This is a genomic window from Saccharopolyspora indica (genome assembly GCF_027853965.1).
Classification (GTDB): domain Bacteria; phylum Actinomycetota; class Actinomycetes; order Mycobacteriales; family Pseudonocardiaceae; genus Saccharopolyspora; species Saccharopolyspora indica.
Genome location: NZ_JAQGLB010000021.1, coordinates 55,328 through 112,017, shown reverse-complemented (window position 1 = coordinate 112,017; position 56,690 = coordinate 55,328). Strand labels below are relative to the sequence as shown.

The following is a 56,690-nucleotide window of genomic DNA, read 5'->3' as shown; positions in this document are numbered from 1 at the left end:
ATCTCGGCGGCCATCCTCGTGATGGAGGCGGCGATCGCGTCGGTGTCGGCATCGGCCGGGATCGCGCAGAAGATGGTGTCGCGCATGATCACCGGCGGATCGGCGGGGTTGAGCACGATGATCGCCTTGCCGCGCCGCGCGCCGCCGATCACCTCGATCCCGGTGCTGGTGGTGCGGGTGAACTCGTCGATGTTGGCGCGGGTGCCGGGCCCCGCCGACACCGAAGCCACCGAGGCCACGATCTCGGCGTACTCGACGGGCACCACCCGCGAGACGGCGTGCACCATCGGGATGGTCGCCTGGCCGCCGCAGGTGATCAGGTTGACGTTCGGCGCGCCGAGGTGCTGGTCGAGGTTCACCGGCGGCACCACGTACGGCCCGACCGCGGCCGGGGTGAGGTCGACGGCGCGGATACCGGCCTCGGCGTAGCGGGGCGCGTTGGACCGGTGCACTCCTGCCGAGGTGGCCTCGAAGACGACGTCGGGCCGGTGGTTCTCCAGCAGCCAGTCCACACCTTCGGCACTGGCTTCCACACCCAGATCAACGGCCCGCTTGAGCCCAGCGCTGCCCGGGTCGATGCCGATCATCCACCTGGGCTCGATGTGCGCGGACCTGGCCAGCTTGTGCAGCAGATCAGTCCCGATGTTCCCGGACCCCACAATCGCCGCCGCAGCTGTCCCGCCTCTCCGCGATTCACAGTGGTGGTTGCGTTCAGGATCGATCTCACGTTTCGCGGTTTCTTGTGGCTGGTTCACGTCACGGTCCCCTGAGGTGCGGTTGAGGTGGACTCGACTTGGCACAGAACTACTCATGCTCATTCCCGCCTCCTTCCGGAATCCCTCGCTCCGTCACCCAGGCCCTGGTCAATTTCGTACGAAATTGACGTTCACCCGGGTGACGCAGACCTCCGGCGAAGTCGTCCTGTGTGGGCTCCGTGGCAGTTCTGCCTGAAACTGACCGGACAGTCCGGGCCTGGTGGGGTGGCAGTTTCCGGCGAAACTGCCCCCCGCACCAGCCCGACCGGACCTTGCCGGAACCCTGCCCGGGCCCTGGTCAATTTCGTACGAAATTGACGCGGCCCCGCTCACGGGCGGAACTCCAGGGAGACCGAGCCGAGGTCGGTGTCTGCTGTTCGGAAGTCGGCTCGGAAGGTGTCTCCCGGGGTCACGTCGATCGCTCTGGTGCAGGAGCCCGGGAGGACGACGTTGCCCGCCCTGAGGCGGACGCCGTAGGCCGCGACCTTGCGGGCCAGCCAGGCCACCGCCGTCGCCGGGTTTCCCAGCACCGCGTCGGATCTGCCGCGCTCGATCGGTTCGCCGTTGCACAGCAGGGTCGCGTCGATCGCGCGGAGGTCCACGTCGGCGGGGTCGATGCGCGCCGCGCCGAGCGCGAAGCCCGCCGACGAGGCGTTGTCGGCGATGGTGTCCACCAGGCTGATCCGCCAGTCGGCGATCCGGCTGTCGATCAGCTCGATCGCCGGGACCAGCGCCTCGGTGCCCGCCAGCACGTCCGCCTCGGTGCACTCGGCGGGCAGGTCGGCGCCGAGCAGGAAGCCGACCTCCACCTCCACCCGCGGCACGCAGTAGCGGCTGATCGGGACGGGTTCGCCCTCGCTCAGCCGCATGCTCGCCAGCAGGTGGCCGTAGTCGGGTTCGGAGACGCCCATCATCTGCTGCATGACCGGCGAGGTCAGGCCGACCTTGTGCCCGAGGACGGCTTCGTCGCGGCGTTGCACGTTGATCAGCTGGATCTGGTAGGCGTCCACCGCGTCGAGCTGCGGGTGGGTCTCCACCAGCGGCGGGATCGGGGCGCGGTGCACCTCGGCGTCCCAGAGCCGCTGCGCGATCTCGGTGCGCGCTTCAACGGTCAGCATCGGTCAGCTCCTTCACCGAGTGGAGTCCGGCGCGGCGGCCGGAGAAGACGCAGTCGGCCAGCGAGAGGCCGCTGATGTAGGAGTTCGAGCAGATCCCGACCGCCGACCGCCCGGCCGCGAACAGCCCGGCGACCGCGCCGCCGCGCTCGTCGAGCACCTGCCCGGTGCCCTCGTCCACGAGCAGGCCGCCGAGGGTCAGCACCGGGCACGGGTAGGCCGTGCTGGGCCGCACCGAGACGTCCAGCAGCGCGTAAGGCGGCTGGTCCAGCACCTGCACGAAGTCCGCGGGTTTGCCCGCGGGATCGGGTTCTCCGTCGCGGGCAGCCACGTTGTGGGCGTCCACTGTGGCCTTGAGCGCTTCCGGCTCGATCCCCGCCTTGCGCGCCGCGGCTTCGAGCGTGCCGCCGGTGGCCGCGGTGGCGAACAGGTATTCCGCCTGCATCCGCTGGAACCACACGGTCTGGGTGCGGATCTGACGCTTGGCCGCGCCGCGCAACCGGCCGTCGACCAGCAACCAGGCACGTCCGCCGTGCTCGTCCACGATCGCCTGGCCGTGCGCCGCGCCGTAGCGGGATTCGTCGCCGATGCGCGTGCCGTGCCGGTCGACCAGCAGCCCGGACAGCAGTGCGCTCGGCGGCGTGATGAACCGCCACGCCGAGACGTGGTCCAGCTTCGCCGCGACACCGCCGACGCTCTCGCCCAGGCGGATGCCGCTGCCGTCGTCGCCCTGCGTGCCCAGCGGCAGCCCGGCGCGGTAGGCCGGTGCGTGCCGTCGCAGCATCTCGCGGTTCGACACGAAGCCGCCCGCCGCGATCACCACCGCGCGATCGGCGTGGATCCGCAGCGGGTGCGCGCGGCGTTCGAGCCGTTCGGCGCGCCGGTGCAGGCGCCTGGCCAGCTTCGGCACGTAAAGCCCGGGTTTCGCCGCGACCCGGCTCACCGCCCGGTGCGCGCGAGCGGCGGATCCGGTCAGCCGCTCGCAGTCCACGGCGCAGACGCGACCGTCGGCGTCGACGACGAGTTCCTTCGCCCGCGTCTGGGTCAGCACCTGCACGCCTGCCCGGCGCACCGCCGCTTCCAGCGCCGCGAACAACACCTTCCCCGAGGTACCGCGGCCCTTGGCCCGGTGGCCGCGCGGGGCGGGAGGCGCGGTGTCGCGGAAGCCGCCGGCGGCTTCGCTGCCCGAGTAGTAGAGGTAGTGCCGGTTGCTCGGGTAGGAGGTCTTGTACGGGCACAGGCTGCCTTCGAACGGCACGCCGTGCTGCGCCAACCAGGTGATCATCTCGGTGCTGCCCTCGCAGAAGCGGCGCAGCGTGTCCTCGGAGACCGCGTCGCCGACCTCCTGCCGCAGGTAGGCGAACATCGCCTCGGGCGAATCGGACACCCCGGCGGCGCGCTGCTCCCGCGTCCCGCCCCCGGCGTAGACCACACCTCCGGACAGCGCGCTCGCGCCGCCGCCGCCGAACCGGTCGAGCACCACCACCCGGGCTCCGGCGTGCGCCGCTTCCAGCGCCGCGCAGGCGCCGGCCGCACCGAACCCGATGATCACCACGTCGGCGTGCAACGTGCTGCGCTGGGCCATCGCAACCTCACCAGTTTGGAACAGGTTCTCTTTACAGCTTCGAGCGAACAAGTGCCTGATTTCTGGCTACACCATAGCGCCACTGGCGCAGAAATCTATAACATGTTTCAGTATTGATCGCGAGGTTGGTCGCGAGGAGGTGCGATGACCGCAGACAGGTTCGACGTCGTGGTGGTCGGCAGTGGAGCCGCGGGGATGGCGGCGGCGCTGACCGCAGCGCTGCACGGGCTGGACGCGGTGGTCGTGGACAAGGCCGCCAAGTTCGGCGGTTCCACGGCCCGGTCCGGCGGCGGCGTCTGGATACCCAACAACCACGTCCTGGCCCGGGCGGGCATCACCGACACCCCCGAGGCGGCTCGCAGCTACCTCGCCCACATCGTCGGCGACGCGGTGAGCGCCGAGCGGCAGGAGGCGTTCCTGGACGCCGGGCCGCGGATGCTGGCCGAGCTGCTGCCGCGCACTCCGCTGCGGATGCGCTGGGTGCCGGGCTACTCCGACTACTACCCGGAAGCCCCGGGCGGCCGGCTCGGCGGGCGCTCCATCGAACCGGCGCCGCTCGACGGCGGGCTGCTCGGCGACCTGCTCGCCGATCTGGAACCCGACTACGGCAAGGCACCGGCGGGCCTGGTGGTCACCCAGGCCGACTTCCGCTGGCTGAACCTGCTGGTCCGCCACCCGCGCGGCCCCGTGCGCGCAGTGCGCGTCGGACTGCGCTGGCTGCTCTCCCGCGTACTCCGCCGCCGCATGCTCGGCCGCGGCCAGGCGCTGGCCGCGGGGCTGCGGGCCGGGCTGCGCGACGCCGGCGTCCCGGTGTGGCTGAGCACGCCGCTGATCGAGCTCCAGCAGGAGGGCGACCGGGTGACCGGCGTGGTCGTGGAACGCGACGGCGTGCGCCGGACGCTGACCGCGCGGCGCGGGATCGTGCTGGCCGCAGGCGGTTTCGAGCACAACGAGGTGATGCGCAAGCAGCACCAGCGCGATCCGATCGGCGCTCAGTGGACCGTCGGCGCCAAGGCCAACACCGGCGATGCCATCCTCGCCGCCCAGCGGCTCGGCGCGGCCGTCGAGCTGATGGACGACGCGTGGTGGGGCCCGTCGGTCCCGCTGCCCGGCGGGCCGTGGTTCTGCCTGGCCGAACGCACGCTGCCGGGCTGCATCCTGGTCAACGGCGAAGGCGAGCGGTTCGCCAACGAGGCCGCGCCCTACGTCGACGCGGTGCACGCGATGTACGGACCGGGCGACGGACCGGCGCGCAACATGCCAACCTGGCTGATCGCCGACCAGCGCTACCGGAACCGGTACATGTTCGCCGGGCTCGGCCCGCGCCAACCGTTCCCCGGCCGCTGGTACAAGCACGGCGCGATCCAGCGCGCCTCGACGCTCGAGAAGCTGGCCGAGCGCATCGACGTACCGGCCACCGCGCTGCGCCGCACCGTCGAGCGGTTCAACGGGTTCGCGCGCGACGGCGTCGACGCAGACTTCCAGCGCGGCACCAGCGGCTACGACCACTACTACGGAGATCCGCGCAACAAACCCAACCCCAGCCTGGGCGCTCTGGAGGTCGCACCGTTCTACGCGGTGAAGATCGTGCCGGGCGACCTGGGAACCAAGGGCGGGCTGGCCACCGACGTGCACGCACGCGTGCTGCGCGAGGACGGCACGCCGATCGAGGGCCTCTACGCGGCGGGCAACACCAGCGCCGCCGTGATGGGCCACACCTACGCGGGCCCGGGCGCGACGCTCGGCCCGGCGATGACGTTCGGATACCTCGCCGCGCGGCACCTGGCGTCCGGCGCGGAACGAGCGGGAGGGACGAGATGACCGCGGCAAGCAACGACGAAGTGCGCACCATCGACGTCGGCACACCACCCACCAGGTTCGCGCGCGGCTGGCACTGCTTCGGCCTCGCCGAGCAGTACAAGGACGGGCAGCCGCACGCGGTGGAGGCGTTCGGCACGAAACTCGTGGTGTTCCAGGGCGAGGACGGCGAGCTCAACGTGCTCGACGCCTACTGCAGGCACATGGGCGGCGACCTCAGCCAGGGCTCGGTGAAGGGCAACGCGATCGCCTGCCCGTTCCACGACTGGCGCTGGTCGGGCAACGGCCGCTGCGCCGGGATCCCCTACGCCAAGCGGATCCCGCTGCGCGCCCGGACCCGCGCCTGGCTGGCGATGGAGCGCAACAAGCAGCTGTTCGTCTGGAACGACCCGCAGGGAAACCCGCCGCCGGAGCACGTGACCATCCCGGAGCTGCCCGAGGTCGACTCCGGCGAGTGGAGCAACTGGACCTGGGACACCGTGCGCATCGAAGGTTCCCACTGCCGCGAGATCGTGGACAACGTGGTGGACATGGCGCACTTCTTCTACATCCACTTCGCGTTCCCGACGTACTTCAAGAACGTCTTCGAGGGCCACGTCGCCACCCAGTACCTGAACACCAAGGGCCGTCCGGACATCGGCGCGGGCAGCTACTCCGGCGAGGAGAACCAGGTCCGCTCGGAAGCCTCCTACTACGGTCCGTCGTACATGATCGACCGGCTGTGGAACGAGTACAAGGGCTTCACCATCGAGACGATCCTGATCAACTGCCACTACCCGGTCACCGCGGACTCCTTCGTGCTGCAGTGGGGCGTGCTGGTCAAGAAGCTGCCCGGGCTCTCCGACTCCGACGCCGACAAGCTGGCCGCCAAGATCGCCAAGAACACCGGCGTCGGGTTCCTCCAGGACGTGGAGATCTGGAAGAACAAGACCCGCATCGACAACCCGCTGCTGTGCGAGGAGGACGGCCCGGTCTACCAGTTGCGCCGCTGGTACGACCAGTTCTACGTGGACGCCGAGGAGGTCACCGACGACATGGTGGCGCGCTTCGAGTTCGAGGTGGACACCTCCCGGGCCAACGAGGTGTGGGAGCGCGAGGTCGCCGAGAACCTGGCGCGCAAGGAGGCGCAGAGCTGATGTCCAGCTGGGCCAAGGCACCCGACCTCGCCGACCGGCCGCACCAGCGCGCCGCGGTGCGCGAGGGCACGGTCGCCGACCGCGACGCCTACCTGCGCGACGGTCTGCGCCCGGTCGAGTGCGAGCGGTGCGCGGCGCGGGTGCTGGCGAAGAAGAACAGCCCGCAGCACACCAGCGTCCAGTGGAGCGCCGAGAGCGCCCGGCAGTGCGCGGTGTTCGCCGCCTGCACTCCGGGCGAGGTCGTGGAATCCTGCCCCGACCTGCAGCGCAGCATCGCCGCAGCGGCAGGCGACGGCCGCCTGCCGCCGCCCTGACGCAACTTCAATGGAAATCAGGTCCCCGATTTCCATTGAAATCGGATCTTCGATTTCAGTGGAAGTCGCGGTGTTCACCCAGAGGAGCCAGTGATGCCTGAGCCCGTTCGGTTGCGGGTCGTCGCGGTAGTCGAGGAGACGAGCGAGAGCCGCTCGCTGGTGTTCGAGGCACCAGCGGGCTGGTCCTACCGGCCCGGCCAGTTCCTCACGCTGCGGATTCCCAGCGACCGCACCGGATCCGTCGCGCGCAGCTACTCGCTGTCCAGCTCGCCGCACGTGGACGACGCGCTGCAGGTCACGGTGAAGCGGGCCGGGTACGGGTCGAACTGGTTGTGCGACAACGTGGTCGCCGGGTCCGAAGTGGACGTCCTGCCGCCGTCGGGCGCGTTCGTCCCGGGCTCGCTGGACGCCGACGTGCTGCTGCTGGCCGCGGGCAGCGGCATCACGCCGGTGCTGTCCATCGCGAAGTCCGTGCTGGCGGCGGGCGTCGGGCGGATCGCGCTGATCTACGCCAACCAGCACCAGGACGCGGTCATCTTCGACGCCGAGCTGCGGGAACTGGTGGCCCGGCACCCGGACCGCCTGGTGGTGGTGCACTGGCTGGAGTCGGTCCAGGGCCTGCCGACGGCCCCGGCGCTGCGCGAGCTGGCCCGCCCGTTCGCCGACCGCGAGTGCTTCGTCTGCGGCCCGGGCGGCTTCATGGACACCGCCGAGGAAGCACTGCGCGACCTGGAAGTTCCCCGCGCGAGAACCCACATCGAGCGCTTCGTCTCCCTCAAGCGCAACCCGTTCGAGCGCAAGAAGCGCACCGAGCAGGCCGCCCCGGCGGAACCGACCGCGGCCGACGACGCGACGGTCGAGCTCGACCTCGACGGCAAGCACCACAAGCTCCGCTGGCCCCGCCAGCAACGCCTGCTCGACGTCCTCCTGGACAACGGGGTGGCGGCCCCGTTCTCCTGCCGCGAAGGCGCCTGCAGCGCCTGCGCCTGCCGGATCGACCGCGGCGAGGTCAAGATGCTGGAGAACTCGGTCCTGGAGCAGGAAGACCTCGACGAGGGAATCATCCTCGCCTGCCAATCCCTCCCCATCACCGACGAGATCCACATCTCCTACGAGTGACCCGCTCGCACGCGTCGAGAGAGCGCTACCCCCGCGGGGGATCACGATCAGGTGAGGAGTGAAGGGCACCTTTCACCACCATACTTGGCGAAAGGTGCCCTTCACCTGCAACCCATTCGCACGAACGTCGCGGTCGCGGCAGGGCGGTGCGGATGCTTCGCCCGCGCGATCACGATCGAGGAATGAGTGAAGGGCACCTTTCACCCGCTTACTCGGCGAAAGGTGCCCTTCACCTCGTCAAGATCAGGCCGGTGGGATGTTGTGGTTGAGGCGGAAGGTGTTGGTCGGGTCGTAGGTCGACTTGAGGGTTTGCAGGTGGGTGTAGTCGGGTGCGTCGTAGGCGGCTCGGACGTCTTCGGGGTTGGCGCTGCCGCCGGCCAGGAAGTTGAGGCAGCGGCCTCCGGTCGACCAGTGGCGCATCTCGTCCATGACGTGGTTCTGCAGGGTGTTGGCAGCGTCGGCCGTGTTGTCGTCGACCTTCGAGTTCAGGCCCAGGACGTAGGCCGCGTCCCGGTTGCCGACGCAGTTCGCGGCCGGCTGCGACAGGGCGCCGCCGAGGTGGCGGATCTCGACCACGCAGCGCTGCGGTGCGCCGGGGCCGACCAGGTCCAGCAGGATCTTGATCGCCGCGTCGTCGATTTCCCGCAGCATCGCGTTGGTCGTCACGTACGGCATCGGCTGCACCGGGTCGTTGCAGATCGTGCCGACCTCGCGGTACGGCATCACGCGCACCGAGTCGATCAGCCGCGGTCCGACCGCGCGCAGCGGCTCGACCAGCCGCTCCCCCTCCGCCGGGTCACCGGCATGAGCGATGCGCACGTGCGCGACGTGGCGTCCGCGCAGCGGTTCCGGGAGCGCCGGGACGTCAGGGAACGGCACCAGCGCGACCGAGGAGGTCATCTCCCCGGGCAGGTCGCGGGTCCACCGCTGCCAGGTCGTCAGCACGTCCTCGACCTGGTGCGCGTCGAAGTACAGCGCCCCGCCGAAGAGCTCCGGCACCGGGAACAGGTCGACCTCCATCCCGGTCACCACCCCGAAGTTGCCGCCCGCACCGCACAGCGCCCAGTGCAGCTCCGGGTCGGACTCGGCGGTGACGCGCCGCAGCTGCCCGTCGGCCGTGACGATCTCGACGGCCCGCACGTGGTCGGCGGCGTAGCCGTAGCGCCGGGCGAGGTGGCCCAGCCCGCCGCCGAGCGTGTAGGACACCGCACCGACGTGCGGCGCGCTCCCGGACAGCGGTGCCAACCCGAACTCCGCCGCGGCCTGGACGACCGAGCCCCACTGCACGCCCGCCTCGAACCACGCCGTGCGCCGTTCGGCGTCGATCCGCACCCCGCCCATCCGGCCGGTGCTGATCAGCACTCCGCCCGCCACCTCGGCGGCCACGCCGTGCCCCTGGCTCTGCACGGCAACGGCCAGGCCACGACGCGCGGCGAACTCAACGGCAACCCGCACGTCCTCCGCACCGGTCGCCGCCACCACGACGTCCGGCCGACGACCCCGGAAGGTCTGGAACCCGGAGATCTCGGCGGCGAAGCGGTCGTCGGTGGGCAGGATGGCGGTGCTCAGTGCGGAGAACTCGTTCATGCCGACGACCCTAACCACCCTTCCGGACAGAGCTTGTCCTAAAGGCTGGGACAATGGCCGCACAACACCCCCAGTACCGAGCCCTGCCCAACCGCACCTCAGGGGACCGTGATGCAACCCAGCCCCAAGAAACCGCACAACGCAAGATCAACCCGGAACGCAACCACCACTGAAAAATCGCGGAGAGGCGGGACTGCGGGGCCGTCTGCGCGGTTGCTCCGGTTGTTGTCGTTGCTGCAGAGCAGGCGGGAGTGGTCCGGAGCCGAGCTCGCCGACCGGCTGGAGGTCACCGGGCGGACCGTGCGGCGGGACGTCGAGCGGCTGCGGGAGCTCGGCTACCCGGTGTCCTCGACGACCGGGACCGCGGGCGGGTACCGGCTCGCCTCCGGCAAGGACCTGCCGCCGCTGCTGCTCGACGACGACGAGGCGGTGGCGGTGGCCGCCGGGCTGCTCACCGCCGCCAGCGGGAGCGTCACCGGCATCGAGGAGAGCTCGGTCCGCGCTCTGGCCAAGCTGGAGCAGGTGCTCCCGGCCCGGCTGCGCGGCCGGGTGGCCGCCGTGTCCGGGGCCACCGTGCCGATGGTGGTGCGCGACGGTCCGCAGGTCGACGCCGCGACGCTGGCCACCGCCGCGGCGGCCTGCCGGGACCGCGAAGTCCTGTCCTTCGACTACGTCAAGCGCGACGGCGCGGTGCAGTCCCGCCGGGTGGAGCCGCACAGCCTGGTGGCCGTCGTGGGCCGGTGGTACCTGGTCGCCTTCGACCCCGAGCGCGACGACTGGCGCACCTTCCGCGCCGACCGCCTGCGCGGCCTGCTGGCCACCGGCCGCCGCTTCGAGCCGCGCGAGCTGCCCGCCGCCAGCGCCGCGGACTACCTCCGCCGCTCCATCGCCGACGCGCCCTACCGCTACACCGCGCGGGTCGCGGTGCGAGCGCCCGCGGAGTCGGTGCGCGAACACCTGCACCCGCTGCTGCCGGGCCGGGTGTCCCCGACCGGCGCCGACAGCTGCGCCGTCGAGCTCGGCGAGGACTCGTTGTCGCAGTTCACCCGGCACATCACCGCGCTGGCCACGCTCGGCGCCGAGTTCACCGTCGAGGCCTCCGACGAGCTGCGGGAGCAGTTGCGCTCCGCCCTGCACCGGGGGCTCGACGCGCTGGCCTGAGACCCGGTGGCTCCACCGTCCGCGCCGAATTCCCCCAAGAGGCCGACCGTTTGCACCTTTTCTTCGAGGCGATCTCAGCCGACGTGAAGTCCTGAGAGCACGATGATCAGGAGCGAAACAATGGGTGTCAGCGGCGTACTCCAGGGCCACCACGCAGGAACCCGAACCTGGACCACACCGCCCGGCAAGTGGACCACCGTCCTGCGCATGGACGAATGCCCGCAGGGCGGCGGTCACGCCCCGATCCCGAAGCAGGGCGGTGGTCTGGTCTGCATCAAGTGCGGCCAGTCCTGCTAGCCGGGTCCGGCTCCCCCGCGCGGGGGAGCCGAACACCGGTCGCGTCGGCGATGCGCGCACCACCGGGTTACCGGGAACGTGGTCGCATGCTTCTGGCGAACCCGGCGCGCACGACGTACCCATCAGGCCCTCCGCATAGGATTCGTCGCGTCATGTCGCTGTTCCCCGAACCCGACCGGTGGAGATCCGATGAGCATCCGGGTCGTGGTCGCCGATGACCAGGAGCTCGCGCGCAGCGGGATCGCGATGATCCTCGACGCCCAGCCGGACATCACCGTGGTCGCCGAGGCCGAGGACGGCGCGGCGGCCATCGAGGCGGTGCGGCAGCACCGACCGGACATCGCGCTCGTCGACGTCCGGATGCCGAACGTGGACGGGATCGAGGCGACCGAGGTCATCTGCGCCACGACCGCGACCAGAGCGCTCGTGCTGACCACCTTCGACGACGACGACTACGTCTACGGCGCGCTGCGCGCCGGGGCCAGCGGATTCCTGCTCAAGGACACCCGCCGCGACGACCTGGTCCACGCCGTCCGGGTCGTGTGCGCCGGGGAGTCGCTGCTCGCGCCGACCGTGACGCGGCGGCTCATCGACGACGTCGTCCGGCGCAACGCCCGCCCGCCGGTCAGCCCGCGCGGCCTGGAGGCGCTGACCGGACGGGAGCGGGAGACCCTGGCGCTGCTCGGCAGGGGCATGTCGAACGCGGAGATCGCCGCGGAGCTGGTGGTCAGCGAGCACACGGTGAAGAGCCACGTCAGCAACGTGCTGGCCAAGCTCGGCCTGCGGGACCGGATCCAGGCGGTCATCTGCGCCTACGAATCCGGTCTCGTCCAGCCCGGCCCCTGATGTCGGCGGATGCCACCAGCAGGCATTCAGGCCGCGGCCAGGACCAGGCCGCTGGTGGGCACGCCGGTGCCCGCGGTGACCAGGACGTGGCCGACGTCGGCGACCTGGTTGACCGCCGTGCCGCGGATCTGGCGGACCGCTTCGGCGATGCCGTTCATGCCGTGGATGTAGGCCTCGCCCAGCTGACCGCCGTGGGTGTTCAGCGGCAGCCGGCCGCCGAGCTCGATCGCGCCGTCGGCGATGAAGTCCTTGGCCTCGCCGCGTCCGCAGAACCCCAGTTCCTCCAGCTGCACCAGCACGAACGGGGTGAAGTGGTCGTAGAGGATGCCGACCTGCACCTCCTGCGGCCCGATCCCGGCCTGCTGCCACAGCTGCCTGGCCACCACGCCGAGTTCCGGCAGCGCGGTGAGGTCGTCGCGGTAGTAGCTGGTCATGGTGAACTGGTCGCTGCCGCTGCCCTGCGCCGCGGCGGCCACCAGGGCGGGCGGGTTCGGCAGGTCGCGCGCCCGCTGCGGGCTGGTCACCACGATCGCCACGCCGCCGTCGCTCTCCTGGCAGCAGTCCAGCAGCCGCAGCGGTTCGGTGATCCAGCGCGAGGCCTGGTGGTCGGCCAGGGTGATCGGCCGCTGGTAGAACCAGGCGTTCGGGTTGGTCGCCGCGTGCTTGCGGTCGGCCACCGCCACCCGGCCGAAGTCCTCGCTGGTCGCGCCGTAGGCGTGCATGTAGCGGCGGGCGAACATGGCGACCTGCGCGCCGGGCGTGGCCACACCCATCGGGTAGGTCCAGCTGTTGTCCAGGCCCGTCGAGGTCGGTGCGCCCGCGAGCGCGGACTGCACCTGCCCGAAGCGGTTGCCGGAGCGCTCGTTGAACGCCCGGTAGCAGACCACGACCTCGGCCATGCCGGTGGCGACCGCCATCGCGGCCTGCTGCACCGTCGCGCACGCCGCGCCGCCGCCGTAGTGGATCCGGCTGAAGAAGCTCAGCTCCGGGATGCCCAGCTCGCGCGCCACCGCGACCTCGGTGTTGGTGTCCATGGTGAAGGTGACCAGACCATCCACATCGGACGGTTCCAGTCCCGCGTCGGCGAGCGCGGCGCGCACCGCCTCGGCGGCCAGCTGCAGCTCGCTGCGACCGGAGTCCTTGGAGAACTCGGTGGCGCCGATGCCCACGACCGCCGCGCTGCCGGAGAACCCGCTCATGCTTGTTCCGCCTCTCCGCGATTCCCTCATCCGCCTCTCCGCGATTCACAGTGGTGGTTGCGCATGGGGTTCTTCTTGCGTTTTCGGGGTTTCTCGTGGCCGGTTTGCGTCACGTTCCCCTGAGGTGCGGTTTTGCAGGACTGGGGTTGACACAGGGCTGCTCATCATCCCGCCACCTCCGGCAGTTCGACCCGGACGGTGCCGCTGACGTGGGTGCCCAGGCTGTTGCGGCCCAGAACCTCCACGATCAGCACCGCACCGTCGCGTTCCAGCACCTGGCCGTGCAGCGTCAGCTCCTCGTAGGCGTAGCAGGGCACGCCGAGCTTGATCGCCACGCCGCGCACCAGCGCCTCCGGGCCCGCCCAGTCGGTCACGTAGCGCTGCACCAGGCCGGTCGTGGTGAGGATGTTGATGAAGATGTCCTTCGAGCCCTTGGCCACGGCCAGGTCGCGGTCGTGGTGGACGTCCTGGAAGTCACGCGTGGCGATGGCCGTGCTGACCACGAACGTCGGCGTGACCTCGATCCGCTCCTCCGGCAAGGCATCGCCGATGGAGACCTCGGCGAGCGATCTCGTACGCGCGAGCGTCATGGAGCCTCCGTCGGCTCGGGCCGCCAGATCGGCAGCGTGAGTTCTTCGTCCACGCGCTGGAAGTCGACCGCGACCCGTTGGCCGACCGCGACTTCGTCCGGCTGCACGCCGTGCAGTTCGCCGAGCACCCGCACTCCCTCGTCCAGCTCGACCAGGGCGACCACCAGCGGCAGCTCCTTGCCGGGCACCGGTGGGTGGTGGTGCACGACGTAGCTGTAGATCTCGCCGCGGCCCTCGGAGACGAGGTGGATCCGCTTGGTGGCACCGCACTCCGGGCACATCGGCCCCGGCGGGTGCCGCAGCAACCCGCACTGGCCGCAGCGCTGGATGCGCAGCTCACCGGCCGCCGTGCCCTCCCAGAAGTACGCGGTGTCGGCGCCGATGGCCGGGCGGATGACCGCGGTGCCGGTTTCGCGCTTCGGCGTCTCGGGCTTCTGCTCCGGCGGGCGGAACTTCAGCACCCGGAAGAGCATCTCGGCGACCGGTTCGCCGTCGACGAACCAGGTGTTGCGGGTGGTGACGAACCAGCCCTCGCCGAGCGCCGTGGTCTTCGGCCCGACCACGCTGTCCAGCCTGGTCGAGACGGTGACCTGCTCGCCGTGCCGCAGGTACCGGTGGTAGGTCTGCTCGCAGTTGGTCGCCACCACCGAGGTGAACCCGGCGTCGTCGAGCTCGGCCATCATGGCGTAGAGCGGATCCGCCGGATCGCGCTGCGGGTGCAGCCCGCCCATCGTCCAGACCTGCGCCATCGCCGGCGGCGCCACCAGTCCACCGTGGACGGAAGCGGCAGCGGCGGATTCGTCGGTGTAGACCGGGTTGCGGTCGCCGATGGCCTCCACCCAGTTGTTGATCATCGGCAGGTTCACCGGATCGCGGGCGGCCCGCGGCTCGCTGGGGCCGCGCTCCTGGATGCGGTGCGCGGCGTCGGTGATCGAGCTGGTCATGTTCCCTCCGGCTCAGCGGGGCACTCTGGGCAGGTCGAGTCCGGCGGTGGCGATCAGTTCCCGCTGCACCTCGTTGACCCCGCCACCGAAGGTCAGCACCAGGTTCCGCTTGTTGTGCACGTCCAGCCAGGACAGCAGTTCCGCGGTGTCCGGATCGGACGGATCGCCGTGCCGACCGACCACCTCGGCCAGCAGCCGCCCCAGCTCCTGGATGCGCTCGGAGGAGAACACCTTGGTCGCCGAGGCGTCGGCGATGGCGACCGGACCGCGCGCGGCGGCCGCGGCGACCTGCCAGTTCAGCAGCTCGTTGACCCGCTCGTCGGCGCGCGCCCTGGCCAGCGCCCGGCGCACGTCGGGCTGGTCGAGCAGCGGGGTGCCGTCCGGGGCGTTCCGGGACGCGGCCCAGGCGCGCACCCGCTCGCGCAGGCCCGCCAGGCGCCCGGCAGGGCCGAGCATGACGCGCTCGTGGTTGAGCTGCGTGGTGATCAGCCGCCAGCCGCGGTCCAGCTCGCCCACCAGCATCGACTCCGGCACGCGCACGTCCTGGTAGTAGCTGGCGTTGACGTGGTGCGCGCCGTCGCAGGTGATGATCGGCGTCCACGAGTAGCCGGGATCGGTGGTGTCGACGATCAGGATCGAGATGCCCTTGTGCTTGGGCGCATCCGGGTTCGTCCGGCAGGCCAGCCAGATGTAGTCCGCGTCGTGCGCGCCGGTGGTGAAGATCTTCTGGCCGTTGACCAGGAACTCCCCGCCGTCGCGCACCGCGGTGGTGCGCAGCGAGGCCAGGTCGGTGCCGGCGTCCGGTTCGCTGTAGCCGATCGCGAAGTGGATCTCCCCGGCCAGGATCTTCGGCAGGAAGAACGCCTTCTGCTCCGGAGTGCCGTAGGCCTGCAGCGTCGGTCCCACCGTCTGCAGCGTCACCGACGGCAGCTGCACGTCCGCGCGGGCGGCCTCGTTGGCGAAGATGAGCTGCTCGACGTCGCCGAACCCGCGCCCGCCGTACTCCTCGGGCCAGCCCACGCCCATCCAGCCGTCCCGGCCCATCCGGCGCACCACGTCGCGGTGCGCCTGGCAGTGCCGGTCGACGGCCAGCTGCGCGCGCTCCTCCGGCGTGACGAGCCCGCTGAAGTACTCGCGCAGCTCGGCTTCCAGCGCGCGCTGCTCCGCGGTGAGTTCGATGAACATCGGCACCTCGTTTCAGAGCCCGTCTTCCGCAGTGGCTCTCGTTCTTTTGCTCTGATGCGCCGCCAGGCGCATAGCCCGCCCTCGGCGCTCGCACCACCGCTGAGGTTCCGCCACCCGCACCGCCACGCAAGATGAGTTCATATCCAGGCCTTCAGGCCCGCGCCGCAAGCTCGTGCAGGCGGTGGTGCGCACCGCCTGCGAGCCGGGCCAGGTCGGTGATCAGCGACGAGTAGCGGTGCAGCGGGTAGGTGATGTCGAGTCCTAGGCCGCCGTGCAGGTGGTGGCAGGTGCGCAGCAGCGCCGGGGCCTCTTCGGCCAGCCACCAGGCGGCGATGTCGAGGTCTTCGGCGGCGTCGAGCCCGGAGCTCAGCCGCCAGCACGCGGAGAGCGTGGCCAGGTGCAGGGTGCGGGCGGCGATGTAGGCGTCGGCGATCTGCTGGGCCACCGCCTGGAACGCGGCCAGCGGCTTGCCGAACTGGTGCCGGGTCCGCAGGTGCTCTGCGGTGAGGGCCAGGGCACCGGCGACCGCGCCGTCGCCGACCGCGCAGATCCCGGCCAGCGCGCAGGCGTGCAGGTCGGCCAGAGCGGCCGCACCGCCGAGGTGTTCCGCGGGGGCCTCGTCGAAGCGGACCGTCCACTCGTACCCGGTCGAAGCGCGGTTGCGGTGCAGCTCGACGCCCGGCGCTTGCGGATCGACCAGCACCACGGCAGGCCCGTCCGGAGCGGTCGCCGAGACCAGCAGCCGTTGGGCCCGGTCGGCGTGCAGCACGGCGGTTTTCGCGCCGGAGACCTTCCCGCCGTCCACCGTCGTCCGAGGCTGTTCGGGCAGCGGCGACGACGGCTCGTTGATGGCCGCGGTCAACTGCCGCCCGCCGAGCAGGGCCTCCTGCTGCTGCGGTGTGCCGTGCCTGACGACCGGCAGGACGCCGAAGGCCAGCGCGCTCAACGCGGGCACGTCGGCGGCGACGCGACCGACCTCGGTGAGCACGATCGCCGTCTCCAGCACGCCGAGCCCGGCCCCGCCGAATTGCTCCGGAACCGCCAACGTCAGCAGCCCGGCGTCGTCCAGCGCCTTCCAGGCCGCCTCGTCGAAACCCGTTCCAGCACCGCTGCCGGACTCGCGGCGCAGCACCTCGGCGGCCAGATCCCGGACGTCCTGCTGAGTTTCCTCGAACGCGAAGTCCATGCAGCCCGCCCCACGTAGCACCAGAACTGAAACTTGTTCTAGTGTTACCTCCCGCCGCCCCCGCGCGCAACCCCCACCACCACCGCCCGGCAAGGCGCCAACCTCGCCCGAAATCGGCGTTCCCCCAGGTGACGGTCAATTTCGTACGAAATTGACGCGGCCCCGGATGACGGAGCCGTGGTGGATTTGTAGAACAGCTTCTACCGGAACTGGCCTGTTCAGCAGGTAGTCTCGGAACGCACGGACACGCCATCGCGAAGGAGCACCAGTGACGCAGGGATCGGCCACCGAACGCCCGCACCACCCACCGATCCCGGCCGAGCTGCGCGAGCTCGCCGAGCAGGCCACCGGGTTCATGCCCGCCGACGAGGGCCAGGCGCTCTACGAGACGGCGCTGGAGCACCTGGGCACCGGCCTGGCGGTGGAGATCGGCACCTACTGCGGCAAGTCCGCCGTCTACCTCGGCGCCGCGGCGCGCAGCACCGGCGGCAGCATCGTCACCGTCGACCACCACCGCGGTTCCGAGGAGCACCAGCCCGGCTGGGAGTACCACGACCCGGAGCTGGTCGATCCGCTGGTGGGCAAGCTGGACACGCTGGGCGAGTTCCGCCGCACCATCGCCAGGGCCGGGCTGGAGGACGAGGTCACCGCGATCGTCGGCCGCTCCGGCGACGTCGCCGGGTTCTGGCGCACCCCGCTGTCGCTGCTGTTCATCGACGGCGGGCACACCGACGCGGCGGCCGCCACCGACTACGAGGGCTGGGCGCACTGGGTCGCCCCGGGCGGCGTCCTGGTGATCCACGACGTCTTCCCGAACCCGGAGGACGGCGGCCAGGCCCCGTACCGGATCTACTGCCGGGCCCTGGAAACCGGCGCCTTCGAGGAGATCCGCGTCGTCGGCTCCCTCCGCGTCCTCCAGCGCACCGCCGGAGAACCCGGCTCCCTCCCCTGACCTGCGCGGGCCCCGGCGCGTCGGGACACGACGCACCGGGGCCCGCGGGCTCATCGCGGCAGGTCAGGCCCCTGAGACCAGCTCGCAGCAGGTGGTGTTCTCGATCGGCAGGCCGGTCGGCAGCTTCTCGCCGCGGAAGATGCCGTTGCCCGGCGTGGCGCGGGACAGCGCGTCGGCCGCCAGGATCACCGCGCCCGCAGTCCAGGTCGACTGCTCCACCGGCCAGCGCTTGTTGTCGGTGAAGACCAGCCCCGTCCAGTACGAGCCGTCCGGATCGCGCAGGTGCTGCATGGCCGCCAGCAGCTCGCGCGCGCGGTCGTACTCGTCGACCGCTTCCAGGCTCAGCACCAGTTCGCAGGTCTCCGCCCCGGTGACCCACGGGTGGTCGTCGACGCAGCGCACGCCGAGGCCGTCGACCACGAAGTCCGACCAGCGCTCGAACAGCCGCTCGCGCCCGGCCTCGCCGCGCAGCGCTCCGCCGAGCACCGGGTAGTACCAGTCCATCGAGTAGCGGGTCTTCGGCGTGAAGGCCTCCGGGTGGTGCCGCAGGACGTGGCCGAGCCGGCCCAGCGCCACCTCCCAGCCCGGCTGCGGCTGGTCCAGGTGCTCGGCCAGCGCCAGCGCGCAGCGCAGGCTGTGGTGGATGCTGGAGCAGCCGGACAGCAGCGCCTCACCGGTCGGCGTCCCGGACTCGCCGATCGCCCAGTCGACCTCACCGCGCTCGCGCTGCGCGGTCAGCACGAAGTCGATCGCGGCGCGCACCACCGGCCACATCCGCTCGGCGAACCCGTCATCACCGCTGATCAGCAGGTGGTGCCACACGCCGACGGCCGGGTAGGCGCAGAAGTTGGTGTCCGCCCCGGCGTCCTCGACGCGGCCGTCGCGCACCTGCAGCGGCCACGAACCGTCCGCGCGCTGCGTGGCGCGCAACCACTCGTAGGCGCGCTCGGCCTCGGCCAGCAGGCCGGTCGCCGACAGCGCCATCGCCGATTCGACGTGGTCCCACGGGTCCACGTGCCCACCGGTGAACCACGGGATCGCACCCGAGGCCAGCTGCGTCGCCGCGATCGCCCGTCCGGTCTGGACGGCCTGGTCCGCGGCGAGCACGCCGGGGACCTCAGGCCGCAGCACTGGCCGCTCCCGGCTTGCCCAGGTAGACCGCGATGCTCTTGCCCATGACCGGGTCCAGCAGCCGCTCCGCCGTGCGGGTCAGCCACGGGCCCTTCATCAGGTCCCACACCAGCATCCGGTGGTAGAGCTTGGGCAGCGGGTGGTCGTCGTTGTCGGTGCCCACCGCGCACTTGAGCCACCAGTACGGCGAGTGCAGCGCGTGCGCGTAGTGGTGGAAGGCCGGGCGCAGGCCCGCGGCGCGGAGCTTGCCGATCAGCTCGTCGGCGCTGTAGATGCGCACGTGCCCGCCCTCGACCTGGTGGTACTCGTCGGACAGCGCCCAGCAGATCTTCTCCGGCCACGCCCGCGGCACGGTGACCACCACGCGGCCGCCCGGCTTGACCACGCGCACCAGCTCGCGCATGGCCTTCTCGTCCTCGGGGATGTGCTCCATGATCTCCGAGGCGATCACGACGTCGAAGTGCTCGTCCGGGAACGGCAGGTCGAGCGCGTCACCGGAGACGGTCTGCGCGTTGGCGCCGTCGGGCACCTGGTTCTCGGCCTTCATGGCGCCGAACATCGCCGCCACGTTCTCCAGCTCCTCGACGTCCTGGTCGAAGGCGATCACGTCCGCCCCGCGGCGGTAGAGCTCGAAGGCGTGCCGCCCCGCGCCGCAACCCAGGTCCAGCACCCGCTGGCCCGCCTGCACGCCGAGCCTGTCGAAGTCCACCGTCAGCAAAGCGTTGCTCCCTTCCGTGCGCGCGGCGTGCGCGCGATCGCTTCCGCGTAGCAGTCGACCGTCGCCGCTGCCACCGACTTCCAGTCGTACTTCGCCAGCACCCGCGCCCGGCCGGCCGCGCCGAGCCGCTGCCGCCGCTCCGGCGAGTCGAGCAGCCCGGCCAGCGCCGTGGCCAGCGCTTCGGCATCGCCCGGCGGCACCAAGTCGGCGCACTCGCCGTCGGGCCCGGCGACCTCGGGGATGGCCCCGGCGCGGCTGGCCACCAGCGGCGTCGCGCAGGCCATCATCTCCACCGTGGGCAGCGAGAAGCCCTCGTACAGCGAAGGCACGCAAGCGACTTCGGCCGATCCCAGCAGCTCGGCGAGCTCGGCGTCGCTGATCCCGCTCACGGTGCGGACGACGTCGCCGATGGCCAGCTCCTCGATCAGCTGCTCGGTCGGCCCGCCGGGAACGGGCTTGGCGACCAGGACCAGCTCCACCGAGCGCTCGGTGCGCAGCTTGGCGACCGCTTCCAGCAGCGTGCCGATGCCCTTCATCGGGGTGTCCGCGCTGGCCATCGCCACGATGCGGCCCGCGACGCGCGGTGCCGACGGCGGCCGGAAGACCTCCGAGTCCACGCCCAGCGGCACCACCCGCAGCTGGTGCGGGGCGACGCGGAAGTCGCGCTGGATGTCGGTGGCCGAGGACTCCGAAACGGTCAGCAGGTGCGGGATCCGGCGCGCCACCCGGCCCTGCATCCGGGTGAAGGCGTACCAGCGGCGCAGCCCGATGCGGCGCCAGCCGGTGGTCCCGGCCAGGTCCACGCGGCGGTCGTGGGTGATCGGGTGGTGCACCGTGGCCACCAGCGGAATCCCGGCGTCCTTCAGGTCCAGCAGCCCGTAGCCGAGGCACTGGTTGTCGTGCACCACGTCGAACTCGTGGGAGCGGGCGCGCAGCAGCCGGGCCGCGCGCAGGCTGAAGGTCAGCGGTTCGGGGAAGCCCGCGGTCCACATGGTGCCGACCTCCAGCAGGTCGACGAGGTCGCGCAGCTCGCGCCAGTTCGGGGTGCGGAAGGGATCAGCGTCGTTGTAGAGGTCGAGGCTGTCCACCGCGGTCAGGTCCACGCCGGGATCCAGCTCGGGGTAGGGCTGCCCGGAGAACACCTCGACGTGGTGCCCGAGCTCGACCAGCCCCCGGCTGAGGTGCCGGACGTAAACGCCCTGCCCGCCGCAGTGCGGCTTGCTCCGGTAGGACAGCAACGCGATCCGCACGGCTCACCTCACACAGCCCGCGCCGGGCGGACTGGGTAGACTGGAACATGTTCTGATCGAACCACGTCGATCACCTTAACCCGTCAGGGTGGTGGGGCGACGAGCCGCGTGGCGACGAACACGCGGTTTTCGGCAACCAGTCTTCGAGGGGGCCCACGCCGCATGGAAAGCACCTCGCGAAACGTCCTGCAGGCACTGCGGGACGACGAGTCGGGCTCCACGGCCCAGCACGAGCGCCGCAAGCGGATCATCGACGCCACCATCGCGCTGGCCACCAAGGGCGGCTACGACGCGGTGCAGATGCGGACGGTGGCGGAGAAGGCCGACGTGGCGCTCGGCACGCTCTACCGGTACTTCCCGTCCAAGGTGCACCTGCTGGTCACCGGCCTGGCCAGGGAGTTCGAGCGCGCGCAGGACAAGCTCGACCGGACCAAGATCCCGGGCACCACGCCGTACGAGCGGGTCATGTTCGTGCTCAACCGCACCACCCGCTCGCTGCAGCGCAACCCGCAGCTGACCGAGGCGATGACGCGCGCGTTCATGTTCGCCGACACCTCGGCGGCCGCCGAGGTGGACGCGGTCGCCGCGCTGGTCGAGCGGTTCTTCACCAACGCCATGACCGAGGGCGAGCCGACCGAGGAGGAGAAGGCGATCGCCCGGGTGATCGGCGACGTCTGGCTGTCCAACCTGGTCGCCTGGGTCACCCGCCGAGCGTCGGCCTCCGACGTCTCCAACCGCCTCGAACTCACCGTCCGCCTGCTCCTCGCCTGAGCGGCACCGCGGTGAAGGGCACCTTTAGGCAAGTAACTTGCTAAAGGGTGCCCTTCACCGCGGTATCGATCGAGGGGCGGCTCAGCCGGCGAGGGTGTACTCGCGGATGCCGGTTTCGTCCGCGGTGGCGGTGAGGACGCCTCGGGTGACGAGGACGTCGAGGTGGGCGTTGGTCTCGCCGACCGCCAGGACCTGGTTGAACAGGTCCATGTCCAGCAGCGCGCGGTTGCGGCGGGTCCAGCCCAGCTTCAGCGCCGCTTCGTAGGCGGTGCCCGCGCCGTCGCGGATCGCGCCCGCCGTCTGCTCCAGGCGTTCTTCGTGGTGCTGGAGGAGTTCGGCGATCCGGCCGTGCGAGCTGCCGCCGACCGGGCCGTGCGCGGGCAGCAGCCGCATGTCCGGGTAGGACTGCATCAGGCGCAGCGAATCCAGGTAGTCGCGCAGCGGGAGTTCGGGCCGCGCCGGTTCGACGCCGATGGACGGCGTGATGTGCGGCAGGACGTGGTCGCCGGAGAACAGCAGCGACGACGCCGAGTCCAGGAACACCACGTGCCCCGCGGTGTGCCCGGGCGTCGGCACCGCCAGCAGCGTGCGGGTCTTCAGCGGGACCTCGACCTTGCCGTCCAGCCACTCGTCGGGGAGTTCGTACGGGCTGCGGCTCTTCGGCGCCTTCCCGCCGTAGGCCTCGGCGAGCTTGGCCAGCAGATCGCCCGCGCCCCAGCGCCGCAGCCGTTCGGCCTCCATCTCCTGGTCGCCGTCCAGGATCGCCTCCAGCGAGGGCTGTTCGCCGGCACCGAGGCTGATCTGCGAGCCGAAGGTGCGGCGCAGCGTCACCGCGAGCGTGTAGTGGTCGCGGTGGACGTGGGTGACCAGGAAGCGCCGGATGTCGGCGAAGCCGTACCCGATCGAGCCCAGCGCGGATTCGAGCTGGTCGCGCGCTTCGTCCAGCGCCCAGCCGGAATCGACGAGCACCAGCCCGTCGCCGTCCTCGATGGCGTAGACGTTGACGGCGCGGAGGCCGTCGTTGGGCAGCGGCAGCGGAATCCGGTGCACCCCCGGCGCCACCTCGAACACCCCCGGCTCGATCCAGGCGTGCCTGGCCTCCACCGCACCGTCGCTCACCGCATGCCTCCCGCTGCTCTCCGTGCCTCCCGCGAGCCTAACCCGCGAACCGCGGCATCGCGGAGCTTTCGGCCTTCCCCGGCCGACCCGACCACGCCGGGCTCCGAAACGGTGCAGGTCAACGACCGTGAGTGTTTTGTGGGGCTATAGCACCACAAAACACTCACGGGCCATCACCTGCCGAAACCTCGGCGCGGCCTGAGCATCCGCGCTGCACCGAGCATCCACAACGGACGGTTCAGCTGCCGTAGACCGGTTCCGGGGCGGGTGCTTCGGCGAGGAGCTCGCGGACCGCCGATCCGAGTTCCTCCGGTCGCCAGCGGCGTCCCGCGTCGCGGGAGGGGCCGCGGCCCCAGCCCGTCGCCACGGTCAGCTCGCCGCCCTGCACCTCGAACACCCGGCCCGTCACGTCGCCCGAGTCCGCGCTGCCCAGCCAGGCCACCAGCGGGGACACGTTCTCCGGTGCCATGCCGTCGAATCCGCCGTCCGGGCGGGCCATCATGTCGGCGAAGACGTCCTCGGTCATCCGGGTGCGCGCCGACGGGGCGATGGCGTTCACCGTCACCCCGTAGCGGGCGAGCTCGGCCGCGGTGTTGATGGTGAGCGCGGCGATCCCGGCCTTGGCCGCGGCGTAGTTGGTCTGCCCGATGCTGCCGAGCAGGCCTGCGCCGGAGGTCGTGTTGATGACCCGGCCCTGCACCTGCTCCCCGGCCTTCGAGCGGTCGCGCCAGTGCTGGGCGGCGTGGCGCAGCGTCGCGGCGTGGCCCTTGAGGTGGACGCGGATCACCTGGTCCCACTCGGCTTCGGAGAGGTTGACGAACATCCGGTCCCGGACCACTCCGGCGTTGTTCACCAGCACGTCCAGCCGGCCGAAGCGCTCCACCGCGAAGGCCACCAGTTCCCGCGCCTGCTCCCAGTCCGACACGTCGGCGCCGTGCACCTCCGCCCGCCCGCCCAGCGCGCGGATCTCCGCCGCGACCTGCTGGGCCGGCTGGTCGCCGCCGCCGCTGCCGTCGAGCTGCACGCCGAGGTCGTTGACCACGACGTGCGCGCCCTGCCTGGCGAACTCCAGCGCGTGCGCGCGCCCGAGCCCGCGTCCCGCACCGGTGATGATGACGACCCTGTCCGCGCAGATCACCTGCTGCCTCCCGTCCACACCAGACACCCGGACCGAGGCGTCCCGGCGCCGGTGCGATTCCGGTGCTGGCGGGGCGTCCTCGGATGTTGCTACGGTAACAACCCAACCAAACAAGTGCTAGGTTTGGCAGGTGTCATGGGCACGCACATCGAACACCGACCCCGCGGGGTCGTCGTCCTGACCGTCGACCATCCCCCGGTGAACGCGCTCCCGGTGCGGGGATGGCACGAACTCGCCGAGGCGCTGAACACCGCGGGCGCCGATCCGCAAACCCGGGCCGTGGTGCTGCAGGCCGCCGGGCGCGGCTTCAACGCGGGCGTGGACATCAAGGAGATCGCCGCCGATCCCGGCCACACCAAGCTCGTCGAGGTCAACCACGGCTGCTACGCGGCGTTCAAGGCCGTCTACGAGTGCCCGGTACCGGTGATCAGCGCGGTGCACGGGTTCTGCCTGGGCGGCGGGATCGGCCTGGTCGGCAACTCCGACGTCATCATCGCCTCCGAGGACGCCACCTTCGGCCTGCCCGAGGTCGACCGCGGTGCGCTCGGCGCCGCCACCCACCTGTCCCGGCTGGTGCCGCAGCACATGATGCGCGCCATGTTCTACACGGGCCGCTCGGTGACCGCGCAGCAGCTGCTGCACTTCGGCTCGGTGTGGCAGGTGGTGCCGCGCGAGGAGCTGACCGACGCGGCGGTCGCGCTGGCCGAGGAGATCGCGGACAAGGATCCGCTGGTGGTCCGCAAGGCCAAGGAATCGCTCAACGGCATCGATCCGGTCGACGTCAACCGCAGCTACCGGTTCGAGCAGGGCTTCACCTTCGAGCTCAACCTCTCCGGTGTCAGCGACCGGGCCAGGGACGAGTTCGTCCACAACGGACCGAAGAAGGAGTCGTAGTGCAGGACAAGGTGCTCACCGCCGACGAGGTGGTCGCCGGGCTGTCCGATGGCATGACCATCGGCATCGGCGGCTGGGGCTCGCGACGCAAGCCGATGGCGCTGGTCCGCGCGATCCTGCGGTCTCCGCTGCGGGATCTGACGCTGGTCTCCTACGGCGGCCCGGACGTCGGCCTGCTCTGCGCCGCGGGCAAGCTCCGCAAGCTGGTGCACGGGTTCGTCTCGCTGGACTCCGTCCCGCTCGACCCGCACTTCCGCGCCGCCCGGCAGCGCGGCGAGCTGGAGGTCGCCGAGTACGACGAGGGCATGGTGCTGGCGGGGCTGCGCGCCGCGGCCGCGCGGCTGCCGTTCCTGCCGACCCGAGCGGGCCTGGGATCGGACGTGATGGCGCTCAACCCCGACCTGCGCACGGTGACCTCGCCGTACGCCGACGGCGAGGAGCTCGTCGCGATGCCCGCGCTCCAGCTCGACGTCGCGCTGGTGCACCTCAACCGCGCCGACCGCTACGGCAGCGCCCAGTACCTCGGCCCGGACCCGTACTTCGACGACCTGATGTGCGCGGCGGCGCAGCGCAGCTACGTCAGCTGCGAGGAGATCGTGCCGACCGAGCGCCTGCTGGAGAACGGGCCGCCGCAGTCCTTGCTGCTCAACCGCACGCACACCGATGGCGTGGTCGAAACCCCCAACGGCGCGCACTTCACCAGCTGCGCGCCGGACTACGGCCGCGACGAGGCGTTCCAGCGGCACTACGCGGCCAGCGCGAAACCCGAGGCGTGGGAAGCCTTCCGCGCCCAGTTCCTCGACGGCGACGAGCAGACCTACCAGAAGGCCGTCGCCGCCTTCCACGCCCAGGAATCCGCCGGTCAGAACCCGTGAGTGCTTTGAGGTGCTATAGCACCGCAAAACACTCACGGGCCACCACCAGCGGAAAGGGAGCCAAGGAACGCGATTTCGCGCGAAATCGCCCAGAGACCGAGGGGATCTCCGCATGATCACCAGAGCTGAAGTGTGCGCCGTCGCCTGCGCCGACACCTGGCAGGACGCCGGGGCCGCGCTGGCCTCGCCGTTCGGGACGATCCCGTCGATCGGCGCCCGGCTGGCGCGGCTGACCACCGCGCCGGACCTGCTGCTCACCGACGGCGAGGCGATGCTGCTGTCCGCGACGACCGCGCTGGGCGAGGAGTCCAGCAGCCCGGTGGAGGGCTGGATGCCCTACGGCCGGGTGCTGGACATGCTCGCCGGCGGACGGCGGCGGGTCATGATGGGCGCCTCCCAGGTGGACCGCTACGGCAACCAGAACATCTCCCGCATCGGCCCGTGGGACCGGCCGAAGGTCCAGCTGATCGGGGTGCGCGGCGCTCCGGGCAACTCGGTCAACCACACCACGAACTACTGGGTCGCCAAGCACAGCGAGCGGGTGTTCGTGGAGTCGGTCGACCTGGTGTCCGGGATCGGGCACGACCGGGCGCGGCAGGTCGGCGCGCGGTTCCACGACGTGCGGGTGGTGGTGACCGATCTGGCTGTGCTGGACTTCACCGGCCCGGACAGCAGCATGCGGCTGCGCTCGGTGCACCCGGGCGTCGACGTCGCCGACGTGCAGTCGCGGACCGGCTTCGAGCTCGCGGTGGACGACGTCGCCGAGACCCGGCTGCCGACCGACCAGGAGCTGGAGCTGATCCGCGGGACCATCGACCCGCGGAACCTGCGCGACCAGGAGGTCCCGGCGTGATCGAGCAGGTCCTGCGCACCCCGCTGTGCGACCTCACCGGCGTGCGCCACCCCGTGGTGCAGACGGGGATGGGCTGGGTCGCCGGTCCCAGCCTGGTGTCGGCCACCGCGCGGGCGGGCGGCCTGGGCGTCCTGGCCTCGGCGACGATGACGCTGCCGCAGCTGGCCGACGCGGTGCGCGAGGTCAAGGAGCGCACGGACAACCCCTTCGGCGTGAACCTGCGCGCCGATGCCTCCGACGCCGAGGAGCGCGTGGACCTGCTCATCCGCGAGCAGGTCCGCGTCGCGTCCTTCGCGCTGGCGCCGAGCCAGCGGCTGATCGGCAAGCTCAAGGACGCCGGCGTCGTGGTGATCCCGTCCATCGGCGCGCGGCGGCACGCCGAGAAGGTCGCGGCCTGGGGCGCGGACGCGGTGCTGGTGCAGGGCGGTGAGGGCGGCGGGCACACCGGTGCGGTGGCCACCACGCTGCTGCTGCCGCAGGTGGTCGACGCGGTGGACATCCCCGTGATCGCCGCGGGCGGGTTCTTCGACGGACGCGGTCTGGCCGCCGCGCTGTGCTACGGCGCGGCGGGCGTCGCGATGGGCACCCGGTTCCTGCTCACCTCCGACAGCCGCGTGCCGCGCGAGGTCCAGCAGTCCTACTTGGACGCTTCGGTGTCCGACACGGTGGTGACCTCGCGGGTCGACGGGATGCCGCACCGGATGCTGCGCACCGACCTGACCGAGGCTGCCGAGTCCCGGGGCCTGCTGCGCAGGCTGCCCGACGCGCTGCGGCAGGCGGTGGCGTTCAAGTCGCTGACCGGCATGAGCTGGCGGCAGCTCATCACCGACGGCCTGGCCATGCGCCGGAACCAGAAGCTCCCGCTGAGCCGCGTGCTGCTGGCCGCCAACACCCCGATGCTGATCAAGTCGGCGCTGGTCGACGGCCGCCCCGGCGCCGGTGTGCTGCCCGCCGGACAGGTCGTCGGGATGATCGACGAGCTGCCCAGCTGCGAGGAGCTGATCGACCGCATCGTCACCGAAGCCGCGGGCAGGCTCTCTGGACTCAGCGGTACCTGAACCTCTTCCTGCAGTTCTTTGTCTTGAAACGCCGGAGGCGTTTAGCCCACCCTCGGCGCTTGCACCGCCGCGGGTTCTCAGCGTTCGCCTGGCGAGGACAGCCCGCTCGCCGTGTATCGGACATACATAAGACCGGGATCCCGGAGTCCAGGCGGGCGCTGTAACTCCCGCAGGGGGCCGCCACTCGCACCGCCACGCAAAACGAGCCTGGAAACCTACGGCTTCTCCGGTTCTGCGATCCCCTCGCAGAGGATCTTGACGTACTGGTCCGCGATGGCCGAGGAGGTGAGCTTGCCGCGCGGGTTGTACCAGTGCACCGTCGTCCACACCATGTCGCGGATGAACCGGTAGGCCAGCTTGACGTTGAGGTCGGCGCGGAAGACCCCGGCGCGCTGGCCGTCCTGGAGCACCCGGATCCAGGTGCGCTCGAAGTCGTTGGCCGCCTGCGTCAGGTAGTCGAAGCGCTCCAGCTGTTCGAGGTACTTCGACTCGTTCTGGAAGATCGCGATGGCCGCGCGGTGCTTCTGCATCGCGGCGAAGGACTGCCGGACCAGCTCGGTGATCGCGGTGCGCGGGTCGGGGGCCTCCCGCAGCACCTGCTCGTTGGTGCGGCGCTGGTCGTCCAGGAAGGCGCGCAGGATCTCGTCGACCATCGACTCCTTGGAGTCGAAGTGGTGGTACAGGCTGCCGGAGAGGATGCCCGCGGCGTCGGCGATGTCGCGCACCGTGGTGGCGAGGAACCCGCGGGTGGCGAACAGCTCGGCGGCGATGGCCAGCAGCTCGGCACGCCGTTCGGAACCGGACTCCCGCGCGGGGCGGTTCCGGCTGGACAAGCGCTTGGTCGATACCACGGCACAATCCTCTCAAAGCCGTCCTCATCGAGCCCCACGGAGGTGTCCCCGTCACCCGGGGAGCGGTCGATTTCGTACGAAATCGACGTTCACCCGGGTGCCGGTCAATTTCGTACGAAATTGACCACCGCCCTGGCGCGGCGGGTGTTCTCGCAGCTCGTGGGGTCAGGGGTGCTGGTTGCTGACCGAGATGACCTCGCCGGTCAGGTAGGTCGAGTAGTCGCTGGCCAGGAAGACGATCACGTTGGCCACCTCCCACGGCTGCGCGGAGCGGCCGAAGGCCTCGCGCCCGGTGAGCTCGGTCAGCAGCTCGTCGGAGGTCACCTTCGCCAGGTTCTCGTGCATCACCAGGCTCGGCGCCACGGCGTTGATGCGCACGCCCAGCGCCGCCGCGTCCAGCGCCGCGCAGCGGGTCAGAGCCATCACGCCCGCTTTGGCCGCCGCGTAGTGCGCCTGACCGGCCTGCGCGCGCCAGCCGACCACCGAGGCGTTGTTGACCACCACCCCGGCGTTGCCCTGGTCGCGGAACAGCCGCACCGCCGCGCGGGTGCAGCGGAAGGTGCCGTTCAGCGTGACGTCGAGGACCTTGTCCCACTGCTCGTCGGTCATCTCCAGGATGGAGGCGGTGCCGCCGAGGCCCGCGTTGTTCACCACCACGTCGACCTGCCCGAATGCGCTGGTGGCGGCGTCGAACATGCGCTGCACCTGGGACTCGTCGGTGACGTCGCAGGGCACCGCGGTGACCTTCGCGCCGGGCAGCTGCGCGAGTTCGGCACGGGTGGCCTCCAGGCGGCGCTCGTGCCGGTCGCTGATCAGCACCTGCGCGCCCTCCTCCAGCATCCGGCGGGCCACGGCGGAGCCGATCCCGGTGCCTGCGGCGGCGGTGACCACCGCGGTCTTGCCGGTGAGCAGCCCGTGTGCGGGCGGTGCGGTCATGCTGTCCGCCTCTCCGTGATTTTCAGTGGTGGTCACAGTCCCGCCTCTCCGCGTTTTTCAGTGGTGGTTGCGTTTGGTGTCGTTCTTGCGTTGTGCGGTTTCTTGTGGCTGGGTTGCATCACGGTCCCCTGAGGTGCGGTTGAGGAGGGCTCGGTCCTGGGGGTGTTATCCCAGATCTTCTCCCCTGGTGCGGTCACGGCCGGCTCTCCCGCGGGAGGCCGAGGACGCGCTCGGCGATGATGTTGCGCTGGATCTCGTTGGAGCCGCCGTAGATCGTGTCGGCCCGGGTGAACAGGAACAGCCGCTGCCAGGCGTCGAGCTCGTAGGGTCCGCGCTCGGCCAGCAGACCACCGGCGCCTGCCACGTCCATCGCCAGCTCGCCGAGTTCGCGGTGCAGGGTGGACCACAGCAGCTTCACCACCGAGGACTCCGCGCCCGGCGGGCCGTCGGAGCCCAGGGTGCGGAACACCGTGCAGCGCAGCGCCTCCAGGTCGACCTGGGCCCTGGCGATGCGATCGCGCAGCACCGGATCGTCGATGGCGCCGTTCTCCCGCGCCAGCTCGACGATCCCGGCCAGCTCCCGGCGGAAGGTGACCTGCTGGTCGACGGTGCCGATGCCGCGCTCGAACCCGAGGGTGCCCATCGCGACCTGCCAGCCCGCGCCCACCTCGCCGACCACGTTGGCGGCATCTGTGCGGGCGTCGTCGAAGAACACCTCGTTGAACTCCGAGGTGCCGGTCAGCTGCACGATCGGCCGCACCCGCACGCCGGGCTGGTCCATCGGCACCAGCAGGTAGGACAGGCCGCGGTGGCGCTGCTGCCCGGGATCGGTGCGCGCCAGCACGAAGCACCAGTCCGCCAGGTGCGCCATCGAGGTCCACACCTTCTGCCCGTTGAGCACCCACTGGTCGCCGTCGAGGTGCGCGGTGGTGGCGACCCCGGCCAGGTCGGAACCGGCGCCGGGCTCGGAGTAGCCCTGGCACCACAGCTCGCGGACGCCGACGATCCCGGGCAGGAACCGGCGCTGCTGCTCGGGACTGCCGAAGGCCATCAGCGTGGGGCCGAGCAGCTCCTCGCCGATGTGGCCGACCCGCACCGGCGCGTTGGCCCGCGCGTACTCCTCGTGGAAGATCACCTGCTGCTGCACGGTGGCCTCGCGGCCGCCGAACTCGCGGGGCCAGCCGAGGCAGGTCCAGCCGTGCTCGGCCAGCAGCCGGTCCCAGGCCAGCCGCACGTCGAAGCCCTCGTGCTCGCTGCCGGGCCCGCCGAGCCCGCGGGCCGCGGCGAACTCGCCCGTCAGGTGCTCGCCGAGCCAGTCCCGCACTTCGCGGCGGAAGGCCGCTTCCGCGGCGTTGTCGGTGAGGTCCACGCACCCTCCTCGCTCGACGCGGCTCTGCGGTGATGCTCCGTTTCCACTGGTCAGGACCCGTGAGTACTTTGAGGGGCTATAGCACCCCAAAGTACTCACGGGCCACCACCTGCAGGAACCGAGCCACGTAGGCCGATTTCGCCGGAAACCGACCGCCTCCCGCACCACCGCGGTCGCGGCGCCGCGATCGGGACTCTACCAAGCACTTGCTTGTTCGGCTATCTTCGAGCTGCCGCAACCGCAACGCCGAGCGAGGAGCGCCGATGGCAGCAGAGCAAGCGGTCGTGACCTACGAGCGCCGGGACCAGGTCGCCGTGGTGACGATGAACCGCCCGGACTACCGCAACGCGCAGAACTCCGTGATGACCTACGCCCTCGACGACGCCTTCTACCGGGCCTGCGAGGACGACGAGGTCAAGGTGATCGTGCTGGCCGGAGCGGGCAAGCACTTCTCCGCCGGCCACGACATCGGCTCGCCGGAGCGCGACATCGACGTCAGCTACCCGCGCCGGGCCGGCCTGTGGTGGGACCACACCCGGCACACCGGCGGCGAGTCGCGCTTCGCCCGCGAGCAGGAGGTCTACCTGGGCATGTGCCGCCGGTGGCGGGAGATGCCCAAGCCCGCGATCGCCTCGGTGCAGGGCGCGTGCGTGGCGGGTGGGCTGATGCTGGCCTGGGTGTGCGACCTGATCGTGGCCAGCGAGGACGCGTTCTTCGCGGATCCGGTGGTGCGGATGGGAATTCCCGGCGTCGAGTACTTCGCCCACCCCTGGGTGCTCGGGCCGCGGATCGCCAAGGAGTTCCTGTTCACCGGCGGGCGGATGCCCGCGCAGCGCGCCTACGAGGTCGGCATGGTCAACCGGGTGGTCCCGCGCGAGGAGCTGGCGAGCAGCACGCTGGAGCTGGCCGCGAACATCGCCCAGATGCCCGGGTTCGGCCTCTCGCTGACGAAGAAGGCGATCAACCAGGCCGAGGACCTGATGGGCCTGCAGAGCGGGATGGATTCGGCCTTCGGGCTGCACCACTTCGCGCACGCCCACAACGCCGAGGTGGGCGAGGACTCGCTCGGCGGCATGAACGCGCGCAGCATGAAGCAGGCCGCGCAGAAGCCGGAGTGAGCACAGTGGACCTCGATCTTTCCGCCGCAGACCTGGAATTCCGCGACGAGGTGCGCGACTGGCTGCGCGAGCACGTCCCCCGCGAACCGCTGCCCTCGCTGGAGACCGAAGCGGGCTTCGCCGCGCACCGGCGCTGGGAGCAGGAGCTGCACGAGGCCCGGCTGTCGGTGGTGTCGTGGCCGGAGGAGTTCGGCGGGCGCGGCGCGTCGCTGCTGCAGTGGGTGCTGTTCGAGGAGGAGTACTACGCCGCGGGCGCGCCCGGCCGGGTCAGCCAGAACGGGATCTTCCTGCTGGCCCCGACGCTGTTCGAGCACGGCACGCCGGACCAGCAGCAGCGCTACCTGCCGCGGATGGCGGCAGGCACCGACATCTGGGCGCAGGCGTGGTCGGAGCCGGAAGCGGGCAGCGACCTCGCCGGGATCCGCTCCACCGCGCGGCGCGTGGACGGCGGCTGGCTGCTGTCCGGGCAGAAGACGTGGAGCTCCCGCGCCGCCTTCGCCGACATCGCCTTCGGGCTGTTCCGCAGCGATCCCGATGCGCAGCGGCACCGCGGGCTGACCTACTTCCTGTTCCCGCTGGACGCCGACGGGGTCACCGTGCGGCCGATCGGCCGGATCGACGGCAAGCCCGCCTTCGCCGAGCTGTTCCTGGACGAGGTGTTCGTGCCGGATCAGGACGTGCTCGGCGAGGTCGGCGCGGGCTGGCGGGTGGCGATGAGCACCGCGAGCAACGAGCGCGGCCTGACGCTGCGCAGCCCCGGCCGGTTCCTCGCCACCGCGCAACGGCTCACCGAGCTCCCGGGCGCGCTGGACGACGACCGGGTGGTGGACGCGTGGATCGCGGCCCAGGCCTACCGGCTGGCCACCTTCGAGACCGTCGCCAAGATCTCCGGCGGCGGTGAGCTCGGCGCGGAGGCCAGCCTGAACAAGCTGTTCTGGTCCGAGCTGGACATCGCGATGCACGAGACGGCGTGGGACCTGCTGGGCCCCGCCGCCGAGGTGTCGCCGTGGGTCGAGGGCCACCTGTTCTCGCTGGCCGGGCCGATCTACGCGGGGACCAACGAAATCCAGCGCAACGTGGCGGCCGAGCGCCTGCTCGGGCTGCCGAGGGGGTCGCGATGAGGTTCGCACCGGACCGCGAGCAGCAGGACATGGCCGACACCTTGCGGGACCTGCTCGCCGACGCCGACACGGCGAAGATCGCCCGCGCGTGGGCGGGCGGCGAGACCGCCGCGTGGTGGCAGGTGTGGCGGGATCTCGCCGAGGTCGGCGTCACCGGGCTCACCGTGCCGCAGGAGCAGGGCGGGCTGGAGCTCGGCGCGGTCGAGCTGGCGCTGTGCCTGGAGCAGTTCGGGTACGCGGCGCTGCCCGGGCCGCTCATCGAGTCGCTGGCGTTCCTGCCGCGCTTGCTGCCGGGATCGCCGTGGCTGGCGGAGCTGGCGGAGGGCCGGACCGTCGGAACGGCGATCGTGGCCGGTCACCTGCCCCACGCGCTCGACGCGGACCAGGCGGGCGCGGTGTTCCGCTGCGACGGCGACGGCGTGCGCAGGCTGGGCGGAATCCGGTTGCAGCAGCACGAGTCCTTCGACCCGGCCCGCAGGCTGTTCACCGTCGAGCACACCACGGCCGAGCCCGTCGATGCCGACCTCGACTCCGCCTTCGACCACGGCGTGCTGGGCAGCGCCGCCTACCTGTTCGGCCTCGGGTGGCGACTGCTGGACATCTCCACCGAGTACGTCAAGCAGCGGCACCAGTTCGGCCGCCCGGTCGGCGAGTTCCAGGCCGTCAAGCACCACCTGGCGAACGTGCTGCTCAAGCTGGAGTTCGTCCGCCCGCTGATCCGCGGCGCCTGCCTGTCGATCGACGGCCCGCGCGGCTCCCGCGACGTCTCCGCGGCCAAGATCGCCGCGGGCGAGGCCGCCCAGGCAGCCGCGCGAACCGCGCTGCAGGTGCACGGCGCGATCGGCTACACAGCGGAGCACGACCTGCACCTGTGGCTCACCAAGGCGACGGCGCTGCGCACCTCCTGGGGCACCCCGGCCTGGCACCGCCTCCGCGTCGCCACCGCCCTGTCCACCGACCTCACCCCCATCGGCACCTGACCCGTCACCCGGCGCGGTGTCAATTTCGTACGAAATTGACCGCCACCTCGCTCGGCAGGAGGAACTGTGCGCTTCGCTTTCACCGAGGAGCAGGAGGAGCTGCGCCGCACCGTGCGCAAGCTGCTCGACCGTCACGGCGGCCCGGTCGTCCCGGCTCCGGAGGAGCCGGATCCGGGGTACGACACGGCGCTGTGGAAGCAGCTCGGCGAGATCGGTGCGCACGGCCTGGCCGTTGCCGAGGAGCACGGCGGAGTCGGGGCCACCCTGCTGGAAACCCTGATCGTCGTCGAGGAGCTCGGACGCCGCCTGGTGTCCAACCCGTTCCTCGGCAGCACCGTGCTCAGCGCGCAAGCGCTGCTGGCGACCGGCAACACCGGCGCTTGCGCTCGGCTGCTCCCGGCGATCGCCGACGGCGAGCAGATCGCCGCCCTGTCCTGGGCGGAACCGAATTCCCCTTGGCATGCCGCCACTTTCGCCACCACTGCCCGCCCCCGGGGCACCGGCTGGTTGCTGACCGGGCACAAGACTCTGGTGCTCGACGCCGCTCAGGCGGACGTGCTGCTGGTCGTGGCGATGGCCGATGGCGAAGCCTCGCTGTTCGAGGCGCTCCCGGGATCCACCGTGACTCCATCGGTTCCCGTGGACCTCACCCGGCGGATGGGCGAGGTCCGCCTCGCCGGCACGCCGGCGAGGTTCATCGGCCGGGCGCCGCTGCGGCGGATGGCGGACGTGGCGGCGGCCGCGATCGCCGCCGAGCAGATCGGAGCGGCGCAGCGCTGGCTGCAGGAGACCGTGGAGTACACCAAGATCCGCAAGCAGTTCGGCCGCCCCATCGGCTCGTTCCAAGCCATCAAGCACCGCCTCGCCGACTGCTACGCGGCGATCGAGTCGGCCCGCTCGCTGTCGTACGCGGCGAGCTGGGCGGTGTCCACTCAGGACGATCGAGCGAGCGAGCTGGCGTCGATGGCCAAATCAGCCTGCGGCGACGCGTACTCGCAGATCGCGGCGGAAGGCGTCCAGCTCCACGGCGGCATCGGCATCACCTGGGAGCACGAAGCCCACCTCCACCTGAAGCGGGCCCACGCGGCCAAGCACCTCTTCGGCACCCCGCAACACCACCGCGCCGCTCTCCTGCCGTGAGCGCTTCGGGGTGCCATAGCGCCCCGAACCGCTCACGGCCGGTTGACGGCACCAGCGAGCAGCTGGCACATCGCAGGCGTGTGCTCGTGCACCACCGAGTTCCACATGTCGCGCACCGCACCGGTGTCCAGCTGGATGAAACTCCCGTACAGCAGCGAATCCGGCCGACGCCGGACGAACAGTTCGCCGTGCAACCCCGCCTCGGAGCTCGTGCTGAGCACGACCTCGTCCGGCGTGCTGCGCTGGATCAGCCAGCCGAGCACGTGCTGTGCGTCATCCAGCGGCCCGAGCCGCAGGCCCATGCCGGACCAGCCCGACAGGAGCGCTCGGCGCAGCTCGGCCGGGGCCTGCTCCAAGATCGCCCGGACCCACTGCTCCGCGGAGCGGTTCCCGGCAGCGGAGAACTCGGCGAGCACGGCGTTCTCGTAGTCGATCCGGGCGAGCTCGCTGAACGTGCGGAGATCGGGCGGCACCGCGACCTCGCGCGCCTCGACCGGACTTGCGGAGTCGGACATGGGAACTCCTCCAATGCGGCTGGACGCATCTCATCCGTACAGCGCTGTACGGATGAGATTAGGAACCATCGGTGGCAGAGTCAACACCGCACGCGAGAACAGGAGAGACCGATGGCACCGCCCACCCGAACACCGCCCGCCAAGTGGATCGAGGCAGGCCTGCGGGCCCTCGCCGCAGGTGGCCCGGAAGCCGTCCGGATCGATCCGCTGGCCAAGACCCTCGGCGCCACCAGGGGCAGCTTCTACTGGCACTTCGCCGACCGCGGCGCGCTGCTGGAAGCGATGCTCGACACCTGGGAGCGGATGAGCATCGACGAGGTGATCGAGCAGGTCGAGGACGAGTGCGGGGACGCGCGGGCGAGGGTGCAGCTGGCCGGTGCGCTCACCTTCTCCGACGAGATCGTGCCGATCGACCTCGCCGTCCGCGACTGGGCCCGGCGCGACGCCGCCGTCGCCGAGCGCCTGCGCCGCGTGGACAACCGGCGGATGGACTACGCGCGCTCGCAGTTCCGCACGTTCTGCCCCGACGACGACGAAGTGGAGGCCCGCAGCATGATCGCCTTCTCGCTGGCGGTCGCCAAGAGCATCATCGCCGCCGACCACGGCGAGCGCACCCGCCTGGAAGTCCTGGAGCTGGCCACCCGGCGACTCCTGGACTAGAGCCGCAGCTGGGTTCGGGAGCGGACGCCGAGCTTGCGCAGGACTCTGGCCGCGTGCTGCTCGACCGTGCGCGGGGACAGGAAGAGGATCTCGGCGATCTCGCGGTTCGTGTGGCCGCTGGCGAGCAGGCGCGCCACCTCTTCCTCGCGCGGTGACAGCTCGTCGCCGTAGCCGCGGCGGCCGCGGCGGGAGGGCTTGCCGCCGCCCGCGCCGCGCAGCAGGTGCCTGCACCGCGCCGCGTCGCGCGTGGCTCCGAGCTGGTCGAACACGTCGACCAGGTGGGACAGCTGCGCCGTCGCCGCCGCGTGCTCGGTGGTGAGCAGGCAGGTCGCCGCGCGTTCGGCGACCGTGGCCGCGTAGTAGGGCGCGGGCAGCTCTTCGTACCGCTCGGTCGCGGCCCGGTAGTGCGCCACCGCTTCGGCGAGTTCGCCGCGGTGTTCGGCCAGGCGACCGCGGCACTGGGTCAGCGCGGCCACCGCGATCGGCACGTCCAGCCCGGCGATCCGGTCGGCCATCTCCGCCACCAGCCGCTGCGCGTCCGCCTCGCGGCCCGCCGCCAGGTACACCGCGACCGCCACCGGCCCCAGCTCGCCGATCCACGCCCAGACCCCCTTCCGCCGCAGGAAGTCCAGGCCGCGGTCCACGTCCGCGCAGGCGCGGGCCGGCTCGTCCTGCGACAGCAGGTTCCACGCCAGTCCCGCGCAGCCCGCGATGCCGACCGGGCTGATCGCCTCCTCCGGCGCGAACGCCCCGGTCTCGGTGAAGTGGCTGGTCGCGGCCGCCCACTCGCCGCGGGTCACGGCGAGCGAACCCAGCACCAGGCTCAGCTCGCTGGTCACCGGGAACAGGTCGCGGTACTCGTCGAGCATCCGGGTCGAGCGTTCCGCGAGATCGCCCCACTCGCCGGTGAACCAGTCCAGCCGCGCTTGCGTCGACCTGGCCGTGCTGACCACGAAGGTCGCGCCGCACGCGGTGGCCAACCGCACGCCTTCGCGCAGCAGCTCACCGGCCAGCCGCAGGTGCCCGGTCCACGCGCACGCGTCGCCGAGGTTGGAGCGCAGCCGGGCGAGGTGGTGTTGCTCGCCGACGGTGCTCACCTGCTCCGGCAGCTCGTCGAGCGAGCGCAGCACGGTGGGATCCCCGACGTGCATGCGCGAGCAGAACTCGTTGGCCAGCAGGGACAACCGCAGCTCGCCGCGCGCTTCCCGCCGGTACTCGGTGAGCCGCGCCTGCCAGGGCCGGAGCTCGGCCAGCGACGTCTGGCCCACGTAGGCCAGCGCGAGCACCGAAGCGCCCCGGGCCGCCAGGTCCGGGCGCGCGGACAGGTCGTTGAGCGCCCGCTCGATCTCCGCGCGCGCCGTCGCCAGCCCACCGGCCTGCCGCAGCAGCAGCAATCCCAGGTAGAGGCGGACTTCTCCGCGCGCGGAGGTGGACAGCCGCTGGTCGTTGAGCAGACCTTCCAAGGTTTCGCTGGGATCGCGCTGGTCCAGCCCGGTGTGCGCGATCTTGCCCAGCTTGATCGCCAGCCGGTCGACGTGCTCGGCGGGCAGGCTCTGCTCCTTCAGCAACCGCTGGAGCAGCGCCGTGGTGGTGGCGGCATCGCCCAGCGCCGCAGCGCGGTCGGCGGCCGCTTCCCCGTAGGACAGCCAGTCGGCCACCCGCCCGGCGCGTTCGCTGTGATCGGCGAGCTGGTGCAGCGGCTTGGGCTCGACCCGGTCCAGCACGTCGATCGCGCGCGCGTGCAGGTAGACCCGGTCCGGGCCGCCGATGGTGTCGTAGACCGCTTGCATGGCGAGGGAATGGCGGAATCCGTAGGTGCCGCCGTCCTGCTCGTGCAGCACGTGGCCGCTCAGCGCGTGCGTCAGCGCGGTGCGCAGCCGCGGCTCGGGCACTCCGGCGACCGCGCCGAGGAGCTCCGCGGTCACCGGGACACCCAGCACCGCAGCCGCTTTGACGAGCCTGGTCGCCGCGGTCGGCAGCGTCGCGAGGCGTTCGGCCATCGCATCCCGCAGCAGCACGGGGACTTCCACCGTGTCGAGCAGCCTTCGCGCGGCGGCGCCGTCGGTCCGCACCGCACCGCCGCGGTTGCGCAGCGCCCGCAGGGTTTCCTCCACGACGAAGGGGATCCCGGCGGTCCGCTCGTGCAGCCGCGCGGCGAACTGCGCCGACACCCGGTCCTCGCCGAGGATCGCCGAGGTCAGCGCGCGGACTTCGTCCACACCCAGCGGATCCAGCGGCAGCACCACGCTGACCACGCCGTTGGGCGGCCGGTAGGCGACGCCCAGCGGCAGCCCGCCCGGCACGTCCTCGCGCCGGTAGGTGACCGCGGTGGTCAGGTTCGCGGGCGGATCGCCCATCAGGAACCGCAGCAGCTGGCGGGTTCCGTCGTCGGCCCACTGCAAGTCCTCGATCACCAGCAGCAGCGGTCCCAGCGAGCTCAGCAGCTCGCGCACCGCGCGGAACAGCCGGTGCCGTTCGGCGCGCGGGTCGCCGAGCGGTTCCGGCGGAGCGGGCAGGTGTTCGGCGATCTCCGGCAGCAGCGGCCCGAGCACGCCGGTCACCGGGCTCAGCGCCGCAGGCCCCGGGCGCGCGCTGCGCAGCGCTTCGAGCACCGCGCCGTACGGGAACGGTTCACCCACTTGGCGGCAGTGCCCGACCAGCGGCGTGGTCGGCCCCAGATCACCGGCGAGCACTTCCCTGACCAGCCTGCTCTTGCCCACCCCGGCCTCGCCCTCGATCAGCGCCACCGCTGGGTGCAGAGCGGCCAGCGCCTGCAACGACGCGAGCTGTTCACCACGTCCTACGAGCACCGGCGAACTGGTGCGGATCTGCGTGCGGGCAGGTCTCGGGGTGCGCGCCACGGACTCTCCCTTCACCGAAAGACTGGTATCCCTACGTACTGAAACACGGATTGATCACCGTGTGGTCACCAACCGATCGTGTTTGCAGTGGCTGTGCGTCACCAACTTCTGTCGACAGCCGCACGACTTGCAAGGGAGCAAGCAGATGCGACACGACCGCAAGATCCGGCTGACCACCGCGCTGGGCGCGGGTGCGCTGGCCGCGGCGATGATCGCCGCACCGGCCGCCGCGGCGGAGCCCACCGGGGAGATCCGCCCCACCGCAGAACCGGTCGCCGACAGCTACATCGTGGTGCTGAAGGACGAGGTGGCGAGCGCGTCCGCCACCACCAGCACCGCGACCCGGCTCGCCGACTCCTACGGCGGGACGGTGACCGCGACCTACACCTCGACGATCCGCGGCTTCGCCGTGCAGCTCGACGAGGCGGCCGCCGAGCGGTTGGCAGCCGACGATTCGGTCGCGTACGTGCAGCAGGACGGCATCGCCCGGATCAGCGGCACCCAGCAGAACGCGACGTGGGGCCTGGACCGGATCGACCAGCAGAACCTCCCGCTGGACAGCACCTACACCTATCCCAACACCGGTTCCGGGGCGACCGCCTACATCCTCGACACCGGTGTGGACAAGCGCCACCCCGACTTCGAGGGCCGGGCCACCGACGGCTACGACTTCATCGACAACGACGGCGACGCCTCGGACTGCCAGGGGCACGGCACCCACGTGGCGGGCACCGTCGGTTCGAAGACCTACGGCGTGGCCAAGGAGGTGAAGCTGGTCAGCGTGCGCGTGCTCGACTGCCAGGGCTCCGGCCAGTACTCGCAGATCATCTCCGGGGTGGACTGGGTGGCGCGCAACGCGACCAAGCCCGCGGTGGCGAACATGAGCCTCGGCGGCCCGGCCAACAGCTCGCTCGACAGCGCGGTGCAACGGGCGATCCAGGCCGGTGTCACCTTCGCGGTGGCCTCGGGAAACGACAGCACCAATGCGTGCAACACCTCGCCGGCCCGCGTCTCGTCCGCGATCACGGTCAATGCGACCGACAGCAGGGACAGCCGCTCGACGTTCTCGAACTACGGCAGCTGCACGGACATCTTCGCTCCGGGCACGAACATCACCTCGACCACCAACGGCGGTGGCACCGGAGCGATGAGCGGAACTTCGATGGCCACCCCGCACGTGGCGGGCGCGACGGCGCTGTACCTGACCGCGAACCCGTCGGCCACGCCGGCCCAGGTCGCCCAGGCGCTGGTGAGCAACGGAACGCAGGGCAAGGTGACCAACCCCGGCTCGGGGTCGACGAACAGCCTGCTCTACGTCGGTTTCATCGGCTCGGGTCAGCAGTGACCTACTGACCGGCCCCCTGAACCCGGGACCCCGAACCCGGTGCTGCGGCGGCGGGCAGGCTCTCTCCCCGTAGCCTGCCCGCCGCCGCCTTTCGTCCACAGTGGCTGATCACATCAGCTGGACGACCGCCCGCGCCTTGGCCAGCACCTCCACGTCCCCGCAGGTGGCCGTGAGTTCCACCGCCACCTTCCGGTCCGGCAGCTTCTCCGCCACCCTGCCGGTGACCAGGACCTCCACCCCGGTGTCGTCGTCGGGAACCACCACCGGCTTGGCGAAGCGGACGCCGTACTCGCGCACCGCGCCGGGATCGCCCGCCCAGTCGGTGACCAGCCGGGCCGCCTCGGCCATGGTGAGCATGCCGTGCGCGATCACGTCCGGCAGCCCTGCCTGCCGGGCGATCCGCTCGTTCCAGTGGATCACGTTGAAGTCCCCGGAAGCCCCGCAGTACTTCACCAGCGTCAGCCGCTGGATCGGGTAGCGCTCGGGGCCGATCTCGGTGCCGACCGCCACCTCGTCGTAGCTCGGGATCGCCATCGTCACTCCCCCGCCCCGGCCGCGGTCCCCCGCGACACGATCACGTTGACCGCGGTGCACACCAGATCGCCGCCCGCGTCGCGGATCTCGGTCTCCACCCGCACCAGCTCGTTCTTCCCGGCGTCGCGGATCTCCGCGATCCGCCCGGTCGCGGTGAGCACGTCGCCGGCGCGGATCGGCCGCTCGTAGCGGAACTCCTGCTCGCCGTGCACCACCAGCCGCATGTTCAGCCCGAACTCGGGCCGCCGGATCGGATTGCTCTCCGCCGCCGCCCCGGCCGCCACGATCCCGAAGGTGGGCGGCGCGATCACGTCCGGATGCCCCAGCTCCCGCGCGGCTTGCGCACTCCGATAAGCCGGGTTCGGATCTCCGATCGCCTCGGCGAACTCCCGGATCTTGCCGCGCGTCACCTCGTACGCCACACCCGCGCTGAACTCGTGCCCGACGAACTCGCGATTGATCGCCACGTCACTCCCCTCACTCGACCGATACCGGCGTGAAGGGCACCTTTAGGCAACTATGCTGCTAAAAGGTGCCCTTCACCGCGAAAATCTCTGCGTTCAGAGGCGTTCGACGATGGTGACGTTGGCCGTGCCGCCGCCTTCGCACATCGTCTGGAGGCCGTAGCGGCCGCCGGTGCGCTCCAGTTCGGACAGCAGGGTCGTCATCAGCTTCGCGCCGGTGGCGCCCAGCGGGTGGCCGAGCGCGATCGCGCCGCCGTTGGGGTTGACCACGGCCGGATCGACGTCGATCTCCTTGAGCCAGGCCAGGACCACGCTGGCGAACGCCTCGTTGATCTCCACCACGTCGATGTCCGACGCGCTCAGGCCCGTCTTGGCCAGCGCGTGCTTGGTCGCCGGAATCGGTGCCGACAGCATGAAAACCGGGTCGTCGCCGCGCACGCTCATGTGGTGCACGCGCGCCCGCGGCCGCAACCCGTGCTCGGCGACCGCGCGTTCCGAGGCGATCAGCAGCGCGGCAGCGCCGTCGGAGATCTGGCTGGCCACGCCGGCGGTGAGCCGGCCTCCTTCGCGCAGCAGCTTGAGCCCTTCGAGCTTCTCCTTGCTGGTGTCGCGGCGCGGCCCCTCGTCGTGCTCGACTCCGGCCAGCGGCGCCAGCTCCCCGGCGAAGCGGCCCGCGTCGATCGCCTCCACCGCTCGGCGGTGGCTGCGCAGCGCGAACTCCTCCATGTCGTCGCGGGAGATCTGCCACTTCTCGGCCATCAGCTCCGCGCCGCGGAACTGCGTGACCTCCTCGTCGCCGTAGCGCTCCTGCCAACCGGTCGACCCGGAGCCCGGCCCGTAGGCGATGGGGAATCCCAGCTCCGCCGCGCCCCGCAGCGCGCTGCCGATCGGGATCGCGCTCATGTTCTGCACGCCACCGGCGATCACCAGGTCCGAGGTGCCGCTGAGCACCGCCTGCGCGGCGAAGTGCACCGCCTGCTGCGAAGAGCCGCACTGCCGGTCGACGGTCACGCCGGGCACGTGCTCGGGGAATCCCGCGGCCAGCCAACCGGTCCGCCCGATGTTGCCCGCCTGCGCGCCGACCGAGTCGACGCAGCCCCACACGACGTCCTCCACGGCTGCCGGGTCGACCCCGGTGCGGGCCAGCAGGCTGCGCAGCACGTGCGCGGAGAGGTCGGCGGGATGGATCCCGCTGAGTCCGCCGCCGCGCTTGCCCACCGGGGTCCGCACCGCGTCGATGATGTACGCCTCGGCCATGACCGTCCTCTCCGCCGCACCGGAATCCCGGCAGCGCGGTCTGATCCACTCCGACACCAGCACCCGCGAGCCTAACGAAACAAGCAAGCGTTTGGTAGATGTCGACGCCGTGCCGGGTGACGGCCGGGGCGTCGCGGGCTACTGGATCGGCATCGCCCGCAGGCGCGAGGCGTCGCGCCACAGGATCCAGGCGATGGCGAGCATCCAGAGGTCCAGGAGGAACACCGCGAGGACGAACATGTTCATCGGCAGCAGGTCGAACCCGGCGAAGTTGGTGACGCCGACCGCGAACGCGATGCCGCCCGCCGCGGCCCCGGCCCAGCCCAGCCACGACGGGTGCCCGTCGCTCTTGACGAGGGCGAGGCCGAACAGCAGGAACGGCAGACCGAGCAGGAGGGCGACGTAGAGCGGGAACATCCCGTTGGTCGCCGTCACGAGGAGCGTCCCGCGTTCGAGCAGGACGGCCTTCTCCGCGCCTTCAGCGCGAACCCACGCATCGGCGACGCCCTCCAGGGCCGGGCCGTCGATGTTGTAGTGCCAGAGCAGCACCGCCGTCCCCAGCAGCGCCACGCCCTGCCCCATCCGGCCGAGCACCCACGCGATGCCGCCGTCGAGCGAATGCGCCAGCCCGGCGAGAGCACCGACCCACAGCAGGAAGCAGAAGACGATCACCAGGTGGTGCAGCGCCCACGGGCGGTCCGCGATGAAGGTCAGCAGCGATTCGGTGGTCTGGTCGGGCAGATCGCCGTGCAGCAGGAAGGCGATGAGGTAGCCGAGCGTCCCCACCAGCGCGCACACCGCACCGGCGCGCGAGAAGGCCACCCGCCTTGCCCGCAGGTCGAGCAGCAGGTCCTGGACCGCTATCGGTTCTGCCATGTCGATCGTGACTCCCGTCGTGAGCTTCCGCGGGCCGTCGCGCCCGCCACAACTATCTTTATGGCAAAACTATTTGACTGTCAAGATTCTTGGCAAACATGACTCATCAGACTCGAGAAGTTCGAAGAACGAGGTGCCGGGCTATGATCGACCGCATGCCGGACACCCGAGAACAGCTGATCGCCGACATCGGCCGCGCGGTCAGCGAGTTTCAGGACGCCACCGACGAGGTCGACGAAGCGGGCGCGGCGCGGCTCGGCGTCAACCGCACCGATCTGCGCTGCCTCAACGCGCTCAACAGGCGCGGGGCGCTGACGGCAGGCGCGCTGGCCGCCGAGGTCGGCCTCAGCACCGGCGCCACGACGATCGCCATCGACCGCCTCGCCCGCCAGGGCTACGTCGAGCGGGTGCGCGCCGACCAGGACCGCCGCCGGATCACGATCACGCTCACCCCGGCGGCGACGGCGCTCATCGAGGAGCTGTGGGGGCCGATCGAGGCGGAATCCCACGAGCTCCTGAGCCGCCGGAGCCAGGCCGAGCTCAAGGCCATCCGCGAATTCCTCCGGGAAGGCACGAAGTTCCAGACCGACCACGCAGCCAGGATCCGGCACGAGGCTTGAGACCGGCGAAGGTCACCGGCTCTCACGACATCCTGGCCGAGCGCCCTGAATCGCGGGCTGCGCGACGAGCCCGGGTGCCGTATCGCGGGGAAGAACCGAACAGCCTCACGGCCGACCAGGAGCGGTCAGGGCTTGCGGGCCACCGCTCCGGCGATGCAGTGCTGGACCGGGTAGAGAGGCTTGAGGCGCGGGCCGGTCGGCCACCAGTCGGCGCACAGCACCAATCCCGGGTCCACGAACTCCAGGCCGGGGAACATGCCCTCGATCTCGGCGCGGGTGCGGAAGACGCCGGTGCCCATCGGGCTGTGCAGGAACGTCTGCTCCATGCGCCGGGCCAGGTCGCTGTACTCCTCGGTCTCCGGGTCCAGGAAGTGGCTGATGCCGACGTAGGAACCCGACGGCAGCGCGTCGATGTACTCGCGCATGATGTCCTGCGGCGGGCGCTCGCCGTCGTAGTGGTGCAGGGTGCCCATCTGGAACAGCGCGATCGGTTCGGTGAAGTCCAGCCGGCTGCGCACCACCTCGTCCTGCAGGATCTGCGCCGGTTCGAAGATGTCGGCCGGGCTGAAGTGGGTCTGCGGGTTCTCCTCCAGCAGCGCGCGCCCGTGCGCGAGCACCACCGGGTCGTTGTCGACGTAGACCACCCGCGCTTCCGGCGCGACCCGCTGCGCGACCTGGTGGGTGTTCTCCGCGGTCGGCAGCCCGGATCCGCAGTCCAGGAACTGGGTGACGCCGGTCTCGGCGGCGATGAACCGGGTGGCGCGGATCAGGAACTGCCTGTTGTCCCAGGCGAGCTGGGCCGCTTCCGGGGTGACCTCGCGGACCCGGTGGAAGACCTCGCGGTCGACCTCGTAGTTGTCCTTGCCGCCGAGGAAGGCGTCGTAGACGCGGGCGATGCTGGCTTTGCTCGTGTCGATGTGGATCGGGGTCTCGCCGTCGGAGTCGGCAGTCATCGGGGTCCTCGCTGGGCATTCGTCGGGTCGTGCGGCTGAGGGTTGCATAGCGTACGAGCTTCATAGCTCCGCGTAAACGGCCGATGTGCTATCACTGCGATGAGCAGGCAACGAGGAGGTTCGGCCATGGCGCGGGACGGCGCGGCCCGCGACGGGAGCCCGACGGCACGTCGCATCATCCTGGGCGCCCAGCTGCGCCGGTTGCGCGAGGCCGCCGAGATCCTGCCCTCGGAGGCGGCGCGGGCGATCCGCGGTTCGGAGTCCAAGATCAGCCGCATGGAGCTCGGCCGGGTTTCGCTGAAGGAACGCGACATCGAGGACCTGCTCACCCTCTACCAGGTGCACGACTTGGCCGAGCGAGCGCACTTCCTGGCGCTGGTCACCGAATCCCGGCAGCCGGGCTGGTGGAACCGGTACGCCGATTCGATGCCGCCGTGGTTCCAGGACTACGTCGGCCTGGAGGGCGTCGCCGCCCGGATCCAGACCTACGAGCTGCAGTTCATCCCAGGCCTGCTGCAGACCGAGGCCTACGCGATGGCGCTGGCCTCCTCCGGGCACCCCTCGCTGGCCGACGACGACACGAGGCGGCGGGTGTCGCTGCGGATGAAGCGCCAGAAGCTGCTCGCCCGCCCGGACGCCCCGCGCCTGTGGGCGGTCATCGACGAATCCGTGCTGCACCGCCCCATCGGCGGCAACGCGATCATGCGCGCCCAGCTCGATCACCTCCTGGAGATGACCAAGCAGCCCAACATCACGCTGCAGGTCGTGCCCTTCGCGCTGAGCGGGTACGCGGCGGAGGGTTCGTTCACGCTGCTGCGGTTCGCCGAGCCCGAGCTGCCGGACGTCGTCTACCTGGAGCACCTCAGCGGTGCGCTGTACCTGGACAAGCGGGACGAGATCGAGCGCTACAGCCGTACACTCGATCGGCTGATGGTCGATGCGCGCACTCCGGACCGGACCCGGCAGATGCTGCGGAAAGTCCGCGACGCGCACTGATTCACCCGTTCTCCGGACACGCAGGGTGATCGTCTTGTTGCGGAACGCTGTGGTACCGTCTCGCGCAATGGCGAATGCAATTGCATGTGCAGCCGATCCAGGGAGACCTGATGAACGGTAGGTTCGAAGCCCCCGTCACGGCCCTGCAGGGTGTGACCTGGCGAAAGTCCCGGCACAGCGGCAAGTGGGGAAACTGCCTCGAGCTCGCGGCGCTGGCCGACGGAACCATCGCGTTGCGCCAATCGCGCGAGCCGAACGGCACCGCGCTGATCTACACCAGAGCCGAGCTGGCCGCTTTCCTCAGCGGCGCCAAGGACGGTGAGTTCGATGACCTCGTCAGCTGACGACCAGTCCAGCATCCGGCTGCGCAAGCTGGTGGCGCGGGGGTTCCGGCTGATGCCGCCGGTCCGCGACGCCGACGGCGAGCTCATGGCGCTGATCTACGTGCGCCCGCACGGCGACATCGTCGACGTCGTCGAGCTGCGCGGCGAGGACGACGTGCGCGCGGCCCGCGTCACGCAGGACAAGGGCAGCCTGACGGCGAACCCGGCCACCGCGGAATGGCACACCGCAGGCGAGGCCTGCGACGTACTGGACCAGGTCCTGGCGCTGCCGGACCGCTTGATCGTCGCCCGCGCCTGAGCTCAGCACCTGTCTGACGAACTCGTTTTGCGGAGCGGTGCCGGTAGCGGAACCTCAGCGCCCGCCTGGACTCCGGGAGCCCGTTCTGATGTATGCCCGATACACGGCGAACGGGCTGTCCTCGCCAGGCGAACGCTGAGAACCCGCGGCGGTGCGAGCTGCGAGGGTGGGCTAAGCGGCTTCGCCGCTTCAAAGACCAAGAACCAAGGTAAACGCTCAGCCGAGGCGCGCCAGCAGCGTGTTCGCCTGCGCCGCGAAGGCGTCGTCCTCGGTGCGCACCGCCCGGTCGAGGAACTCGCGGGCGGTTTTGAGATCTCCGCGCTGGTAGTGGAATTCGCCCACCCGGTAGGCCGCTTCGGCGATGAGCTCGCTGTCCTCGGTGTTGGCGAGGGTGTACCCGTAGTGGCGGGCCGCTTCGGCGTGCTCCTCCCGCCAGTAGTGCAGTTCGGCCAGGTGCGCCGCGGCCAGCGCCGCCGACGGGTGGCCGAGGTCGATCAGGGCCTGGAACCACGGCGTCGCCGCCTCGACGTCGCGCCGCCGCTTGGCGATCAGACCGAGGTTCATCGCCGCTTTCGCCGATAAGTCCGCGTCGTCGGACTCCCACGCGCGCACGTTCCAGGAGCGCGCTTCGTCGTCGTCCTCGGCGTGGTAGGCGATCGCGGCCAGTTCCAGCAGGGCCTGGCCCGCGTAGTGGTCGTGCGGCGCGGCCTCGACCAGCTGCCGGTAGGTCTCCCGGGCCTGCTCCACCTCGCCGTCGCGGCGCAGCGACTGGGCCAGCGCGTAGACCGCCATCGGGGAGAACTGCTCGTCGGCGCTGTCGGCGGCTTCGCGGAACATCTCGATCGCCCCGGTCGCGTCGCCCTCGTCCTGGCGCTTGAGCCCGAGCATCAGCTTCATCGCCGGGTTCAGCACTTCGTCCGGGCGCTGCATGAGTTCTTCGGCCGCCGCCGGATCGTCCTCCCCCAGCAGCGCCACCAGCCGATACTTCGCCAGCGCTGCCGCGCGCTCGTCGCCCGAGGACAGCACACGCTCGTAGGCCTGCCGAGCTCCTGCGAGGTCGTCGCGGCGCTGCAGGGTCTCGCCCAGCGCCAGCACCGCCGCCGGTTCCGGTTCCGGCGCGCCGATCTCCACCGCGCAGCGCAGGTAGATCAACGCCGAGTCGGTGTCCTCGGCGCTCAGGAACTCGTTTCCGGCTTCGTAGGCCCATTCCGCGACATCGCGTTCCGGAAGCACCTCGGCGAGCCTGCGCAGCGTGTCCGCCGCCGCGCGGTGATCCCCGCCCGAGTGCTGCTGCTCCAGCACGACCCGGGCACCGTGCACGGCGTCCTCGGCCAGGCCTTCGTGGACGGCGTGGCTCGCCGCCTTGACGTAGGCGGCGACCGCGCCGGGCAGGTCGCCCTCCTCGTGGCGGATCATGCCGATGCCCAGCTCGCCGCGCGCCGCGATGTCCGGGTTGGCGGAGCGGCCGACCCGCTCGTACTCGATCCGGGCGGCGTCGCGATCGCCTTGCGCCAGCAGCATGTTCGCCAGCCGGCTGCGCGCCGCCTCGGACTGCTCCGGCACGTCCAGCGCTGCCGCGTCGCCGAACCAGCGGACGGCGGCGTCGAGGTCGTCGGCCTGCACCGCCCGCTCGCCGAGCCAGAGCATCGCGTTGATCGCGGTGCTCGGGTCGTCCGAGCGGGATGCGCGGTGCAGCAGTTCGCCGGACTCGGCGGCGGTTTCGCCGATCAGCGCGATGCGGCGGTGCACCACCTCGCCGAACTGCTCCGGTGATTCGGCGGCGGCTTCCGCCTGGTCCCAGACCCGCCTGGCTTCGACGGGATCGCCGGACTCGTGGTGGAGCTGGCCGAGCAGCACACCGGCGTCCAGCGCGGGACTGCTCGGACCGGTGGCGAATGCGCGTCGGCACGCGGCTTTCGCGCCTTCGAGGTCGTTCAGCCGGGAGAGCAGCTGTGCGAGCAGCACACCGGCCTGGGCACCTGGGTCCGAGTCGGCGACGGCGCGCCGGTACCAGCTCAGCGCTATCGCGTTCTCCTGCTGGTCCTCGGCGAGGGCGCCGAGCCGGAGCAGGCCCATCGGCGCGAGTTCGGGGTGTCCGTGGTCGGCGACCATGCGGAAGAACGCCCGTGCCTCGTCGGGGTCCTCCACCCCGACGCCGAAGTCCAGCCCCAGTTTGGTGCAGGTCCGCAGGTCGTCTCCGCCGACCTCGGCCAGCACCTGCGCGGCGGCGGTCAGGTCGCCCCACGCGGCGCACCAGAACTCGGCCACCCGCTCCGAGCCGAAGTGCTCGGTGATCGCCTCGCGCGCGCCCTCGACGTCGCCTGCCGCCATCAGCCGGTAGGCGCGCAGTTCCGCGGTTTCAGCGCCCATCTCCTGGTAGACGCGGGGGCTGATGTCCGGGTCGTCGAACGCCAGCGCCTGCTCGTAAGCCGCCTTCGCCCCGGCCTCGTCCCCGGCGTCGCGCAGCAGGTTGCCGAGCTCCAGCGCGGCGCGCGCCTGCACCTCCGCGACCCCGGAAGCGATCGCGCGCTCGTAGGTCTCCTTGGCGAGACCGGTTTCGCCGCGCTTGGCGAGCAGGGCTGCGGTGTGGACGGTTGCCAGCGCCGCCTCGGTCTCGTTCCCCACTTCCGCGGCCCGGTCGAAGGCCTCCAATGCGCCGTCGAAGTCCTCGCGCTCGCCGCGCAGCACACCCAAGCGCAACGCGGCGTCGGCGGCGCTCACGGGTTCGTCGTCCGCTGCGACTTCGGCGAGCTGCGCCTCGGCACCGTCCAGATCGCCGTCGTTCTGCAGCAGTTCCGCGATGCTGCACCGGGCGATCGCCACTTCGTCGGGCAAGCCCTCTCGCATCGCCCCTTCCCACGCCTCTCGGGCTCCGGCGACGTTGCCGTTCTCGTTGCGCAGCGCGCCGAGGTAGAGCAGCACCTCCGACTTCCGGTCGGGAGCACCGGCCTCGGCCAGCAGCGATAGCGCCCACTCGGCGAACTCCGCGTCACCGTTCGCCTGGCTCTGGCGCGCCAGGTCCATGCCCAGCTCCGTGGCGTTGTGCACCCGCACATCGTCCAGCTCGGCGAGAACGGCCCGTGCACCATCGAGATCGCGCCGGATGGCGTGCGCGCCGAAGGCCGCCAGGACGGCCACGTCCGAATCCGCGCCCGCGGCACGATCGAAGCACTTCAGCGCCCCGTCCAGGTCGTAGGCGTACACCAGTTCCTCGCCCAGCAGGTAGGCCGCGCGCGGCGCGAGCTCCGGGTGACCGCTGGCCATGGTGGTCCGGTAGAGCGCCTTGAGGTCCTCGTCGTGCCCGGCGACGCGGTAGAGCATCGCGAGCTTGCCGAAGACCTCGGCCAGCAGCGACGGATATCCCGCCGCGGCGGCCGTGGCGAACGCCGCGATCACGTCCTCCGGCTCGCCGTGCTCGACCAGCAGGTGGCCGAGCTGCGCGGCCGACCACGGGAGCAGCACCGGGTGCCCGTCGGTGACGATCCGCTCCAGCAGCCGCACCGCGTCGTCCGCCCGCTGCTCGCGGACCAGCCAGTCCGCCAGCAGCTGACCGGCCTTGGTCCACACCAGCCGGTTCGGCGAGTCGGTCAGCGGGCCGAGCAGTTCCACCGCGGCGATGACGTCCGAGGTCAGCAGAATTTCGGCCTGCACCAGCAGCGCCAGGTCGCGCACCAGCGGTTCCCCGGCCGCCACGAGCCGGTCCAGCCCGCCGTCCTCGTTGTGCTCCAGCCGGAAGAGCGCCTCCAGGACCGGCCCGGCGGCCGGTTCCTCGACGAGCGCACGGCGGAAGACCGCGTCCTGCACGAGCGAGGCGTCCTCGGCCGCCGAAGCGCGCTGCAAGGTTCGGCGGGCCTGCTCGATCTCGCCCGAGACGGCCTCCAGCAGGCCGAGCGAGTTGGCCGCCATCACCGACCACACCCGCACGTCCATGTCGATGACCTGCTGGTAGGCCAGGCGTGCGGCGGCCACGTCACCCGAGCCGGCGGCCTGGTGCGCCCGCATCGCGAGCTCCTTGGCGTCCTCGCCGGCCGGGTCCTGCTGCGCGTCCATGACGTCCACCATGGACAGTGCGAGTTCGGCCTGGTGCGCGACGCGCGGGTCCTCGGCCTGCGCGGCCCGGCGGAACGCCGCGATGGCTGCTTCCACGTCTCCGTGCTCGTACTGCAACGCCCCCAGGTTGTAGGCGGCCAGCGGCGCCTTGCCCGCGTGCCCGGACGCCTCGACGCGGCCGAAGGTCTCGATCGCACCGGCGATGTCGCCCTCGTCGCGCTGCAGCTCGGCGAGCACGCCCAGCGCCTCGACCGAGAAGTGCGGGTGCCGCGTGTTGATCACGCGCTGGTAGGTCTCGCGCGCCTGGTCCGGCTGGCCGAGGGCCCGCAGCTGCATGCCCAAGTGGATCAGCGCGTGCAGCCGGATGTTGGGGCGCGGATCGTCGGCCGCCGACCGGAACGCCTCGGCCGCTGCCGCCGCGTCGCCGGAATCCTCCAGCACGCCGCCCAGCAGCACGTGCCCCCAGCCGAGGTGCTCGGGGTGGCGGTAGGCGATGATCCGCTCGGCCATCTGGCGAGCGATCGCCGGGTCCTCGGCGTGCAGCGCGTAGAGCTTCGCCGCACCGAGCGATCCGTAGTTCGGGTGCCCGCTGTCCAGCAGCCGCCGCAGGATCGGCTCGGCGTCGCGGTCGCGTCCCTGCTCCAGCAGCGAGCACGCCTGCTCGTAGGCGACCTGGAGGTACCGATCGGCGGAGCGCTCGCCGGGCGCGGGCAGCTCCAGCTCGCCGGCGATCTCGACCACGCCGGGATCGCTGCTGGTCATGGCCCGCTCGCGCGCTTCCCTGGCGCCCTCGACATCGCCGAGCATGTGCAGCACTTGGGCCAGCAGCGCGTCGGCGCGACCGGCGGCGTCCGGGTCGGCGCCATCGGCGGCGAAGCGCAGCACGGCCTGCGCGGCGATCAGGTCGTCGGCGTCGAACAGCAGCAGACCTAAGGCGATCGCGGCGACCTGCGCGTAGATCGGGTGGCCGGAATCGATGGTCCGCTGGTGCATGGCGCGGGCCTGCTCGTGATCGCCGAGCTCGTCGAGCAGCCCGCCGAGCAGGCAGGCGGCGTGCGCTGCGGCGTCGAAGTCGCCGTCGTCGAGGACGGTGCGCAACTCCTGCTCCGCGGCGGCGAGGTCACCGTTGCTCCACAGCCGCCGAGCCATGGTGACCCGCTGTTCCCACAGTGACACGCCGTGCCTCCGATCAGGTGATCATCGATCGCGGCGAGGATATCGGTCCGGCACGTCGGGTACGGCCCGCTCCCCTGAATCGAAACCTCCGGCGAACAACAGCCGGACAGCAGGCGACCGATCCCCGCAGAACCCACGAAAGTCCACAAAGGACAACCTCGGGACGGGCACTTTGCGCTGGTGGACGCCCGTGAGCGTTTTGGGGTGCTCCAGCGCCCCAAAACGCTCACGGCATGTGACCAGCGCAAAAGGAGCAGGCCGCCCGCTTTCGCGGACGGCCTGCTCGGTGTCGAAGTTCCGCGGCGCGAACGCCGGGGTCAGCGAGCCAGCTTCTCCAGGCGCGCCATGCCCTCCTGGAACTGGTTCAGGTCGGTGTTGCCGTTGATCCCGGCAACGCTGCCCTCGTCGGTGTACTGCCAGAAGTGCCAGTTGCTGAAGCCGCTGGGCACCGTGGGGCTGTCCACACCGTAGGACGCCAGCCACAGCGGGTGCCCGTCGAAGGAGTTGGTGCTGCCCATGCACTCCCGCCAGAAGGACGGGTTGGCGTAGATGATCGGCTCCTTGCCGGTGCGCTCCTTGACCTTGTCGTTGAAGGTCTGGGTCCACTGGTGCATCTGCTCGACCGACATCCCGTAGCAGCCGCCCGAGTTCGGGTCGACCTCCAGGTCCAGCACCGGCGGCAGGGTCTTGCCATCGGCCTGGTAGTCAGCGACGTCCAGGAACCGGTTGGCCTGCTCCTCGGCGGAGGAGGAGCTCGGCCGCGCGAAGTGGTAGGCGCCCGCGATCAGCCCGGCGTCCTTGGCGCCGTGGTACTGCTCGCTGTACCGGGGGTTGGTGAAGCTGGTGCCGTCGGTGGCCAGCACGAAGGTGAACTTCTTGCCGTCCGCGGCGACCTTGCTCCAGTCGATGGGCCCGTTGTGGTTGGACACGTCGATGCCTTCGACCGGCGGGCCGAGCGGGGCCTCCGGCTCGGGTGCCGCGGCCTGCGGCTCCACCGGCTGCGGGGCGGGCTGCTGCTGCAGCGTCGCGTGCTGCTCCAGCGCGGCCTGCTGCTCGGGGATCGGGGCGGCCATCGCGGCCTCCTCGACCTCGGGCTGGGCGGGGCCGGCGACGGCGGTGCCGATCACCAGGCCCACCACGCCGACGGCCGCGACCGCGGCGCCGGCCTGCATCGAACGGGTCCGCGAGGCCCGCGCGACGGGCTCGGGAAGCTTGTCCTGAACCGCGGCCACGTGCGGCGCAACCCTCTCCCGGAAGCGCCGCACCACCGGTGCGTCCTGGACCCGCCGCAGCAGCGGGGCCAGCCACCGCAGCACGCGCTCGACCAGCGGCGCGAGCCACGCGCGAACGCGGTCCGCGGCGGTGCGAAGTGCCTGGTCGGCCCGGTGGGCCGCGGAGGTGGACGCCTGCTTCGGGGTGGAAGCGTTGTCGTGGTTTTCGGGGGTTCTCGGTTGGTCGGGGGTTTCGGGGTTCACGAGAAACCACACTCCAGCACGGAGCGTGTACGTGCATCGCGGTTTGTACGTGCCCGAGTACCTAGATTAACCCCTTCGAGCTACAGCACCCGCATGATCCGTCACGATTCGTGACAACAGCGGGTCACGCCCCGAGAGCAAGGCGGCCCACGTCACAAGCTCGGCACGCCGCGCATCGTTTCAATTGAAACTGTGGTGATCAGGACCGCGTGGGCCGCATCCCGACACGCCGACGCGAGTGGCCACGTAGCCTGCGGGCGCGGTCCGGCAGAATGTCCGGTCGGATCTGGCGAAGATCGCAGAGAAGGCGGAATCAACATCGTGACGACTGTTCATCAGAAGATCGCCGAGGAGCTCGGCGTCCGGGAGCGCCAAGTGCAGTCGGCCGTCGAGCTGCTCGACGGCGGGTCGACTGTGCCGTTCATCGCCCGCTACCGGAAGGAAGCGACCGGCGCCCTCGACGACGCCCAGCTGCGCACGCTCGAAGAGCGGCTGCGCTACCTGCGCGAACTCGAAGAGCGGCGCAGCACGGTGTTGGAGTCGATCAGCTCCCAGGGCAAGCTGACCGACGAGCTGGCGGCGCAGATCAACGCGGCCGACTCCAAGGCCCGGCTGGAGGACATCTACCTCCCCTACAAGCCCAAGCGCCGCACCAAGGCCCAGATCGCCATCGAGGCCGGCCTGGAGCCGCTGGCCGACCAGCTGCTGAGCGACCCGGGCAACGACCCGCAGCAGACCGCGGCCGGTTTCGTCGACGCCGACAAGGGCGTCGCCGACGCCCAGGCCGCGCTGGACGGCGCCCGGTCGATCCTGGTGGAGCGCTTCTCCGAGGACGCCGACCTGATCGGCGAGCTGCGCGAGAAGGTCTGGACGCGCGGCCGCATGGTCTCCAAGGTCCGCGAGGGCAAGGAGGAGGACGGCGCGAAGTTCGCCGACTACTTCGAGTTCTCCGAGTCCTTCACCGACCTGCCCTCGCACCGCATCCTGGCGCTGTTCCGCGGTGAGAACGAGGAGGCGCTGGAGCTGTCCCTGGAGCCCGACGACGGCTCCGAGCAGGTCGGCCCGACCGACTACGAGCTGCGCATCGCCCAGCAGTTCGGCATCGCCGACCAGGGCCGCCCGGCGGACAAGTGGCTGTCGGACGTGGTCCGCTGGGCGTGGCGGACCCGCATCCTGACCCGCCTGAGCGTCGACGTGCGGCTGCGGATGCGCCAGCACGCCGAGGACGAGGCGGTCCGGGTGTTCGCGGCCAACCTGCGCGACCTGCTGCTGGCCGCGCCCGCGGGCTCGCGCGCCACGATGGGCCTGGACCCGGGCTACCGGACCGGCGTGAAGGTCGCGATCGTGGACGGCACCGGCAAGGTCGTGGCCACCGACACGATCTACCCGCACCAGCCGCAGCGGCAGTGGGACCAGTCGCTGGCCAAGCTGGCGACGCTGGCCAAGGCCCACGACGTGGACCTGATCGCGATCGGCAACGGCACCGCCTCCCGCGAGACCGACAAGCTGGCCGCCGAGCTGATCAGCCAGAACCCGGACCTGAAGCTGACCAAGATCTCGGTCTCCGAGGCGGGCGCGTCGGTGTACTCGGCCTCCGCCTACGCCTCGCGCGAGCTGCCGGACCTGGACGTCTCGCTGCGCGGCGCGGTGTCCATCGCCCGCCGCCTGCAGGACCCGCTGGCGGAGCTGGTGAAGATCGACCCGAAGTCGATCGGCGTGGGCCAGTACCAGCACGACGTGTCGGAGACGAAGCTGTCGCGCTCGCTGGACGCGGTGGTCGAGGACTGCGTGAACGCGGTCGGCGTGGACGTCAACACGGCCTCGGCCCCGCTGCTGACCCGCGTGTCGGGCATCAGCGACACGCTGGCGGCCAACATCGTCGCGCACCGCGACACCAACGGCCCGTTCCGCACCCGCCAGACCCTCAAGGACGTGGCCCGCCTGGGCCCGAAGGCCTTCGAGCAGTGCGCGGGCTTCCTCCGCATCCCGGACGGCGACGACCCGCTGGACTCCTCGGCGGTGCACCCGGAGGCCTACCCGGTGGTGCAGCGCATCATGGGCAGCACCAGCACCGAGATCCGCGAGCTGATCGGCAACACCCGGGTGCTGAAGTCGGTGCAGCCCGAGGACTTCGTGGACGAGAGCTTCGGTCTGCCGACGGTGACCGACATCCTCGCCGAGCTCGACAAGCCGGGCCGCGACCCGCGTCCGGAGTTCAAGACGGCGACCTTCGCCGACGGCGTGGAGAAGATCGCCGACCTCAAGCCGGGCATGACCCTGGAAGGCGTGGTCACCAACGTGGCGGCCTTCGGCGCCTTCGTGGACGTCGGCGTCCACCAGGACGGCCTGGTCCACGTCTCGGCGATGTCGAAGAACTTCGTCAACGACCCCCACGACGTGGTCAAGTCGGGAGACATCGTCCGCGTCAAGGTCCTCGACGTCGACATCCCCCGCAAGCGGATCTCCCTGACCCTCCGCCTCGACGACGAACCGGGCGCGGGCGGCAAGCCGGAGCGCGACGCCAACCGCGGCGGCAGCCGAGGCCAAGGCGGCGGCAACCGCAATGGAGGCGGCCGAGGCGGCAAGGGCGGCCAGAACCGCAACGGAGGCCAGGGACGCGGCGGTCAGCGCCAGCGCGACAACGCCCCGAGCGGAGCGATGGCCGACGCCCTCCGCAAGGCAGGCTTCGGGAAGTAGCCACAGATGAGGGGCGCCCTTGGCCGGTTTAAGCGGTCAAGGGCGTCCCTCAATCCACCGAGCCCACGAAGCGAGACGGGACGACTAGCCCCGCCCCGACAAGTTCTTTCGCGCCGCTTCTCGAACAACCTCGGACGGGTCGGCGATCAACTTTTCCAGCAAGTAATTCGGAGTCTTCTTGTTGCTGGAAACACGTTCCCTGACGGACTCATCGGGGTCCTCGGCGAGCACTTCGAGGACACGTGGTGGGGCCTTGCGCTTCATCGCCACGCGGAACCGGACCGCAGGGTCCGCATCTGACGCCAGGGCTTCGAGTATCTCGACCGGAACAGTCTTGTTGTGAACGACCCACTCCCGCATCGACGGATACTCATCGACAACCCTCCTCCACACCTCGAGGGGTGCGTCCTCATCGGCCGCGCGGCGGTACTCCTCCGGGACAACACTCGAACGCAGGC

General features: G+C 71.1%; 51 protein-coding genes (2 of these 51 running past the window's edge). 24 read left to right on the top strand and 27 right to left on the bottom strand.

All coding sequences use genetic code 11. The features are described 5' to 3' along the window. From OU416_RS32905 to OU416_RS32895, 3 genes are all read right to left on the bottom strand, one after another. Positions 1–659, bottom strand: the 5' portion of a protein-coding gene (locus OU416_RS32905) for an acetaldehyde dehydrogenase (acetylating) (protein ID WP_372907129.1). It extends 211 nt beyond the left edge of the window; only the first 659 of its 870 coding nucleotides appear in the window; it begins with the start codon at positions 657–659; its stop codon lies beyond the left edge, outside the window. Positions 660–1,084: 425 nt separating this feature from the next. Then, on the bottom strand, positions 1,085–1,873 hold the full coding sequence (locus OU416_RS32900) for a 2-keto-4-pentenoate hydratase (RefSeq protein ID WP_270930960.1): 789 nt from the start codon (positions 1,871–1,873) through the stop codon (positions 1,085–1,087). After that, complete coding sequence (locus OU416_RS32895) at positions 1,860–3,455, bottom strand: FAD-binding protein (protein ID WP_270930959.1); 1,596 nt, start codon at positions 3,453–3,455, stop codon at positions 1,860–1,862. Before OU416_RS32895 ends, OU416_RS32900 begins: the two co-directional genes overlap by 14 nt. A 144-nt stretch (positions 3,456–3,599) precedes the next feature. Between OU416_RS32895 and kstD the strand changes: the two genes are divergently transcribed. From kstD to OU416_RS32875, 4 genes are all read left to right on the top strand, one after another. Next, positions 3,600–5,276 (top strand): 3-oxosteroid 1-dehydrogenase, encoded by a 1,677-nt coding sequence (kstD, locus tag OU416_RS32890; RefSeq protein WP_270930958.1) that lies wholly within the window; start codon positions 3,600–3,602, stop codon positions 5,274–5,276. Then, entirely contained in the window at positions 5,273–6,409 is a 1,137-nt protein-coding gene (locus OU416_RS32885; RefSeq protein ID WP_270930957.1) for a Rieske 2Fe-2S domain-containing protein, read from the top strand. Before kstD ends, OU416_RS32885 begins: the two co-directional genes overlap by 4 nt. Continuing rightward, positions 6,409–6,723 (top strand): hypothetical protein, encoded by a 315-nt coding sequence (locus OU416_RS32880; RefSeq protein WP_270930956.1) that lies wholly within the window; start codon positions 6,409–6,411, stop codon positions 6,721–6,723. Before OU416_RS32885 ends, OU416_RS32880 begins: the two co-directional genes overlap by 1 nt. A 93-nt stretch (positions 6,724–6,816) precedes the next feature. Further along, positions 6,817–7,842, top strand: a complete 1,026-nt coding sequence (locus OU416_RS32875) for a ferredoxin--NADP reductase (protein WP_270930955.1) — start codon at positions 6,817–6,819, stop codon at positions 7,840–7,842. A 243-nt stretch (positions 7,843–8,085) separates the two neighbouring features. On the opposite strand, the gene OU416_RS32870 is transcribed toward OU416_RS32875, so the two are convergent. Next, on the bottom strand, positions 8,086–9,429 hold the full coding sequence (locus OU416_RS32870) for an FAD-binding oxidoreductase (RefSeq protein ID WP_270930954.1): 1,344 nt from the start codon (positions 9,427–9,429) through the stop codon (positions 8,086–8,088). Between the two features lie 213 nt (positions 9,430–9,642). Here OU416_RS32870 and OU416_RS32865 point away from each other — a divergent pair, with 213 nt between their 5' ends. From OU416_RS32865 to OU416_RS32855, 3 genes are all read left to right on the top strand, one after another. Continuing rightward, on the top strand, positions 9,643–10,590 hold the full coding sequence (locus OU416_RS32865) for a helix-turn-helix transcriptional regulator (protein WP_270930953.1): 948 nt from the start codon (positions 9,643–9,645) through the stop codon (positions 10,588–10,590). Between the two features lie 120 nt (positions 10,591–10,710). After that, positions 10,711–10,887, top strand: a complete 177-nt coding sequence (locus tag OU416_RS32860; RefSeq protein ID WP_270930952.1) for a hypothetical protein — start codon at positions 10,711–10,713, stop codon at positions 10,885–10,887. A 189-nt stretch (positions 10,888–11,076) separates the two neighbouring features. Continuing rightward, entirely contained in the window at positions 11,077–11,733 is a 657-nt protein-coding gene (locus OU416_RS32855) for a response regulator (RefSeq protein WP_270930951.1), read from the top strand. 26 nt (positions 11,734–11,759) lie between these two features. On the opposite strand, the gene OU416_RS32850 is transcribed toward OU416_RS32855, so the two are convergent. From OU416_RS32850 to OU416_RS32830, 5 genes are all read right to left on the bottom strand, one after another. Further along, complete coding sequence (locus OU416_RS32850) at positions 11,760–12,932, bottom strand: lipid-transfer protein (RefSeq protein ID WP_270930950.1); 1,173 nt, start codon at positions 12,930–12,932, stop codon at positions 11,760–11,762. A 164-nt stretch (positions 12,933–13,096) separates the two neighbouring features. Beyond that, positions 13,097–13,522, bottom strand: a complete 426-nt coding sequence (locus OU416_RS32845; protein ID WP_270930949.1) for a MaoC family dehydratase — start codon at positions 13,520–13,522, stop codon at positions 13,097–13,099. After that, a complete protein-coding gene (locus OU416_RS32840; RefSeq protein ID WP_270930948.1) occupies positions 13,519–14,466 on the bottom strand; it encodes a bifunctional MaoC family dehydratase N-terminal/OB-fold nucleic acid binding domain-containing protein in 948 nt (315 codons plus the stop codon). Before OU416_RS32840 ends, OU416_RS32845 begins: the two co-directional genes overlap by 4 nt. A 12-nt stretch (positions 14,467–14,478) precedes the next feature. Further along, complete coding sequence (locus OU416_RS32835) at positions 14,479–15,651, bottom strand: acyl-CoA dehydrogenase family protein (RefSeq protein WP_270930947.1); 1,173 nt, start codon at positions 15,649–15,651, stop codon at positions 14,479–14,481. 151 nt (positions 15,652–15,802) lie between these two features. Then, entirely contained in the window at positions 15,803–16,837 is a 1,035-nt protein-coding gene (locus OU416_RS32830; protein ID WP_270930946.1) for an acyl-CoA dehydrogenase family protein, read from the bottom strand. Between the two features lie 268 nt (positions 16,838–17,105). On the opposite strand from OU416_RS32830, the gene OU416_RS32825 reads away from it, so the two are divergent. Continuing rightward, positions 17,106–17,789 carry a class I SAM-dependent methyltransferase gene (locus tag OU416_RS32825; RefSeq protein WP_270930945.1) on the top strand — a complete coding sequence of 228 codons (684 nt, stop codon included), beginning with the start codon at positions 17,106–17,108 and terminating at the stop codon, positions 17,787–17,789. A gap of 63 nt (positions 17,790–17,852) precedes the next feature. Here OU416_RS32825 and OU416_RS32820 read toward each other — a convergent pair whose 3' ends face one another. Genes OU416_RS32820 through OU416_RS32810 form a run of 3 tightly spaced genes read right to left on the bottom strand, consistent with a single transcriptional unit; the run spans position 17,853 to position 20,888 of the window. Further along, on the bottom strand, positions 17,853–18,920 hold the full coding sequence (locus OU416_RS32820) for a glucosidase family protein (protein WP_270930944.1): 1,068 nt from the start codon (positions 18,918–18,920) through the stop codon (positions 17,853–17,855). Beyond that, positions 18,907–19,629: a class I SAM-dependent methyltransferase gene (locus tag OU416_RS32815; protein ID WP_235863866.1), complete on the bottom strand. Its 723-nt coding sequence runs from the start codon at positions 19,627–19,629 to the stop codon at positions 18,907–18,909. Before OU416_RS32815 ends, OU416_RS32820 begins: the two co-directional genes overlap by 14 nt. A gap of 2 nt (positions 19,630–19,631) precedes the next feature. Next, positions 19,632–20,888: a glycosyltransferase family 4 protein gene (locus tag OU416_RS32810; RefSeq protein WP_270930943.1), complete on the bottom strand. Its 1,257-nt coding sequence runs from the start codon at positions 20,886–20,888 to the stop codon at positions 19,632–19,634. 162 nt (positions 20,889–21,050) lie between these two features. On the opposite strand from OU416_RS32810, the gene kstR reads away from it, so the two are divergent. Continuing rightward, complete coding sequence (gene kstR, locus OU416_RS32805) at positions 21,051–21,659, top strand: cholesterol catabolism transcriptional regulator KstR (RefSeq protein ID WP_270930942.1); 609 nt, start codon at positions 21,051–21,053, stop codon at positions 21,657–21,659. Positions 21,660–21,740: 81 nt separating this feature from the next. On the opposite strand, the gene OU416_RS32800 is transcribed toward kstR, so the two are convergent. Both OU416_RS32800 and OU416_RS32795 read right to left on the bottom strand, forming a co-directional pair. Continuing rightward, positions 21,741–22,778 (bottom strand): MBL fold metallo-hydrolase, encoded by a 1,038-nt coding sequence (locus OU416_RS32800; RefSeq protein WP_270930941.1) that lies wholly within the window; start codon positions 22,776–22,778, stop codon positions 21,741–21,743. A gap of 238 nt (positions 22,779–23,016) precedes the next feature. Next, positions 23,017–23,934: an SDR family oxidoreductase gene (locus OU416_RS32795; RefSeq protein WP_270930940.1), complete on the bottom strand. Its 918-nt coding sequence runs from the start codon at positions 23,932–23,934 to the stop codon at positions 23,017–23,019. A 117-nt stretch (positions 23,935–24,051) separates the two neighbouring features. Here OU416_RS32795 and OU416_RS32790 point away from each other — a divergent pair, with 117 nt between their 5' ends. The 4 genes from OU416_RS32790 (at position 24,052) to OU416_RS32775 (ending at position 27,596) form a co-directional block, all read left to right on the top strand. Further along, a complete protein-coding gene (locus tag OU416_RS32790; protein ID WP_270930939.1) occupies positions 24,052–24,810 on the top strand; it encodes an enoyl-CoA hydratase family protein in 759 nt (252 codons plus the stop codon). Further along, positions 24,810–25,685, top strand: a complete 876-nt coding sequence (locus OU416_RS32785; protein ID WP_270930938.1) for a CoA transferase subunit A — start codon at positions 24,810–24,812, stop codon at positions 25,683–25,685. Before OU416_RS32790 ends, OU416_RS32785 begins: the two co-directional genes overlap by 1 nt. Before the next feature lie 112 nt (positions 25,686–25,797). Further along, positions 25,798–26,538 (top strand): CoA-transferase subunit beta, encoded by a 741-nt coding sequence (locus tag OU416_RS32780; RefSeq protein WP_270930937.1) that lies wholly within the window; start codon positions 25,798–25,800, stop codon positions 26,536–26,538. Between the two features lie 11 nt (positions 26,539–26,549). Next, positions 26,550–27,596 carry an NAD(P)H-dependent flavin oxidoreductase gene (locus OU416_RS32775; RefSeq protein ID WP_270930990.1) on the top strand — a complete coding sequence of 349 codons (1,047 nt, stop codon included), beginning with the start codon at positions 26,550–26,552 and terminating at the stop codon, positions 27,594–27,596. Positions 27,597–27,811: 215 nt separating this feature from the next. Here the strand turns inward: OU416_RS32775 and OU416_RS32770 are convergent, their stop codons facing one another. From OU416_RS32770 to OU416_RS32760, 3 genes are all read right to left on the bottom strand, one after another. Beyond that, the gene (locus OU416_RS32770) at positions 27,812–28,447 is read right to left on the bottom strand and encodes a TetR/AcrR family transcriptional regulator (protein ID WP_270930936.1); all 636 of its coding nucleotides are present in this window, start codon (positions 28,445–28,447) and stop codon (positions 27,812–27,814) included. Positions 28,448–28,612: 165 nt separating this feature from the next. Then, the gene (locus OU416_RS32765) at positions 28,613–29,383 is read right to left on the bottom strand and encodes an SDR family oxidoreductase (RefSeq protein ID WP_270930935.1); all 771 of its coding nucleotides are present in this window, start codon (positions 29,381–29,383) and stop codon (positions 28,613–28,615) included. A gap of 193 nt (positions 29,384–29,576) precedes the next feature. Further along, a complete protein-coding gene (locus tag OU416_RS32760) occupies positions 29,577–30,752 on the bottom strand; it encodes an acyl-CoA dehydrogenase family protein (protein WP_270930934.1) in 1,176 nt (391 codons plus the stop codon). Positions 30,753–31,015: 263 nt separating this feature from the next. On the opposite strand from OU416_RS32760, the gene OU416_RS32755 reads away from it, so the two are divergent. The 4 genes from OU416_RS32755 to OU416_RS32740 all read left to right on the top strand — a co-directional run bounded on the left by OU416_RS32755 (position 31,016) and on the right by OU416_RS32740 (position 35,111). Continuing rightward, a complete protein-coding gene (locus OU416_RS32755; protein ID WP_270930933.1) occupies positions 31,016–31,870 on the top strand; it encodes an enoyl-CoA hydratase in 855 nt (284 codons plus the stop codon). 5 nt (positions 31,871–31,875) lie between these two features. After that, entirely contained in the window at positions 31,876–32,991 is a 1,116-nt protein-coding gene (locus tag OU416_RS32750; RefSeq protein ID WP_270930989.1) for an acyl-CoA dehydrogenase family protein, read from the top strand. After that, complete coding sequence (locus OU416_RS32745; protein WP_270930932.1) at positions 32,988–33,971, top strand: acyl-CoA dehydrogenase family protein; 984 nt, start codon at positions 32,988–32,990, stop codon at positions 33,969–33,971. Before OU416_RS32750 ends, OU416_RS32745 begins: the two co-directional genes overlap by 4 nt. Before the next feature lie 66 nt (positions 33,972–34,037). After that, positions 34,038–35,111: an acyl-CoA dehydrogenase family protein gene (locus OU416_RS32740; protein WP_270930931.1), complete on the top strand. Its 1,074-nt coding sequence runs from the start codon at positions 34,038–34,040 to the stop codon at positions 35,109–35,111. A gap of 32 nt (positions 35,112–35,143) precedes the next feature. Here the strand turns inward: OU416_RS32740 and OU416_RS32735 are convergent, their stop codons facing one another. After that, positions 35,144–35,626, bottom strand: a complete 483-nt coding sequence (locus OU416_RS32735; RefSeq protein ID WP_270930930.1) for a hypothetical protein — start codon at positions 35,624–35,626, stop codon at positions 35,144–35,146. Positions 35,627–35,737: 111 nt separating this feature from the next. On the opposite strand from OU416_RS32735, the gene OU416_RS32730 reads away from it, so the two are divergent. Beyond that, complete coding sequence (locus tag OU416_RS32730) at positions 35,738–36,286, top strand: TetR/AcrR family transcriptional regulator (RefSeq protein ID WP_270930929.1); 549 nt, start codon at positions 35,738–35,740, stop codon at positions 36,284–36,286. On the opposite strand, the gene OU416_RS32725 is transcribed toward OU416_RS32730, so the two are convergent. Next, on the bottom strand, positions 36,283–39,147 hold the full coding sequence (locus OU416_RS32725) for an ATP-binding protein (RefSeq protein ID WP_270930928.1): 2,865 nt from the start codon (positions 39,145–39,147) through the stop codon (positions 36,283–36,285). The genes OU416_RS32730 and OU416_RS32725 overlap by 4 nt on opposite strands. A gap of 145 nt (positions 39,148–39,292) precedes the next feature. Between OU416_RS32725 and OU416_RS32720 the strand changes: the two genes are divergently transcribed. Further along, entirely contained in the window at positions 39,293–40,492 is a 1,200-nt protein-coding gene (locus OU416_RS32720; protein ID WP_270930927.1) for a S8 family peptidase, read from the top strand. A 108-nt stretch (positions 40,493–40,600) separates the two neighbouring features. On the opposite strand, the gene OU416_RS32715 is transcribed toward OU416_RS32720, so the two are convergent. The 4 genes from OU416_RS32715 to OU416_RS32700 all read right to left on the bottom strand — a co-directional run bounded on the left by OU416_RS32715 (position 40,601) and on the right by OU416_RS32700 (position 43,623). Further along, positions 40,601–41,026 (bottom strand): MaoC family dehydratase, encoded by a 426-nt coding sequence (locus tag OU416_RS32715; RefSeq protein ID WP_270930926.1) that lies wholly within the window; start codon positions 41,024–41,026, stop codon positions 40,601–40,603. Between the two features lie 2 nt (positions 41,027–41,028). Then, on the bottom strand, positions 41,029–41,493 hold the full coding sequence (locus OU416_RS32710; protein WP_270930925.1) for a MaoC family dehydratase N-terminal domain-containing protein: 465 nt from the start codon (positions 41,491–41,493) through the stop codon (positions 41,029–41,031). 93 nt (positions 41,494–41,586) lie between these two features. Continuing rightward, positions 41,587–42,747: an acetyl-CoA C-acetyltransferase gene (locus OU416_RS32705; RefSeq protein WP_270930924.1), complete on the bottom strand. Its 1,161-nt coding sequence runs from the start codon at positions 42,745–42,747 to the stop codon at positions 41,587–41,589. Between the two features lie 138 nt (positions 42,748–42,885). After that, positions 42,886–43,623: a hypothetical protein gene (locus tag OU416_RS32700; protein WP_270930923.1), complete on the bottom strand. Its 738-nt coding sequence runs from the start codon at positions 43,621–43,623 to the stop codon at positions 42,886–42,888. A gap of 155 nt (positions 43,624–43,778) precedes the next feature. Here OU416_RS32700 and OU416_RS32695 point away from each other — a divergent pair, with 155 nt between their 5' ends. Further along, entirely contained in the window at positions 43,779–44,243 is a 465-nt protein-coding gene (locus OU416_RS32695) for a MarR family winged helix-turn-helix transcriptional regulator (RefSeq protein ID WP_270930922.1), read from the top strand. A gap of 125 nt (positions 44,244–44,368) precedes the next feature. Here OU416_RS32695 and OU416_RS32690 read toward each other — a convergent pair whose 3' ends face one another. Continuing rightward, entirely contained in the window at positions 44,369–45,196 is an 828-nt protein-coding gene (locus OU416_RS32690; protein WP_270930921.1) for an SAM-dependent methyltransferase, read from the bottom strand. Positions 45,197–45,322: 126 nt separating this feature from the next. On the opposite strand from OU416_RS32690, the gene OU416_RS32685 reads away from it, so the two are divergent. The 3 genes from OU416_RS32685 to OU416_RS32675 all read left to right on the top strand — a co-directional run bounded on the left by OU416_RS32685 (position 45,323) and on the right by OU416_RS32675 (position 46,834). Continuing rightward, positions 45,323–46,192: a helix-turn-helix domain-containing protein gene (locus OU416_RS32685; protein ID WP_270930920.1), complete on the top strand. Its 870-nt coding sequence runs from the start codon at positions 45,323–45,325 to the stop codon at positions 46,190–46,192. Positions 46,193–46,302: 110 nt separating this feature from the next. Then, the gene (locus tag OU416_RS32680; RefSeq protein WP_093358073.1) at positions 46,303–46,536 is read left to right on the top strand and encodes a DUF397 domain-containing protein; all 234 of its coding nucleotides are present in this window, start codon (positions 46,303–46,305) and stop codon (positions 46,534–46,536) included. Further along, complete coding sequence (locus OU416_RS32675) at positions 46,520–46,834, top strand: hypothetical protein (protein WP_270930919.1); 315 nt, start codon at positions 46,520–46,522, stop codon at positions 46,832–46,834. The genes OU416_RS32680 and OU416_RS32675 overlap by 17 nt, the downstream gene beginning before the upstream one ends. Positions 46,835–47,050: 216 nt before the next feature. Here the strand turns inward: OU416_RS32675 and OU416_RS32670 are convergent, their stop codons facing one another. Next, positions 47,051–52,060 carry a tetratricopeptide repeat protein gene (locus OU416_RS32670; RefSeq protein ID WP_270930918.1) on the bottom strand — a complete coding sequence of 1,670 codons (5,010 nt, stop codon included), beginning with the start codon at positions 52,058–52,060 and terminating at the stop codon, positions 47,051–47,053. A gap of 317 nt (positions 52,061–52,377) precedes the next feature. Continuing rightward, positions 52,378–53,535: a GH25 family lysozyme gene (locus OU416_RS32665; RefSeq protein WP_270930917.1), complete on the bottom strand. Its 1,158-nt coding sequence runs from the start codon at positions 53,533–53,535 to the stop codon at positions 52,378–52,380. 318 nt (positions 53,536–53,853) lie between these two features. Here OU416_RS32665 and OU416_RS32660 point away from each other — a divergent pair, with 318 nt between their 5' ends. Next, positions 53,854–56,232 carry a Tex family protein gene (locus tag OU416_RS32660; protein ID WP_270930988.1) on the top strand — a complete coding sequence of 793 codons (2,379 nt, stop codon included), beginning with the start codon at positions 53,854–53,856 and terminating at the stop codon, positions 56,230–56,232. Positions 56,233–56,316: 84 nt separating this feature from the next. On the opposite strand, the gene OU416_RS32655 is transcribed toward OU416_RS32660, so the two are convergent. Next, positions 56,317–56,690: the 3' portion of a HEAT repeat domain-containing protein gene (locus OU416_RS32655; RefSeq protein WP_270930916.1), read on the bottom strand. The gene runs 31 nt beyond the window's last position; 374 of the gene's 405 nt are visible here — the last part of the coding sequence; its start codon lies beyond the right edge, outside the window — the gene reads right to left on this strand; it ends in the stop codon at positions 56,317–56,319.

What these genes read in the sequence shown, in the direction of transcription:
- OU416_RS32900 (WP_270930960.1), bottom strand. Translation starts at nt 1,873, where the DNA reads ATGCTGACCGTTGAAGCGCGCACCGAGATCGCGCAGCGGCTCTGGGAC.
- OU416_RS32895 (WP_270930959.1), bottom strand. Translation starts at nt 3,455, where the DNA reads ATGGCCCAGCGCAGCACGTTGCACGCCGACGTGGTGATCATCGGGTTC.
- kstD (WP_270930958.1), top strand. Translation starts at nt 3,600, where the DNA reads ATGACCGCAGACAGGTTCGACGTCGTGGTGGTCGGCAGTGGAGCCGCG.
- OU416_RS32885 (WP_270930957.1), top strand. Translation starts at nt 5,273, where the DNA reads ATGACCGCGGCAAGCAACGACGAAGTGCGCACCATCGACGTCGGCACA.
- OU416_RS32880 (WP_270930956.1), top strand. Translation starts at nt 6,409, where the DNA reads ATGTCCAGCTGGGCCAAGGCACCCGACCTCGCCGACCGGCCGCACCAG.
- OU416_RS32875 (WP_270930955.1), top strand. Translation starts at nt 6,817, where the DNA reads ATGCCTGAGCCCGTTCGGTTGCGGGTCGTCGCGGTAGTCGAGGAGACG.
- OU416_RS32870 (WP_270930954.1), bottom strand. Translation starts at nt 9,429, where the DNA reads ATGAACGAGTTCTCCGCACTGAGCACCGCCATCCTGCCCACCGACGAC.
- OU416_RS32860 (WP_270930952.1), top strand. Translation starts at nt 10,711, where the DNA reads ATGGGTGTCAGCGGCGTACTCCAGGGCCACCACGCAGGAACCCGAACC.
- OU416_RS32855 (WP_270930951.1), top strand. Translation starts at nt 11,077, where the DNA reads ATGAGCATCCGGGTCGTGGTCGCCGATGACCAGGAGCTCGCGCGCAGC.
- OU416_RS32850 (WP_270930950.1), bottom strand. Translation starts at nt 12,932, where the DNA reads ATGAGCGGGTTCTCCGGCAGCGCGGCGGTCGTGGGCATCGGCGCCACC.
- OU416_RS32845 (WP_270930949.1), bottom strand. Translation starts at nt 13,522, where the DNA reads ATGACGCTCGCGCGTACGAGATCGCTCGCCGAGGTCTCCATCGGCGAT.
- OU416_RS32840 (WP_270930948.1), bottom strand. Translation starts at nt 14,466, where the DNA reads ATGACCAGCTCGATCACCGACGCCGCGCACCGCATCCAGGAGCGCGGC.
- OU416_RS32835 (WP_270930947.1), bottom strand. Translation starts at nt 15,651, where the DNA reads ATGTTCATCGAACTCACCGCGGAGCAGCGCGCGCTGGAAGCCGAGCTG.
- OU416_RS32830 (WP_270930946.1), bottom strand. Translation starts at nt 16,837, where the DNA reads ATGGACTTCGCGTTCGAGGAAACTCAGCAGGACGTCCGGGATCTGGCC.
- kstR (WP_270930942.1), top strand. Translation starts at nt 21,051, where the DNA reads ATGGAAAGCACCTCGCGAAACGTCCTGCAGGCACTGCGGGACGACGAG.
- OU416_RS32790 (WP_270930939.1), top strand. Translation starts at nt 24,052, where the DNA reads ATGGGCACGCACATCGAACACCGACCCCGCGGGGTCGTCGTCCTGACC.
- OU416_RS32780 (WP_270930937.1), top strand. Translation starts at nt 25,798, where the DNA reads ATGATCACCAGAGCTGAAGTGTGCGCCGTCGCCTGCGCCGACACCTGG.
- OU416_RS32765 (WP_270930935.1), bottom strand. Translation starts at nt 29,383, where the DNA reads ATGACCGCACCGCCCGCACACGGGCTGCTCACCGGCAAGACCGCGGTG.
- OU416_RS32755 (WP_270930933.1), top strand. Translation starts at nt 31,016, where the DNA reads ATGGCAGCAGAGCAAGCGGTCGTGACCTACGAGCGCCGGGACCAGGTC.
- OU416_RS32745 (WP_270930932.1), top strand. Translation starts at nt 32,988, where the DNA reads ATGAGGTTCGCACCGGACCGCGAGCAGCAGGACATGGCCGACACCTTG.
- OU416_RS32735 (WP_270930930.1), bottom strand. Translation starts at nt 35,626, where the DNA reads ATGTCCGACTCCGCAAGTCCGGTCGAGGCGCGCGAGGTCGCGGTGCCG.
- OU416_RS32730 (WP_270930929.1), top strand. Translation starts at nt 35,738, where the DNA reads ATGGCACCGCCCACCCGAACACCGCCCGCCAAGTGGATCGAGGCAGGC.
- OU416_RS32720 (WP_270930927.1), top strand. Translation starts at nt 39,293, where the DNA reads ATGCGACACGACCGCAAGATCCGGCTGACCACCGCGCTGGGCGCGGGT.
- OU416_RS32715 (WP_270930926.1), bottom strand. Translation starts at nt 41,026, where the DNA reads ATGGCGATCCCGAGCTACGACGAGGTGGCGGTCGGCACCGAGATCGGC.
- OU416_RS32705 (WP_270930924.1), bottom strand. Translation starts at nt 42,747, where the DNA reads ATGGCCGAGGCGTACATCATCGACGCGGTGCGGACCCCGGTGGGCAAG.
- OU416_RS32700 (WP_270930923.1), bottom strand. Translation starts at nt 43,623, where the DNA reads ATGGCAGAACCGATAGCGGTCCAGGACCTGCTGCTCGACCTGCGGGCA.
- OU416_RS32695 (WP_270930922.1), top strand. Translation starts at nt 43,779, where the DNA reads ATGCCGGACACCCGAGAACAGCTGATCGCCGACATCGGCCGCGCGGTC.
- OU416_RS32690 (WP_270930921.1), bottom strand. Translation starts at nt 45,196, where the DNA reads ATGACTGCCGACTCCGACGGCGAGACCCCGATCCACATCGACACGAGC.
- OU416_RS32685 (WP_270930920.1), top strand. Translation starts at nt 45,323, where the DNA reads ATGGCGCGGGACGGCGCGGCCCGCGACGGGAGCCCGACGGCACGTCGC.
- OU416_RS32680 (WP_093358073.1), top strand. Translation starts at nt 46,303, where the DNA reads ATGAACGGTAGGTTCGAAGCCCCCGTCACGGCCCTGCAGGGTGTGACC.
- OU416_RS32675 (WP_270930919.1), top strand. Translation starts at nt 46,520, where the DNA reads ATGACCTCGTCAGCTGACGACCAGTCCAGCATCCGGCTGCGCAAGCTG.